General features: G+C 63.1%; 33 protein-coding genes and 2 pseudogenes. 18 read left to right on the top strand and 17 right to left on the bottom strand.

Annotated elements, in window-relative coordinates; genetic code table 11:
• Window positions 1-153, top strand: a pseudogene (locus AC1DZU_RS32995) (electron transfer flavoprotein subunit alpha/FixB family protein); the annotation flags it as partial.
• Window positions 154-257: 104 nt separating this feature from the next.
• On the opposite strand, the gene AC1DZU_RS32990 reads toward AC1DZU_RS32995, so the two are convergent.
• The gene (locus AC1DZU_RS32990) at window positions 258-1160 is read right to left on the bottom strand and encodes a LysR family transcriptional regulator (protein ID WP_477291302.1); all 903 of its coding nucleotides are present in this window, start codon (window positions 1158-1160) and stop codon (window positions 258-260) included.
• A 109-nt stretch (window positions 1161-1269) separates the two neighbouring features.
• Here AC1DZU_RS32990 and hglS point away from each other — a divergent pair, with 109 nt between their 5' ends.
• From hglS to AC1DZU_RS32975, 3 genes and pseudogenes are all read left to right on the top strand, one after another.
• The gene (hglS, locus tag AC1DZU_RS32985; protein WP_477291308.1) at window positions 1270-2670 is read left to right on the top strand and encodes a 2-oxoadipate dioxygenase/decarboxylase HglS; all 1401 of its coding nucleotides are present in this window, start codon (window positions 1270-1272) and stop codon (window positions 2668-2670) included.
• Between the two features lie 9 nt (window positions 2671-2679).
• Window positions 2680-4125, top strand: a complete 1446-nt coding sequence (locus AC1DZU_RS32980; RefSeq protein WP_477291300.1) for an FAD-binding oxidoreductase — start codon at window positions 2680-2682, stop codon at window positions 4123-4125.
• Window positions 4010-5325: pseudogene (locus AC1DZU_RS32975) on the top strand (aldehyde dehydrogenase family protein). The gene AC1DZU_RS32980 and the pseudogene AC1DZU_RS32975 overlap by 116 nt, the downstream one beginning before the upstream one ends.
• Window positions 5326-5372: 47 nt before the next feature.
• On the opposite strand, the gene AC1DZU_RS32970 reads toward AC1DZU_RS32975, so the two are convergent.
• The 15 genes from AC1DZU_RS32970 to AC1DZU_RS32900 form a co-directional block, all read right to left on the bottom strand.
• Window positions 5373-6239 carry a hypothetical protein gene (locus tag AC1DZU_RS32970; RefSeq protein ID WP_477291298.1) on the bottom strand — a complete coding sequence of 289 codons (867 nt, stop codon included), beginning with the start codon at window positions 6237-6239 and terminating at the stop codon, window positions 5373-5375.
• 151 nt (window positions 6240-6390) lie between these two features.
• Window positions 6391-7266 (bottom strand): hypothetical protein, encoded by an 876-nt coding sequence (locus tag AC1DZU_RS32965; protein WP_477291306.1) that lies wholly within the window; start codon window positions 7264-7266, stop codon window positions 6391-6393.
• Window positions 7257-10733, bottom strand: a complete 3477-nt coding sequence (locus AC1DZU_RS32960; protein WP_477291296.1) for an efflux RND transporter permease subunit — start codon at window positions 10731-10733, stop codon at window positions 7257-7259. Before AC1DZU_RS32960 ends, AC1DZU_RS32965 begins: the two co-directional genes overlap by 10 nt.
• Window positions 10730-13846 (bottom strand): MdtB/MuxB family multidrug efflux RND transporter permease subunit, encoded by a 3117-nt coding sequence (locus AC1DZU_RS32955; RefSeq protein WP_477291294.1) that lies wholly within the window; start codon window positions 13844-13846, stop codon window positions 10730-10732. The genes AC1DZU_RS32960 and AC1DZU_RS32955 overlap by 4 nt, the downstream gene beginning before the upstream one ends.
• Complete coding sequence (locus AC1DZU_RS32950; RefSeq protein ID WP_477291292.1) at window positions 13843-15216, bottom strand: efflux RND transporter periplasmic adaptor subunit; 1374 nt, start codon at window positions 15214-15216, stop codon at window positions 13843-13845. Before AC1DZU_RS32950 ends, AC1DZU_RS32955 begins: the two co-directional genes overlap by 4 nt.
• Before the next feature lie 348 nt (window positions 15217-15564).
• Window positions 15565-15984, bottom strand: coding sequence for a hypothetical protein (locus AC1DZU_RS32945; protein ID WP_477291290.1), 420 nt, complete (start codon window positions 15982-15984; stop codon window positions 15565-15567).
• A 112-nt stretch (window positions 15985-16096) separates the two neighbouring features.
• Window positions 16097-16897 (bottom strand): endonuclease/exonuclease/phosphatase family protein, encoded by an 801-nt coding sequence (locus tag AC1DZU_RS32940; protein WP_095084468.1) that lies wholly within the window; start codon window positions 16895-16897, stop codon window positions 16097-16099.
• Between the two features lie 109 nt (window positions 16898-17006).
• The gene (locus tag AC1DZU_RS32935) at window positions 17007-18470 is read right to left on the bottom strand and encodes a phospholipase D-like domain-containing protein (RefSeq protein WP_477291288.1); all 1464 of its coding nucleotides are present in this window, start codon (window positions 18468-18470) and stop codon (window positions 17007-17009) included.
• An 89-nt stretch (window positions 18471-18559) separates the two neighbouring features.
• The gene (locus AC1DZU_RS32930; protein WP_477291286.1) at window positions 18560-19372 is read right to left on the bottom strand and encodes a 3-methyl-2-oxobutanoate hydroxymethyltransferase; all 813 of its coding nucleotides are present in this window, start codon (window positions 19370-19372) and stop codon (window positions 18560-18562) included.
• Between the two features lie 9 nt (window positions 19373-19381).
• Window positions 19382-20164, bottom strand: a complete 783-nt coding sequence (locus AC1DZU_RS32925) for a TIM barrel protein (protein WP_477291284.1) — start codon at window positions 20162-20164, stop codon at window positions 19382-19384.
• A gap of 1 nt (window position 20165) precedes the next feature.
• Window positions 20166-20477 carry a MocE family 2Fe-2S type ferredoxin gene (locus tag AC1DZU_RS32920; RefSeq protein WP_477291282.1) on the bottom strand — a complete coding sequence of 104 codons (312 nt, stop codon included), beginning with the start codon at window positions 20475-20477 and terminating at the stop codon, window positions 20166-20168.
• A 114-nt stretch (window positions 20478-20591) separates the two neighbouring features.
• Window positions 20592-21416: an ATP-binding cassette domain-containing protein gene (locus tag AC1DZU_RS32915; protein WP_477291280.1), complete on the bottom strand. Its 825-nt coding sequence runs from the start codon at window positions 21414-21416 to the stop codon at window positions 20592-20594.
• On the bottom strand, window positions 21413-22417 hold the full coding sequence (locus tag AC1DZU_RS32910; RefSeq protein WP_477291304.1) for an ABC transporter permease: 1005 nt from the start codon (window positions 22415-22417) through the stop codon (window positions 21413-21415). The genes AC1DZU_RS32915 and AC1DZU_RS32910 overlap by 4 nt, the downstream gene beginning before the upstream one ends.
• A gap of 175 nt (window positions 22418-22592) precedes the next feature.
• Window positions 22593-23579, bottom strand: a complete 987-nt coding sequence (locus AC1DZU_RS32905) for a sugar ABC transporter substrate-binding protein (RefSeq protein ID WP_477291278.1) — start codon at window positions 23577-23579, stop codon at window positions 22593-22595.
• Window positions 23580-23691: 112 nt separating this feature from the next.
• A complete protein-coding gene (locus tag AC1DZU_RS32900) occupies window positions 23692-24699 on the bottom strand; it encodes a sterol desaturase family protein (protein ID WP_477291276.1) in 1008 nt (335 codons plus the stop codon).
• Window positions 24700-24973: 274 nt separating this feature from the next.
• Here AC1DZU_RS32900 and AC1DZU_RS32895 point away from each other — a divergent pair, with 274 nt between their 5' ends.
• The 13 genes from AC1DZU_RS32895 (at window position 24974) to AC1DZU_RS32835 (ending at window position 42379) form a co-directional block, all read left to right on the top strand.
• Window positions 24974-26011, top strand: a complete 1038-nt coding sequence (locus AC1DZU_RS32895) for a substrate-binding domain-containing protein (protein ID WP_477291274.1) — start codon at window positions 24974-24976, stop codon at window positions 26009-26011.
• Window positions 26012-26246: 235 nt separating this feature from the next.
• On the top strand, window positions 26247-26444 hold the full coding sequence (locus AC1DZU_RS32890) for a hypothetical protein (protein WP_477291272.1): 198 nt from the start codon (window positions 26247-26249) through the stop codon (window positions 26442-26444).
• A gap of 331 nt (window positions 26445-26775) precedes the next feature.
• A complete protein-coding gene (locus tag AC1DZU_RS32885; RefSeq protein WP_477291270.1) occupies window positions 26776-27654 on the top strand; it encodes a helix-turn-helix domain-containing protein in 879 nt (292 codons plus the stop codon).
• A complete protein-coding gene (locus AC1DZU_RS32880) occupies window positions 27641-28057 on the top strand; it encodes a helix-turn-helix domain-containing protein (protein WP_477291268.1) in 417 nt (138 codons plus the stop codon). Before AC1DZU_RS32885 ends, AC1DZU_RS32880 begins: the two co-directional genes overlap by 14 nt.
• A gap of 200 nt (window positions 28058-28257) precedes the next feature.
• Window positions 28258-34014 (top strand): calcium-binding protein, encoded by a 5757-nt coding sequence (locus tag AC1DZU_RS32875; RefSeq protein ID WP_477291266.1) that lies wholly within the window; start codon window positions 28258-28260, stop codon window positions 34012-34014.
• A 7-nt stretch (window positions 34015-34021) separates the two neighbouring features.
• Window positions 34022-34597 carry an invasion associated locus B family protein gene (locus AC1DZU_RS32870; RefSeq protein ID WP_477291264.1) on the top strand — a complete coding sequence of 192 codons (576 nt, stop codon included), beginning with the start codon at window positions 34022-34024 and terminating at the stop codon, window positions 34595-34597.
• Window positions 34598-34610: 13 nt separating this feature from the next.
• Window positions 34611-35279, top strand: a complete 669-nt coding sequence (locus AC1DZU_RS32865) for a hypothetical protein (RefSeq protein WP_477291262.1) — start codon at window positions 34611-34613, stop codon at window positions 35277-35279.
• A 147-nt stretch (window positions 35280-35426) separates the two neighbouring features.
• Window positions 35427-35903, top strand: coding sequence for a DUF4189 domain-containing protein (locus AC1DZU_RS32860; protein ID WP_477291260.1), 477 nt, complete (start codon window positions 35427-35429; stop codon window positions 35901-35903).
• Window positions 35900-36433: an invasion associated locus B family protein gene (locus tag AC1DZU_RS32855; protein WP_477291258.1), complete on the top strand. Its 534-nt coding sequence runs from the start codon at window positions 35900-35902 to the stop codon at window positions 36431-36433. The genes AC1DZU_RS32860 and AC1DZU_RS32855 overlap by 4 nt, the downstream gene beginning before the upstream one ends.
• Window positions 36434-36796: 363 nt before the next feature.
• A complete protein-coding gene (locus AC1DZU_RS32850) occupies window positions 36797-38245 on the top strand; it encodes a TolC family protein (protein WP_477291256.1) in 1449 nt (482 codons plus the stop codon).
• 39 nt (window positions 38246-38284) lie between these two features.
• The gene (locus AC1DZU_RS32845; protein ID WP_477291254.1) at window positions 38285-40417 is read left to right on the top strand and encodes a type I secretion system permease/ATPase; all 2133 of its coding nucleotides are present in this window, start codon (window positions 38285-38287) and stop codon (window positions 40415-40417) included.
• 41 nt (window positions 40418-40458) lie between these two features.
• Entirely contained in the window at window positions 40459-41748 is a 1290-nt protein-coding gene (locus tag AC1DZU_RS32840; protein WP_477291252.1) for an HlyD family type I secretion periplasmic adaptor subunit, read from the top strand.
• A complete protein-coding gene (locus AC1DZU_RS32835) occupies window positions 41738-42379 on the top strand; it encodes a ribbon-helix-helix domain-containing protein (RefSeq protein WP_477291250.1) in 642 nt (213 codons plus the stop codon). The genes AC1DZU_RS32840 and AC1DZU_RS32835 overlap by 11 nt, the downstream gene beginning before the upstream one ends.
• 106 nt (window positions 42380-42485) lie before the next feature.
• Here AC1DZU_RS32835 and AC1DZU_RS32830 read toward each other — a convergent pair whose 3' ends face one another.
• A complete protein-coding gene (locus AC1DZU_RS32830) occupies window positions 42486-43430 on the bottom strand; it encodes a transglutaminase-like cysteine peptidase (RefSeq protein WP_477291248.1) in 945 nt (314 codons plus the stop codon).
• Between the two features lie 324 nt (window positions 43431-43754).
• On the opposite strand from AC1DZU_RS32830, the gene AC1DZU_RS32825 reads away from it, so the two are divergent.
• Window positions 43755-45784, top strand: a 2030-nt coding sequence (locus AC1DZU_RS32825) for a hypothetical protein (protein ID WP_477291246.1), incomplete at its 3' end; no start/stop codon positions are given.

Raw genomic sequence — 45784 nt, 5'->3', positions numbered from 1 at the left:
TCCGGCGCCATCCAGCACCTCGCCGGCATGAAGGATTCGAAGGTCATCGTCGCCATCAACAAGGACGAGGAGGCACCGATTTTCCAGGTCGCCGACTACGGCCTCGTCGGCGACCTCTTCGTCATCCTGCCGGAACTGCAAAAGGCGCTATAGATGCTGCTTGCCTAGCAGCATTCCAGACGAGCAGTCTCGGTTCAGGCGCCTTTTGCCTGAATAGTCGTGTTCGGATTCTTCATGTCCCGACTGTACGCAGAGCCTCAAGCCTGGCGTCCAACCTGACTTATCAGCCAATCGACGAAATGTTGGCTAATAGAGGAGGGCATACTCGCCTCCGGTAGCACGGCATAATAGCAATTTTCCGTTTCCATAGGCAGGTCGAGAACGACCTGAAGTTCGCCAGATTTCAATTCCTGCTCGATTAGGTAGCGTGGAAGCAGCGCATAACCCATGCCGGCAACGGCCGTTTCGATGATCATCGAGAATTGATCGAAGCGGTGCCCCTTGTAGGCGGTCTCGCCGGGCAGCCCGGCCCACTCCAGCCATTGCGACCAGAGCCTCGGGCGTGTTGCCAGATGCAGCAAGGGCTTGTTGAGAAGATCGGCGGGCGTCAGCTTGGGTCCCGACGCCAGCAACGCACCGCCGGCCACCGGCAGGATCGACTCGCTGCAGAGATAGGTGCACGTGGCGCGCGCCCAAACCGGCTGTCCGTAGTGGATGGCGAGTTCGAAATTCTCTTCGTCGAAATCGAACGGCGCCGAGCGCGCGCCGACATTGAGGACCACGCCCGGGTTCTGGCGCAGGAAATCAGGCAAGCGCGGACTGAGCCAGCGGCTGCCGAATGTCGGCAAGGTTGCGATGCTCAGGCTCGATCTGGCGTCGGCGGATGACATCGCGCGCAGCATCGTCTCCTCGGCTTGCTGCAGCAGCTTCCGCGCTTCCGGCAGGAAGCGCCGTCCATCCTCGGAAAGCACCACGCGCTGCCGGATGCGTTCGAACAGCAGCGCGCCGAGATAAGTTTCCAGATCCTTGACCTGACGGCTGACGGCGCTCTGGGTCAGGTTGAGCTCCCTGCCGGCACGCGTGAAACTCGCGTGTCTTGCCGCGCATTCGAACGCCTGAATTGCAATCAGGTCTGGCATCAACCTTCTGCTGACTATCATGCGTATCTCGCATCAACCTAGTCAAAATTATCGCGATCCATGTCGCATGAAATCCGATATCACGCTTTTCCGGAATGATCTCATGTTTTCTCAAAAGCGAGACCGCACCGTGCACGACGCTGTTTTCGTTTCATCCGACGACATCCGCTCTGCCTTTTCGGCGGCGATGTCAGGCATGTACCGGGTCGAAGTTCCCGCCTACGGCACGCTGATGGACCTGGTCGCCGGGGTAAATACCGGAGTGCTGGATTCCACGCCAGTGCTGCGCCAGCAGCTCGAGGCCACGGATTCGCTCGACCGTATATCGGAAGAGCGGCACGGCGCGATCCGCCTGGGAACGCCAGCCGAACTCTCGATGATGCGGCGCGTGTTCGCGGTGATGGGCATGCATCCGGTCGGTTACTATGACCTCAGCACGGCGGGCGTGCCGGTCCATTCGACGGCGTTTCGTCCGGTCGGTGCCGATGCGCTCAGCCGCAATCCGTTTCGCGTCTTCACCTCGCTACTCAGGACCGACCTGATCGGCGACGAGGCTCTGCGGGCGGAAGCGGAGGCCATTCTTGCCGCTCGTCGGATTTTCACGGACATCGCCGTCGAACTCACCGAAAAGGCCGAGACGCAGGGCGGTCTGCATCGACAAGATGCGGATCGGTTTGTCGCCGAAATCCTCGAAACCTTCCGCTGGCACGATCAGGCGTGCGTTGGCATGGAGATGTATCACAGGCTGCACCAGCAACATCGGCTGGTCGCCGACGTGGTCTCCTTCAAGGGCCCGCATATCAACCACCTGACGCCGCGCACGCTAGACATCGATGCGGTGCAGGCGGGCATGCCGGCGCGCGGCGTCGCGCCCAAGGCGATTGTCGAGGGCCCTCCCGCTCGCCAATGCCCGATCCTGCTTAGGCAGACATCATTCAAGGCAATGGACGAGCCCGTCTCGTTCAAGTCAGATGGCGGCGGCTGGATAGCTGGCTCGCACACTGCGCGTTTTGGCGAGATCGAGCAGCGCGGCGTGGCGCTGACTCCCAAGGGCAGAGCGCTCTACGACAGCCTGCTGGATGCCACGCGCAAAATCATCAGGCCGGCGGCCGACGGGTCGAATGCCGCTGACTATGTCGAGGTGTTGTCGAGGACATTCCAGTCGTTTCCCGACACATGGGATGGTATCCGCATTGCTGGCCTTGGCTATTTCACCTATTCGCTGACCGAGCGAGGGCGCCACGTCGGCAGAGTCCATAGAGAAGGTCTCGATGCGCTCGTGGCGGATGGCTTGGTCCGTTTCGATCCGATCGTCTACGAGGATTTCCTGCCCGTCAGCGCTGCCGGCATCTTCCAATCCAATCTGGGCGATGAAGCGGGCCAAGATTTCGTCGCCAGTCCCAACCAGAAGCGCTTCGAGGCCGCCCTCGGCGCCAGCGTCCTTGATGAATTCGAGCACTATGCGGCGATCGAGCAGGCATCGATCGACGATTGCCGACGCGCTCTGCGTGACCTTCAGGCAGCGGAGTAGACAGTCGGCATGATCGGCGAGCGGCACAAGACAGCTTTGGTCGAAATCCTCGGCGCGGACGGGGTTGTCCAGGATTCCGCCAGCCTGGCCGCCTACGAGAATGGCGCGCGCTATGACCGGGGTAGCGCCGCATTGGTGCTGCGCCCTCGCGGCACGGCGGAGGTATCCGCTTGCGTTGCCTACTGCGTTCGCGAGCATATCGAGCTCATCCCGCAGTCCGGCAACACCGGCCTGGTCTCCGGCTCGACGCCGGATAGCAGTGGAGCGCAGGTCGTGCTCAGCCTCGACCGGATGACACGGATTTTCGATCTCGATATCGACAACCGTTCGATCCACGTCGACGCTGGAACCAGACTGTCGGAGGTCAACGGACGGCTTGAGCCCGGCGGTCTCTTCTTCCCGATCGACCTCGGCGCCGATCCGCGGGTGGGCGGCATGTTGGCAACCAACACCGGCGGCTCGCGGTTTCTGAAATATGGCGACGTGCGCCGCAATACGCTGGGTGTGAAGGTCGTCCTGGCGGACGAGGCTGGCACCGTGGTCGACCTGCTGTCGGGGCTGCGCAAGAACAATACGGGCGTCGACTGGAAGCAGCTTTTCATCGGAACATCCGGTGCGTTCGGCATTGTTACCGAATGCGTGCTCAATCTGGAGCATCTGCCGAGGCAGGTTTCGACAGCCTATCTGGTGCCGCGAACCGGCACTGCCGTCATGCCCCTGCTACGAGCGATGGAAGAGCGCTTCGGATCGTACCTGTCGGCTTTCGAAGGCATGTCGGGGAGCGCGATCGCCGCAGCGCTTGCCCATGTTCCCTCGCTACGCAATCCATTCCAGAATGGCGACATTCCCAACTATGTCATCCTGGCGGAAGTTTCCCGCAGTTGGCTTCCGCGCGATGACGAGCAGCCGCTCGATGTCGTCCTGGAAACGGTGCTGGCCGAAGTCTGGGAAGCGGACGGCGAGCCGCTCGCCAACGTCTTTGTCGGCCCCGCCCATGAGATGTGGGCGCTGCGTCACGCCCTGTCGGAAGGCGTCAAACATGCTGGCCGGCTGGTCGCCTTCGATCTGTCGTTCCGCAGGGCCGACGTGCTGGCGTTCTGCGACTGGATGAAGCTCGAACTGCCCAGCCATTTTGCCGATGTCGCAATCTTCGACTTCGGCCATGTCGGCGACGGCGGCGTGCATTTCAATCTGGTCGTCGACGAGGCACGGGCCGGCCCGGTCGATATCGCCTTCGAACGGCGATTGCGCGATTGGGTCTATTCGATCGCGGTCGATCGTTTCGGTGGCAGCTTCAGCGCCGAGCACGGCGTCGGCCGCAAGAACCAAGCCTATTACGATCTCTATACGCAGAAAAAGCAGAAAGGAAACGGCCGCGCTTCTTGCGAAACTGGGTGTGGCCAAGGACGCGCTTGTCGGCGGCGACCTGATCGTGCGCAGCCCGGTGACGGGTGAGCAGATCGCGGCGCTGAAGACGATCTCGCCGGCCGACGCGGCCAAGACCATCGATGCGGCGCACAAGGCGTTCCAGGCGTGGCGGATGGTGCCGGGCCCGCGGCGTGGCGAACTGGTGCGGCTGCTCGGTGAGGAGTTGCGCACGCACAAGGCCGAGCTTGGCCGGCTGGTCTCGATCGAGGTCGGCAAGATTCCGTCCGAGGGGCTTGGCGAAGTGCAGGAGATGATCGACATCTGCGATTTTGCCGTCGGTCTGTCCCGGCAATTGTACGGCCTGACCATCGCCACCGAGCGCCCGGGCCATCGCATGATGGAAACCTGGCATCCGCTCGGCGTCGTCGGCGTCATTTCCGCCTTCAACTTCCCGGTCGCGGTGTGGTCGTGGAACGCAGCCCTGGCGCTGGTTTGCGGTGACGCGGTGGTGTGGAAGCCGTCGGAGAAGACGCCGCTGACCGCACTTGCCTGCGAGGCGATCTTCAAGCGCGCGGTGAAGCGTTTCGGCACCGACGCGCCGCAGGGCCTGGCGCCGGTGCTGATCGGTGACCGCGCCGTCGGCGAGATCCTGGTCGATCATCTCAAGGTGCCGCTGGTATCGGCCACCGGCTCGACGCGCATGGGCCGCGACGTTGGCCCGCGGCTGGCCAAGCGCTTTGCCCGCGCGGTGCTCGAACTCGGCGGCAACAATGCCGGCATCGTGGCGCCCAGCGCCGACCTCGACATGGCGCTGCGGGCGATTGCCTTCGGCGCCATGGGCACGGCGGGACAGCGCTGCACGACGCTGCGGCGCCTGTTCGTGCATGACAGTGTCTATGACGCGCTGCTGCCGCGGCTGAAGAAGGCCTACGAAAGTGTGCCGGTCGGCAATCCGCTGGAGACCTCTTCACTGGTCGGGCCGCTGATCGACAAGGCTGCTTTCACAACGCGGTTGGCGCCGGCCTGTCGTCGTCGATCTTCACCCGCGACCTGCAGGAATCCGAGCGCTTCCTCGGCGTCGACGGATCGGACTGCGGCATCGCCAACGTCAATATCGGCACATCGGGTGCAGAGATCGGCGGCGCCTTCGGCGGCGAGAAGGAAACCGGCGGCGGTCGCGAGAGCGGCTCCGATGCGTGGAAGGCCTATATGCGGCGCGCCACCAACACGGTGAACTATTCCAAGGCGCTGCCGCTGGCGCAGGGCGTGTCCTTCGACATCGATTGAGGATTCCGGGGCTCCATGCATCCCCCGCACGGGGGATGCCGCACCGATCATCTGCCTGCCGGCGAGCCGAAGGCCTCGACGAAGGCGGCATCGATGATGGCCAGCTTCACGGCCTGGGCGGTCATGTATTCGCGGTAGAAATCGGCCGACACCCACATCACCGAATTGCCGCGTTGGCCGAGCCACCCGACGCTGCCGAGGTCCTCGGCATCACGCAGCTTGCGCCCCAAATGGGTTCGCGACAGTTTGAGCCATTTGGCGAAATCGCCGATCGAGACGATGCCGGTCGGGATTTGATCAAGGCCGGCATGATCGGGATCGACGCTCGATATCAGCCAGTCCATGACGACGCCGCCATTGTTGAGCCAGGTGAACAGGGAGAAGGTCTGCCTGGGCTCGCGGACGGGGCTGGAGGAGACCAGGCCGTCGGCCACCAGCGGCTGCACCCTGGCGAGCGCGTCGGGCCGTTCGAGGAACGTCGCCAGACGGTTCGCGCCGTCGAGGCTGTCCAGCGTGTGCAGATGCGCTATCATCCAGCCGGCAACCGTCTCCAGCGTGTTTACTGTGGGTTGTATCGGGCGGATGCGCCCGTCCTGCGTCGTCGGCAGAAGCTCGACGAAATTGTAATGCAGCATCTCCTTGATGAAGGCGTCAGCGGTGTTGCGGCTGGCGACGGCGTTCTGGCGGATCACGTCGATGAAACGTGCCGCCGTCAGTTGCTTGCGGTAGTCATCGGGCTTCCGCCTGAAATGCAGGGCGAGGCCGATATGCGCCATCAGCCAACGCTGCTGGGTGGCGAACACCGACGCCAGCCGAGGGCTCATTCCGTAGGCCTGGATCAGCGCCTGCGCCTGGGCACGGACACAGCGATACAATGCCGGGTGGCCGGCAATAAGCTCCGAGGTCAGCGCCATTCTCCCCCTGCTCCGATTCGGCCTGACGGCTGCGAAGACCCAAACCACATTTTCAGCCTTCCGCTTCTGTGTCCAGAAGCAGTCCGCCGATGCCGGTTCACAGCATCGTGGGTTTGGTGCTTGACCTACGATTTCCCTGGGCAGGCCGATGTCACGGCGATTGTCGGCGGGCCTCGCTTGGCGGAAAACAGGCGTTGAAAGCGGCATCCACAATGGCCAGCTTGGCGGCCTGGACGGTCATGTACTCCAGGAAGAACGTCTTCGACACCCACATCACCGAATGGCCGCGCGGGCCGAGCCAGCCGATGCTGCCGAGATTCTCGGCCGCGCGCAGCTTGCGCGCAAGATGGGTCCGCGAGAGCTTGAGCCATCTGGCGAACTCGCCGATCGAAACCACGCTGGTTGGAATCCGATCCAGGCCGGCATGATCGGGATCGATGCCGGACATCAGCCAGTCCATGACGATGCCGCCATTGTTGAGCCAGATGAACAGGGAAAAGGTCTGGTTGGGTTCGCGCACCGGCTTGGAGGAAAGCAGGCCGTCCGCCACAAGAGGCTGCAGCCTGGCAACCATCTCGGGCCGCTCCAGGAACCTCGTCAGACGATCCCCGCCGTCGAGCTGATCCAGCGTCAGCAGATGGGCGAGGACCCAGCCGGTAAAGGTTTGCACGGTGGCCGCCGTCGGCTGCAGGGGGTGCGTGCGCCCGTCGCCGCCCGACACATATTCGGCGATGTGGTAGTGCAGCATCTCCTTGATGAAAGCGTCCGCGGTGTTGCGGCTGGCCACCGCGTGCTGGTGCACGACCTCGATGAAACGCGACACCGTCAGTTCCTTGCTGCGGTCGTGCGGGTCACGCCTGAAATGCATGGCAAGGCCGACATGGCCCATCAGCCAACGCTGCTGCGTGGCGAAAATGGAAGCCAGCCGCGGGCTCTCTTCATAGATGTGGATCAGCGCCAGCGACTGTGCCTGAACATAGCGATGCAGGGCTGGATGGCCGGCAATGTCTTCCAGATTCAGCGAAATCCTCCTTGTGTTCCGAGCGAGCCGCTGCAACCCAGACGACGTAACCACATTTTCAGCCTTCGCCGCTTGTGTCCAGACGTTCCATCCCGGTCCACAGGCATGGCGAGCAGGGCCGAGGCGGGCCAGGTTACAGGCCGTTGATCGCAGAGAGGAGTTTGGGACTCTCTGCGTCGGCTGGTTCTCATTCTCCCGGCTGTGCACCGGGCTGCCAGGGGGCGCCACTTTGGCGACCGCAGCCTCTGGCACCAGCGGCCGAAGCGGTCGACATAGATGTAGATGACCGGCGTCGTGTAGAGGGTCAGGACCTGGCTCAGCACCAGGCCGCCGACGATGGCGATGCCGAGCGGCTGGCGCAGTTCGCTGCCTTCGCCAAGGCCGATGGCCAGCGGCACGGCGCCGAACAGTGCCGCCATGGTCGTCATCATGATCGGGCGAAAGCGCAGCAGGCACGCCTGGTAGATGGCATCATGCGCCGACTTGTTCTCGTTGCGCTCGGCGGCCAGCGCGAAGTCGATCATCATGATCGCATTCTTCTTGACGATGCCGATCAGGAGGATGATGCCGATCAGCGCCATGATGCTGAATTCGATGTCGAAGGCCGACAGGGCCAGCAGCGCGCCGACGCCGGCCGAAGGCAGCGTGGAGAGAATGGTCAGCGGGTGGACGTAGCTCTCGTAGAGGATGCCGAGCACGACATAGACGGCGATGAGTGCAGCAAGGATGAGCAGCGGCTGGTCGGAGAGCGAATCCTGGAACACCCGGGCCGTGCCCTGGAAACTGCCATGGATGGTAGCCGGCATGCCGATGCGGTCCGCCGCCGCGTTGATGGCCGCGACCCCGTCGCTGAGCGCGACGCCCGGCGCGAGATTGAACGACAGCGTGGTGGCGACGAACAGGCCCTGGTGGTTGACCGAAAGCGGCGTGCTGCCGGGGCCATAGCTCGCGACCGACGACAACGGCACCATCGTCTCGGCACCGGTGCTGACGGCCGATCCGGTCGATGCGGCAGTCTTGCCGGTGCTGGTGATGGAATTGGTCGCCTGGTTGCGCGCGGCATCCGTCGCTGCGGCCGCGGCGCTGCCGGACTGCCCCGGCGCGACGAATGTGCCGGCAACGGCATTGCTCGCCTGCGAACCGTGCACCGATCCGCCCGACGTGCTGACATAGACCTGTTTCAGCGCTTCGGGGTTCTGCCAGTATTGCGGCGCCACCTCCATGATGACGTGGTACTGGTTGCGCGCCACATAGATGGTGGAAACCTGGCGCTGGCCGAAGGCATCGTAGAGCGTGTTGTCGATCTGGCCGACGGTGATGCCGAGGCGCGTCGCGGTGTCGCGATCGATGACGATATCCGCCTCCAGGCCCTTGTTCTGCTGGTCGCTGTTGACGTCGGTCAGCTTCGGCTCGGTCTGCAGTGCCGCCGCGAGTTTCGGCGCCCATTGCGCGAGGTCGTCGAAACTGTCGCCTTGCAGCGTGTACTGGTACTGCGCGTTCGACTGACGCCCGCCGACGCGGATGTCCTGCACCGCCTGCAGGAAGAGGGTGGCGCCCGGCACCACCGCAAGTTCGCGCCGCAGCCGGGCGATCACCTGGTCGGCGGAAACCTTGCGTTCGGCCAGCGGCTTCAGCGACACGAACATCGAGCCGGAATTGGTCTGGCCGCCGCCGGTGAAGCCGACAGCGGCATCGACGGCAGGGTCCTTGCTGACGATGCCGGCGAACTGGCTGAGTTTTTGCGACATCCGCTGGAAGGAGGTTGCCTGGTCGGCCTGGATCGAGCCGACTAGCCGGCCGGTATCCTGCTGCGGAAAGAATCCTTTGGGGATGGTGACGTAGAGATAGCCATTGAGGCAGAGCGTTGCCGCAAGTACCGCCATGATCAGCAGCGGATGCTCCAGCGCCCAGGAGAGCGATCGGCGGTAGCCGCTCAGCATGGCGTCGAAGACGCGCTCGCTGAAGCGGTAGAGACGGCCATGGCTGCGATCCCTTTCGCCGCGCAGCAGGATCGAGCACATCATCGGGGTGGTGGTCAGCGAAATCGCGAGCGAGACCAGGATTGCGGCCGACAGCGTGATGGCGAACTCGCGGAAGAGCCGGCCGATGATGCCGCCCATCAGCAGGATGGGTATGAAGACGGCAATCAGCGAAAGGCTCATCGACAGCACGGTGAAGCCAACTTCCTGCGCTCCCTTGATCGCCGCCTCTACGCGGCCCATGCCGGAAGCGGCATGGCGGGAGATGTTCTCGAGCACGACGATGGCGTCGTCGACGACGAAGCCGGTGGCCACCGTCAGCGCCATCAGCGACAGATTGTCGATGCTGAAGCCGAGCAGGTACATGGCGCCCAGCGTGCCGACCAGCGACACCGGTACCGCCACGATCGGCACCAGTGCCGAGCGCACGTCGCGCAGGAAGGCGAAGACGACCAGGATCACCAGGCCGATGGCGATCATCAGCGTCTGCGCGACTTCCCGCAGCGAGGCGCGGATGGTGGTCGAGCGGTCGACCGCCAGCGACAGATCGATGGCCGGCGAGATCGAGGCGCGCAGCGACGGCATAAGCGCCTTTACGCGGTCGACCGTGGCGATGATGTTGGCATTGGGCGATCGATTGAGGATGATCAGCACCCCCGGCTTGCCGTTGGCTAGACCGGCATTGCGGATGTTCTCGACGGAATCGTTGACCTGGCCGACGTCGGAAAGCCGCACCGGGGCGCCGTTGCGATAGGCCACCACCAGCGAGCGATAGGCGTCCGCATGGTTGGCCTGGTCGTTGGCGTAGATCTGATAGCGCTGCGGGCCGACGTCGATGGCGCCCTTGGGGCTGTGGGCGTTGGCCGAGGCGAGGGCCGCGCGCACATCCTCCAGCCCGATGCCGTAATTGTAGAGCGCCTGCGGATTGATCTCGACGCGCACCGCGGGCAGCGAACTGCCGCCCACCGACACCTCGCCAACACCATCGACCTGCGAGAGTTTCTGCGCCAGCACGGTGCTGGCGGCATCGTAGAGCTGCCCCTTGGACAGAGTGTCGGAGGTGAGCGTGAGAATGAGGATCGGTGCGTCGGCCGGATTGACCTTGCGATAGGTGGGGTTGGAATGCAGGCTGGACGGCAGGTCGGCGCGCGCCGCGTTGATCGCCGCCTGGACATCGCGCGCGGCGCCGTCGATGTCGCGATCGAGGCCGAACTGCAAAGTGACGCGCGCGCTGCCGACGCTGCTCGACGACGTCATTTCGTTGACATCGGCGATCTCGCCGAGATGCCGTTCGAGCGGGCTGGCGACCGTGTTTGCCACGACCTGCGGGCTGGCGCCCGGCAGTGATGCCCGCACCGAGATCACGGGGTAGTCGACCTCGGGCAATGGCGCCACCGGCAATTGAGGAAACGCCACCAGTCCTGCCGCCAGCAGGCCGAAGGTCAGCAAAGTCGTTGCGACCGGGCGCCGGATGAAGGGAACCGACAGGTTCATGGCGCGGCGTCCGCACCATACGCAGGCGGAAGGTCGGGCTGGGCGCCTTGCAGCCGGGCGGCAAGGCGATCAAGCCAGAGATAGATGACCGGCGTCGTGAACAGCGTCAGCAACTGGCTGACGAGCAGGCCGCCGACGATGGTGACGCCCAGCGGATGACGCAGTTCCGAGCCGACGCCGGTGCCGAGCATCAGCGGCAGCGCGCCAAGCATCGCCGCCAGCGTCGTCATCAGGATCGGGCGGAAACGCAGTAGGCAGGCTTGGTAGATGGCTTCGCGCGGCGCCTTGCCTTCGTTGCGCTGCGCGTCGAGCGCGAAGTCGATCATCATGATGGCGTTCTTCTTGACGACGCCGATCAAGAGGATGATGCCGATGATCGAGATGATGGTCAGGTCCTCGCCGGCGATCATCAACGCCAGCAGCGCGCCAATGCCGGCCGAAGGCAGTGTCGACAAGATGGTGATCGGGTGGATGAAGCTCTCATAGAGCACGCCGAGCACGATGTAGACGGTGATCACCGCCGCCAGGATCAGGAACAACGTGTTGTCGAGCGAAGCCTGGAAGGCGCGCGCCGCACCTTGAAAATTGGTGATGACGCTGAGCGGCATGCCGATCTCGCTTTGCGCCTGCTGAATCGCGGTGACCGCTTCGCCAAGCGACACGCCGGGTGCCAGGTTGAACGACACTGTGGTGGCGGGGAATTGCCCCATATGGGAGATCTGCAGCGGTGCGGTGGCGACGTGGGTGCTGGCGACCACGGCCAGCGGCACCGGACTGCCGCCGCTCGATGACGGCAGGTAGACGGAGGACAACGCGTTGAGCGAATCCTGCAAGGAGGGATCTGCTTCGAGAATGACCCGGTACTGGCTGGAGGTGGTGAAGATGGTCGAGACGATGCGCTGGCCGAAGGCGTCGTAGAGCGCGTTGTCGATCGTCGCCGGCGTGATGCCGAAGCGCGCCGCCTGGTCGCGGTCGATGTCGACGAAGACGGCGAGCCCGGCATCCGACAGGTCGCTGGCGACGTCTGCGATCTCAGGCAGCGTGTTCAACCTGGCCAGCAGCTTCGGCGTCCACAGCGTCAGTTCGTCCGGATTGGCGTCCTGCAGCACGAATTGATACTGCGTACGGCTGACCGTGCCGTCGATGGTCAGGTCCTGCACCGGCTGCATGTAGAGGGTGACGCCGGCCGTGGCGGCGGTCGCCTGCCTCAGCCTTGCTATGACTTGCGTGATGTCGGCGGTGCGCTTTTCATGCGGCTTGAGGTTGATCAGGATGCGGCCGACATTGAGCGTGGTGTTGGTGCCGTCGACGCCGATGAAGGACGACAGGCTGTCGACATCGGGGTCTTTCAGGATGATCGCCGCCAGCTCTTGCTGCCGCTCGGCCATCGAGGCGTAGGACACCGATTGCGGCGCCTCGGTGATGGCCTGGATGACGCCGGTATCCTGCACCGGGAAGAAACCCTTTGGGATGACCGCGTAGAGTGCAGCCGTCAGCACCAGCGTGGCCGCCGCCACCAGAAGCATCAGCGTTTGCCGGTCGAGCACCCAGGTCAGCGCGCGGCCGTAACCCCTGATCACCCAGTCGAAGAAGTCGCGGCTGGCGCGCTGCAGGGCGTTCTCGCGCACCGCCGACAATGGCTTGAGCAGCTTGGCGCAGGCCATCGGCACCAGCGTCAGCGACACCACGGCGGAAATCAGGATCGTGGTGGCGAGCGTGATGGAAAATTCGCGGAACAGCCTGCCGACGACATTGCCCATGAACAGCAGCGGGATCAGCACGGCGATCAGCGAGACGGTCAGCGATATGATGGTGAAGCCGATCTGCTGCGACCCCTTCAGCGCCGCCTGCAGCGGCGTCGCACCCTCCTCGACATAGCGCGCGATGTTCTCGATGACGACGATGGCGTCGTCGACGACGAAGCCGGTGGCGATGGTCAGCGCCATCAGTGAGAGATTGTCGAGGCTGAAGCCGAACAGGTACATGACCCCCAGCGTGCCGACCAGCGACAAGGGGACCGAGAGGCTCGGGATGAGCGTCGCACGGGCGCTGCGTAGGAAGACGAAAATGACCAGCACGACAAGAATGATCGCGAGCGTCAGTTCGTATTCGACGTCGCGCACGGACGCGCGGATGGTGGTGGTGCGGTCAGTCAGCACCTTGACGTCGACAGTGCTTGGGAGCGAGGCCTGCAATTGCGGCAGCAGTGCCTTGATGCGGTCGACCACCTCGATGACGTTGGCGCCGGGCTGGCGCTGGATGTTGACGATGATGGCCGGCGTGCTGTTCATCCAGGCCGCCAGCCTGTTGTTCTCGGTGGCGTCGACCACCGTTGCCACATCGCTCAGCCGCACCGGGGCGCCGTCCTTGTAGGCGACGATCAGCGAGCGGTATTCCTCGGCGCTTTTCAGCTGGTCATTGGCGTTGATTGTGTAGGCCCGCGAAGGCCCGTCGAAATTGCCTTTCGGCGTGTTGACGTTGGCGCTGCCCAGCGTGGTGCGCAGATCGTCGAGATTGAGGCCATAGGCGGCGAGCTTGCGCGGATCGGCCTGGACGCGCACGGCCGGGCGCTGGCCGCCGCTGAGGCTGACCAGACCGACGCCGGCCAGTTGCGAGATCTTCTGTGCCAGCCTTGTGTCGGCAAGCTGCTGCACATCGCGCAGCGGCATCGTGTCCGATGTCAGGCCGAGCGTCAGCACCGGCGCATCGGCCGGATTGACCTTGGCGTAGATCGGCGGCGCCGGCAGATCGGCTGGCAGCAGATTGCCGGCGGCGTTGATGGCCGCCTGCACCTCCTGCTCGGCGACATCGAGCGAGATCGCCAGGCTGAACTGCAGCGTGATGACCGAGGAGCCGGCCGAACTGACCGAATTCATCTGGTTCAGGTTGGCGATCTGCCCGAGCTGGACTTCCAGCGGCGCGGTGACCGAGGACGTCATGACGTCCGGGCTTGCTCCCGGATAGAAGGTCTGCACCTGGATGGTCGGATAGTCGACCTCGGGCAGCGCCGAGACCGGCAGATAGCGGTAAGCCAGCAGGCCGGACAGCATGATGGCGACCATGAACAGCGATGTCGCCACCGGCCGCAGAATGAAGGCTCGCGATGGGCTCATTGCTGCTGCCCGGACTCCGCGTGACGATGCTTGCGGCCCTGGCCCTTGTGCCTCCCGGTGTCGTCCGGCTTCGGCGTCTCGGATACCGGCTGATCGGGTGGCTGTGCCTGTGGTTGAGGCGCTGTCCCTGCCGGTGCAGGCGTTGATGCCTGCGCGGGTGCCTGTGCCGGAGCCTGTGTCTGGCCGTCCTGTTGCAGGTTGACATGGGCTCCTTCGCGAAGCTTGTCGGCGCCGTCGACGACGATGCGGTCGCCGGGGTTCAGGCCCGACAGGATCTCGACGTGCTCGCCATTGGTGACGCCAAGCGTGACCTTGCGCACGGAGACGGTGCTGTCGGGATTGACCAGATAGACGAAGGTGCCGGGCTGGCCGCGCTGTATCGAGGCGATCGGGGCGATCGCCACGTCCTTGTGCTCGTCCACCAGTAGCTCGACGTTGACGAACTGGTTCGGATAGAGAATGCGTGTTTCGTTGGAGAAGCCCGCCCTCAGCTTGATGGTGCCGGTGCTCGGGTCGATCTGGCTGTCGAAGGTTTCAAGCTGGCCGTCGGCGAGCTTCTTGTTGCCGGCGCGGTCGAAGGCGGTGGTGGGCAGCGTGGCGCCCTGCTGCAGGCGCTGCGCGATCTCCGGCAAGTCGTCCTCGGGCACGGTGAAGAGGACACTGATAGGCTGCAGCCTTGTGATGACGACAATGCCGTTGGTATCGCCCGGCGTCACGTAGTTGCCCTCATCCACCTGGCGCAGGCCGGCGCGGCCGTCGACCGGCGCCAGGATGCGGCAATTGTCGAGATTGAGGGTCGCGGTCTGAACCAAGGCCTGGTCGACCTGGATGGAGCCGGCGTCCTGCGCAACCAGGGCGACCTGCGCGTCGAGCGTCTGATGCGTCGCGGCGCCCTGGGTCACCAGTGTCTTGTCTCGTGCAAGGTCGAGCTGGGCGTCCTTCAGCATCGCCTGGTCGCGCGTCAGCTGGCCCTGGGCCTGGGCGAGTGCTGCCTGGTAGGGGCGGGGATCGACCTCAGCCAACAGATCGCCCTTGGCGACGTCCTGACCCTCCTTGAAGTTCACCTGGACAAGCGGGCCGGTGACCTGCGGCTTGACCGTGACGGTGGAGAGCGAGGTCACCGTGCCAAGCGCGTTGAGGGTGACGTCTATCGTGCCCTTCTCGATGGTGGCGGCGCCGATCGACATCGGTTGCGCGTTTCTTCTACCACCGGGCTGTCTGGCCTCGACATGCGGGCGTTGGTAGAGATAGGTGCCGGTGGCGGCGACAATTGCAATAAAGATCAGCCACGGGATCCAGCCACGCGAACGGCGTTGCGCGACATTCGTTTGCAGGGGCGTCTGCAGGGGTATTTCCAACTGCTGGTCCATGGCGGCATCTCTCACCCCCATCAACCAATATGGCTGAAACCGACCCAAGTCGAATTAACAGTTGGACAGGTTGACCGGCCATGCCGGCCGGTCATTCTCCTCGGTTTCTGCTGTTTCTGCTGTCGCGTCCTGACGGCCGGCGGGCGGGTTACATACGCATCAGCAGGCCACTGTCGACAGCGAGTTCGATGACGGTGATGTAGTTAGCGGCACCCAGACGCCGGCCTGCCTGGCAGCCGTCGCACATCACCGACTTCGGATGGCAGCGTTATATCGTCAGCTGGTCATCGGCTGACGAGGCAAAGCGAAAACCGGCCGGCTTGCGCCGACCGGTTGTTCCGGGCGAGATCAGCCGCAGACGCGGACTTCCTCGATCACCCTGTGGTGGTGGCGCCAGGTCTTGACCAGTTCGATATGGCAGCGGTGATGCCGGTGGTAGCGGCGATATTCGCCACCCTGGTAATCACCGAACTGTACGCTGTCGTCACCATACTGGTTGTCGTAATCGCGCCGGTGGTGGCGGCGATACTCACCACCTTGATAATCGCCAAACTGCACGCCGTCGTTCTGATCGTCGCCATATTGGTTGTCATCGTAATGACGGTCATGATGGCGGCGGATGATGATCTGGCCACCGTTGTCGGGCTGATCGTCCGATGAGTACTGGTTGTCGTCGGACTGGATAATCAAGCTTGCGGCTTGCGTTGGCGCAATGACGGCGGCCGTTGCGGCCAATGCCATCACCGAAGCCAGGAATAGGTTTTTCATGTCTCGTCCTCCTAGGGTTCAATCATATGAACTCGCGGGGAGGCTTAGCGTTCCAATATCGCTTTTCATAGCCGTGGACGCCAGGTTGGCCGTCATCGGCGGACAATTTGCCTTACAGGCGCACAAATGCCGTCAACGGCAGGTGGTCGGACGCCACCCGCGAAAGCGGCGTGTCATGCGCCTCCACGGCCGAGATCATGCCGTGCCGGTTGGCCATGATACGGTCGAGCGCCAGCAGCGGCAGGTTCGACGGGAAGGTCGGCACTGCCGGCGGCAGCGGGCCAAAGGTGACATGCAGCGTATTCAGCGCGGAGCGGTTGCCGAGCCGCCATTCGTTGAGATCACCGAGCAGGAGCGTCGGCGTGGCATCGGGGCTGTTCATGATATCCAGCACGACGCGGGCCTGCTGCGAGCGGGACCGACGCAGCAAACCGAGATGGGCGGCGATGACGCGCAGGGTCCGGTTTCCGTCAAGATCGATCTCCGCCACCACGGCGCCGCGTGGCTCCAGCCCCGGCAGCCTGATCTGATGCACGTCGCGGACGACGCCCTTCTTGAACAGCAGGACATTGCCATGCCAGCCATGCCCCTTGCCATTGGCTGCAATCGGCACCGGTACCAGGCCGGTTTCATGTTCCAGGCGAGACAGGTCGAGAAGCCCGTCACGGTCGCCGAAGCGGTTGTCGGCTTCCTGCAGCGCAATCACGTCAGGATCGATTTCGCGGATGACGCGGCTGGTCCGCTCGGGATCGAACTTCCTGTCGAGGCCGATGCATTTGTGAACGTTGTAGGAGGCAACTAGCGTTCCGGTTGTGCCTGTCCGCTTGGGCGCACCGGCGTTTGCCTTCCGCATCCTGCGGTCGCGAATGGATAGAAGCATGCTTGCCGGAAGGCTGCGTCCAGTTCTGTGCATATCTGTGCTGCTCGTCCTCGCTGGCTTCAATTCGGAACCGGGATACAGTCAAAATAGGCGCCGTCGGCATATATTCCATGACAGGCAGGCTTAAGCGCGCCAACCTAGGCTAGAGATAGGGCGAACCGAGCCACAATACCCGGTCGAACAGCCTGATAAGGAAGGGTCGGGCCCGCAAGGCGTCGAGCGTCACCGGCACTGCGGTTGCGAGCGCCGATCCGATCCGCGCCTCGATCTCGCTGGCAAAGCCGGCGTCCAGGACCTCGAGGTCGATCTCGAAATTCAGCCGCAGCGACCGGGCGTCAAGGTTGGAAGAGCCGACATACGCCCACACGCCGTCGATCGAAAGCAGCTTCGAATGGTCGAACGGTCCCTCCGTGCGCCAGATACGGCAATAGTTCTTCAGCAGCTGATCGAACTGCGCCGTCATAGCGCGGTCGACAAGGAAAAGATTGTTCACCGCCGGCACCACGATGTCGATTTCGACGCCGCGCCTTGCAGCGGTGGTCAAGGCGCTGATCAGTTCACGGTCCGGCAGGAAATAGGGCGACATCAGGCGGATCGATTTGCGGGCGACGGAGAACGCGCCGATCAGCAGCTTGTGGTTGGTCTCGATGCTGGCGTCCGGGCCGGACGCGACCGCCCGCACCAGCATGGGCAGGCCGGGCGCCGGCGACAGCGGCCCAATTCGCCAGGCATCGCCCTTCAACGGTTCGTCGGTGGCGAAGCGCCAATCCTCGGCGGCGACCGAGAAGAGATCGGCGACGACCGGACCAGTGACCCGGAAATGCGTGTCCCTGGCGCAGTTGGAACCGGCGAACTCGGCCGAGAAGCCCTTGCGGATGTTCATGCCGCCTGTGAAGGCGACCTTACCGTCGATGATCAGGATCTTCCTGTGGGTCCTTAGATTGGCGTAGGGCAGGCGCAGACCCATGACGATGTTGCCGTTGAAGACATCGGCGGTGATGTCGGCGCTGCGCAGATGCCCCAGGATGCTCGGCACGGAATAGCGGGCGCCGACGGCATCGATCAGCACGCGGACGGTTACGCCGCGCCGGACGGCGCCGGCAAGGGCCTCGACGAAGAGCATGCCGACGGCATCATTGTCGAAAATATAGGTCTCGAGCAGGACGCTGCGCTCGGCGCCATCGATCGCCGCGCACATGGCGGCATAGGCCTCGTCGCCTGTCTCCAGCACATCGATCGCGTTTCCGGGGTGGAGCGCGCGCCGCGCCACCCTGTCGCCCAGTGTCCGCAGACCGGTGAACCGCTGCCCGTATCGCTCGACGATCAGGGCCTCTTCGGCGGCGACGTCGTGCTCATGCTTGGCGGACACCGCGCCGCCGGCAAGCGGGCGCTGGGCGCTGATCGAGGCGCGACGGATGCGGTTGATACCAGCGACGGCATAGATCAGCACGCCGATGATGGGCGACAACACCATGACGCCGACCCAGCCGGTGGCGGCGCGGACATCTTCCTTGGTCATGACAACGTGGATGATGCCGACGGTCGCCATCAGCACCGAGATGATCGCAAGGATTTGGGGCCAGTGAGTCGCCAGTGTCTCGAACATTGGCGGGACTATCCAGCGAGCGGTTGCAGAAGGCAATGCGGCCGATCATGCCTCGGCGTCGAACAGGCTGAATGCCTCCAGGCAAAACATTAGAGGCCCAGCGACGCCTTGAAAGCAGAAAGCTCTTCGTCGGTGACGGGGACCACGTGCTGCGGCTCGGGGTAGGCGCCCGTCTGCACGTCGGATATGAACTCGCGATAGGCGGCGATGCGCTCGCGCTGCAGCCGCTCATATTTGGCGGCGAAGTTGCGGTAGGTCTTGGCGTGGCGCGGTCTGTGGCCGGCGGTGTGGCCGAGCACGTCCTCGCTGAAAAGATACTGCGCGTCGGCATGGGGCCCGGCGCCCATGCCGAGCATGATCATGGGCGTATTCCTGGTGATCAGTTCGGCGACCCGGTCGGGTACCACCTCCAGTTCGGCGCCGAAGCAGCCGATGGCCTCCAGGCGCTTGACGTGATCCCACACCGTACGCGCACTCTCGGCCGTCCTGCCGACGGCCTTGAAGCCGCCGGTCCAGGTGCATTGCGAGGGGATCAGGCCGACATGGGCGACGACCGGCACGGCGTTGTCGCAGAGCGCCTTCTGGGTGTCGAGCGAGGCGGCGCAGTAGAAGCAGTCGCCGCCGATTCGCATGAAGTGGTAGGCGGTTTTGAGATAGTCCTCCGAGGTGACCAGATTGCCGGCGGGACCGTAGGGCAGCCCAACCTGTACGAAGCAGCGGCCGGCCGCCTCGCGCATCTCGGGCGAGAAGAAGCGGCCTTCGATCGAAAGCATGTCGATGCCGGCCGCATCCGCTGCCGCCGCCTCCTCGAGAGAGGTGACGTAGAGCATGGAAATCTTTTGTCCGCGGCCCTTCATGGCGCGGATGTCGGCGACGGTGGGACGGCTGTTCTTGGTGACCATTCTTGTTCCTCAGACGGTGAAAGCTTCACGGAAGGCCTGCAGTGCCGCCTCGGGATCACCCGAGGCAAACGCTTCCATGCCCACCGGCCCGCGGTAGCCCATGTCCTTCAGCGCGCGGGCGATGCCGCGATAGTTGACTTCGCCCGTGCCGGGCTCCATTCGGCCCGGCACGTCGGCCACCTGGACCTCGCCGATCCATGGCAGGCAGGCGCGGCACAGCGCGATCAAGTTCCCTTCGCCGATCTGCGCATGGTAGAGGTCGAGGTTGAGGCGCAGGCCCGGCCGGTTGACGCTCGACACCAGCGCAAGCGTGTCTTCGGCTCGTGCAAAAGGCACGCCGGGATGGTCGACCGGAAGGTTCAAATTCTCCAGCGTGAATGTCACGCCTTCAGCCTCGGCGAGATCCGCAATCCGGTTCAGCGTGTCGTGTGCCCTGAGCCACATCGCGCCGGTGACGGTCTCGCAGGGTGCGACCGGCAGGCCGCCGTCACCCAACCCGGTACCGTGCAGGTTGAGCCGCGCGACGCCGAGGCGTTTGCCGACCGCCGCGGTCTCTTTCGCCGTCTTCAGCAGTTCCGCGGCGCCCTCGTCATCGGAGAGACGGCCGCGCAGGTAGCCGTTCATGATCGAGAAGGTCGCGCCGGATTTCTCGAGCATTGCGAGGTCGTGATCGGGCCAGTTCCAGAGGCCGATCTGGAAGCCCATTTCGGTGAGGCGCCGTACGCGCCACTCCATCGGCCGGTCGCGCCAGAGCATCTCGGCGCAAGCCGCAAGGGTGAAGGTATCGGACATGTCAGACCTCGATGTACACGCGGCCGTCCTCGACCTTGGTGTTGTAGATTTTAAGGTTCACGCAGACCGGTGCGCGCAGCGCTTCGCCGGTCCTGTAATCGAACACGCCGTTATGCTTGGGGCATTCGATCCTGTATTCCATAACCAGCCCGTCGCTCAGATGCACCTTCTCATGCGTACACAGCCCGTCGGTGCAGAAGAACGCATCGTCGGGGCTGCGGTAGATGGCGAATGTCCGGCCCTCGTGATCGAAGCGGATAACGTCCTCTTCCTCGATATCATCGGCCGCACACGCATCAATCCACTTTGCCATTGTCGCCCTGCAGTCTGTTCTTGGGTTGGTCGAAAAGACAGCCGGCGGAACCACGCGTTCCGCCGGCCGCACAGGAAGATGCCCGGGAGGAGGAGATGGGCGTCTTCACTGGGTTCACGCATGGCTCGCGTCGCGCGGCGCATGCCTGTCGTCAGCCGCCGAGAAGCTCTCGATCTCGGCTTCGAGTTCGGCCATCTGCTCGCCGCCTGCCATCAGGTCGGTGATCGCTTCGCGGCTTTTCTCACCCTTGCGGAAGTCAGCGGCCTTGGCACCCCTGATGAGGACGGCGAAGTGGTCGCCGACGGTCAGCGCATGGACGACATTGTGGGTGATGAAGATCACCGCTATGCCCTTGCGGCGCGCCTGCAGGACGATGCGCAGGACATGCGCCGCCTCCTTGACGCCGAGTGCCGCTGTCGGCTCGTCGAGGATCAGCACACTTGCGCCAAAATGCACGGCGCGCGCGATCGCCAGCGCCTGACGCTCACCACCGGACAGTCCACCGACGAGGCGATCGCCGTCGTCGATGCGGGTGATGCCGAGCTGGCGCATCTCGGTGACGGCGATCTCGTTGGCCCGCTTGCGGTCGTAGATGGTGAGCGGCCCCCAGCGCCGCGTCGGCTCGGCGCCGACGAAGAAGGATCGGCCGATGCTCATCAGCGGGAACGTCCCGCCGAATTGGTGGACGGTCGCGATGCCGTGGTCGCTGGCGTCGCGCGGACTGTCGAAGGCGACGGCCCTGCCGTCCATTTCCATCGTGCCCGATGTCGGTTTGTGGACGCCGGAAAGGATCTTGATCAGCGTCGATTTGCCGGCACCATTGTCGCCGAGCAGGCACAACACCTCGCCTCTGTTGACCTCCAACGAAATGTCGTGAAGCACGTCGATCGGTCCGAACGACTTGTTGATCCCGGTCAGCCTGAGCAGGGGCGTGGTCATGAGCGGACCCTCGATTTGGTGCGTGGCGCGTAGGTCAGCGCCATGGTGCGGAAGGTGTTGTTCATCAGCACGGCCGCCAGCAGCAGGACGCCGATGATCAGGCTTGCCCAGTTGGCGTCGAAGCCGGTGTAGAAAATGCCCTGGTTGACGATGGAGAAGGTCAGCGTGCCCAGCACGATGCCGACCACCGAACCGTAACCGCCGGTGAGCAGCACGCCGCCGATGACCACCGCGATGATCGAGTTGAAGATGAACGACTGCCCGGCGGCCACCTGGGCGCTGTTGTAGAGGATCGCCTGCGACATGCCGACGAAGGCCGCGCACAGGCCGCTGCTCATGAACAGCGCGATGGTGACCCGGTCCGTCGGGATGCCGGCATTGCGGGCGCTGACGGCGTCACCGCCCATGGCCAGGATCCAGTTGCCGAAGCGTGAGAAATTCAGGATGAAACCGACGATCAGGACGATGGCGATCCACCAGAACAGGGTCACCTGGAATTTGCCGCCGAGATAGTCGCCAAACACAAGCTTGGCGATCGGTCCGCTCTTCAGCGCGACACTGGTGCTACCGGACAGGATGATCGAAAGGCCAAGCGTCAGGCCGGCCAGCGCGAACAGCGTTGCCAGGGTGACGACGAAGGACGGCACTTTGGTGCGGATCACCAGAACCCCGTTGATGAAGCCGACGGCCAGCCCAAGGCCAAGCGCGGCGAGAATGCCGACGATGATCGGCAGGCCGTAGTGGCCCGAGATGATGGCAATGGTCATCGAGCTGGCCGGGATCATCGAGCCGACGGAGAGATCGAGGTGTCCGGCGATCATCAGCAGCCCGATGGGAAGCGCGATGATGCCGAGTTCCGAGGCGACGTTGAGCCAGCTCGCGGCGCCGCCGGCCGACAGGAAATTGGCGCCGCCGAAGATCGAGAAGAAGACCAGCACGGCGATCATGCCGATCAGCGAGCCGACCTCGGGGCGCCGTACGAGGCTGCCGATCGAGGGCATCGAAGAATGCGGGGCGGGTGGCGCAGTCGCTACCACGGCGGGTTGGTCATGGGCTTGGGATGTCATCGAAGTGGTCCCTGGCTTGAACAATGAGGAGCCTGGCGCTGCCCTCGTCGAGGGGCGCCGGCCGGCGATGTCCGGCCCTCGGAGGGGCCGGACACTCAGTTTGCGCAAGTTAGCGGGCGCCGGCCGCCGCGCCGCCCATCGTCGCGTCGACATTGGCGGCGTCGACGATCCCCGGTCCGGTCAGCACCGGCTTCGTCGGCAGGTCGAGCCCATAGTTCACGAAGCCGTTGAGCAGGGACACCGCAAGATAGCCCTGCAGATAGGGTTGCTGGTCGATCGAGAACATCTGCGTGCCGTCCTTGATGCGCTGCAGGCCGGTTTCGTCCATGTCGAACGAAGCCAGCTTGACCTTGTCGCCGACATTGGCCTGGCTGATTGCGTTGGCCGCACTGTTGGCGTCGCCAGCGCTGATGGTGATCAGGCCATCGAGCGTGTTGTCTTTCAGCACGGCTGCCTTGATCGCCTCGGCGACCGCGGTTGGGTTGCCGAAGCTGGATGAAGGCAGCGGCAGCTGGGTGGATTTGCCGCCGCTCTTGGCGATGGCGTCAGCTATGCCCTTGCAGCGGTCTTCCGTGTTGGTGGAGCCCGGCAAGGTGTTGACGCACAGCACATTCTTGGCGCCATGGCTGCCGAAATAGGCGCCGCCGCCGAGACCGGCCGCGTATTCTTCGTTGCCGACATAGTTCATGGCGCCGAGCCGCTTGGCTGCGTCCATGCCGCCGGAATTGTAGATGATGAGCGGCACACCGGCGGCAACGACTTCCTTGAAGGCGTCGTCCATGGCCTCGGGCACCCAGTCGGGGCCGACGATGGCGCTCGGCTTCTGGCTGAGCGCTGTGCGGATCAGCTTGGCGGCATCCGGGCCGAGATTGTCGTAGTTCTGCGGGCCGAGCCAGGTCACAGAGCCGCCGGTCAGTTCGGCGACCTTGCCGGCGTCATCGGCGCCCTTCTTGACCTTCGACCAGAACGGATCGTCCGCCTTGCCGCCGATGACGAAGATTTTTGCCCCTTTCGACTCGGCCATTGTCGATGTGGCCGATGTCGCCGCCACCCCCGCAAGCATGATCGCCGCCAAGAGCTTCGTGATACGCTTCATTTTCGTTTCCTCCCATTTGCCGTCTTCAGACGGGTTTAGAAAAACTTTGATCTCTCCTGCGCGCCTCTCTCCCAGTTGCGCGCCGTGTAACGTGATCGATGGGTCGCCGGAGTCATGCCCTGGCGTTCATGCGCTCTTTCTTTTTCTGGAACCGGGCGTCCATCATGGCGTCGCCCTCCCTGGTGCCGTCGTGCAGGGTGCCGAACCATCTATCGAGCGGGATCAGCCCGTCGCCGCCGTAGTTCACCTCGAAATATTTATGGTGCAGGTAGTGTGCGTAGGCGTGGCTCGATACGGCTGTGTCCTGCGTGAGTTCCAGCTTTTCGAAGCCGAGATGGCCGTTGACGGCACCGAAGCCGGCGACGTGCAGTTGGAACAGTGCGACGATGGGGTTGGACGGGATCAGAAGATGCCAGAAGGCGACCGCGTGATAGAGGAACCCTTCCACTGGGTGCATCGACAGCGACGACCATGGCGACGGGTTGATCGAATTGTGGTGGACCGAGTGGATCCAGCGATAGAGCGGACCCCAGTGGATCAGGCGGTGGATGAAGAAGAAATGCACCTCGTGAATGGCCGGTGCGACCAGCACCAGCGCGGCGAGGTAGACGGGGTGATCCTGCCAGCCGACCCACGGCACGTAGCCGTTGGCAAAGCACCACAGGAAGATGACTTCGGCCACCGTCCATAGCGGGATGGTGATGAAGAACGAGCGCAGGAAGTTGTCGAGGTTCTGGCTCTGGAACCAGAACACGTCGGAAGGCGCATCGCCAGGGAATTTGTGGTTGTATTTGAACCGCGTCGCCTGGGCGCGCCTGATGTAATAGCGCAGCTCGAAGATGCCGTAGAAGACCAGGATCGCCGCGGCGTTAACGGCGTAGAGCCACAGCGCCCAGCCCCAGCTGATGGTCTTCATCGTTTCGACGCCGGGGACGACATAGAACAAGTAAAGGAGGGCGGTGGCCATGTGGAAGGCATTCCACGGCCAGATATAACCGGGCAGCCACGCCAGGATCTTCGGCAGCCTCGGTGGCCAATTCCACAACGGCACGGCCTCGATGCGCCCGTTCGGCTTCCAGTCGCCGCGCTTGTCGCGCACGCCGTATTTGAGATCGTCCATCCCGGATCCTCCACCCGCAGTGCCTGGGATGGCTCGCACGCGCACGCTGCCTCACACCGCCGTTGGGCGGAGGGTCGGAACCTTGTCTGCGCTGTGCTGCTTCTATCCCTGGGCTGGCGGTGCTTGCGCCTTCTTTGCTTGTGCCCGAGATAAACATCTTGATCCAAAATGAATCAAGAATAGAATGTTTATTCCAAATGAATTGTATCATTCGTCTCAGGACTTCCCGGCGAATGATATTTTCGTATCAATTGCTATAGGCTGATGAGACGAAATGGATCAGAACAAGCGGCCGACAATCAAGGATGTTGCCGCCGCGGCCAATGTTTCGGTGGCCACCGTCAACCGGGTGCTGGGCGGCTCTGGCGCCGTCCGCCAGGGCACGCGCGAGCGCGTCAGGCTGGCGGCGGAGCAGATCGGTTTCTACGGCATGGGCGCGCTGCGCAGCCGCATAGCGGCCGCGCTACCGCGCTACCGGTTCGGTTTCCTGCTGCATCAGCCCGGCCGCGCTTTCTACCGCAACATTGCCGAGGCGATACGTGCGGTGGCGCCGACGATGCCTGACTGCGAGATAGAGCTGCGCACCGAGTTTCTCGACGATCTGTCGCCGCAGAACGTCGCCTCGCGCTTGCTGGCCTTGGGCGCCGAATGCGACGCCGTCGGCGTCGTTGCCGCGGTGCATCCCCTCGTCACCCAGGCCGTGGACACGCTGCATGCCCGCAACGTGCCGGTCTTTGCGCTGATCTCGCAGATATCGGCGACAGGCCAGGTTCCCTACATCGGGCTGGATGGCTGGAAGGTCGGGCGCACCGCGGCCTGGGTGTTCGAGCACGTCTGCCGGGCGCCCGGCAAGCTCGGTATCCTCGTCGGCAATCATCGCTACCGCTGCCAGGAAATGAACGAAAGCGGTTTTCGCTCCTATTTCCGTGAGCACGCCCCTGGCTTCACGCTGCTGGAGCCGCTGCTGACCTTCGAATCGAGCGCCATCGCGCAGGAGATGACCGAAAAGCTGCTGAACGAAAATCCGGATCTGTCTGGCCTCTATGTTGCCGGCGGCGGCATCACCGGCGCCATAGCGGCGCTGCGGTCCACCGGGCGGGCCGGCAGCGTCGTCGTCGTCGGCTATGAACTGATGGACACGACCCGCGCCGCACTTCTCGACGGCACACTGACCTTCGTCATTTCGCACCCACTGGCGCGTATCGCGCAAGAAGCGCTGGCGGGCATGGTCCGCGCCGTCTCCGCCCCGAACGAAGGCGGCAACTTCACCACGATCCTGCCCTTCGAAATCTACACCCGCGAGAACATCTAGTTCACGGCCCGGTCGCGTCGGCGTGGATGAGACGGTCGATCCGAATGAAGCCAAGAGTTCGAACCGATCGAGCTCCGATGGAATCCTGGCGAAGCAAGGAGATCGCGTGACCTAGCGTCGTCCCCGCGCCGCTTCGGTTCTCCAGGCTTCCTATGCTTGGTTCCGGAGTCGTTGTATATCAGCAGAAATGAAATTGACGATGTAACACATCGATCGATGGCGAGGGGAGCGCCGCATGATGGAATTCAACTTCGATGGACCTCCCGTGGGTGACGCCGTCGACATGGCGGCTGAATGTCAGAGCCGATTGCTGCCTCACATCCGCGAAATCGTCCAGGCGGCGGTGGCTGCCGGGTGGGACGAGGAGGATGTCCTTCTGGGTTTTGTGGAACTTGCGTGGGATTTGTACGAAAAGCGTCGCGGTGATTCCTAGCCAAGCGCGACGAACAGGCTGACCCTATGCCGCGTCATGGCTCCGAGTTCACGCGTAGCTGACGAGAATATTTTTCAATTCCTCCCAGGTCGCTGGAAAGGCATGCCTCGCTCATGTCATCAGACGCAATGCGCGGCTGGAAAAGGCCTTGCCATTTGAAACAAAAATCCTCGTTGCTTCCTTTAGCAATCCCTGCTTTGCCTTTCATCCAAAACATAATTTTGCGGTTGTATACAATGTTCTTCCTTAACCCCGGCCCTCGCGATACGCTGATTGCGGGTTGACGCGGGCGAAGGGGGCTTTCAGGCGGCGGCAACGCAGGCGAGGTGGAATGAAATACCCAGACGAGGCTCGGGGGAGCGGCGATTCCCGAGGCGTCGATCGAAACCAAACGACACGATACGTCCTGGACATCATCGCCGAAAGCGAGGGTCCCCGAAAGGCCACGGCCCAGGGCAGCGTGATACACTTCGTCCGCCGCGGTCCTGGATCGCAGACGTTCCTGGGCAGCAAACATTCGGTTGGGATTGTGCTGGCACCGGCAGCCAAGTTGCGCGCTTCGCCCGGCAGCGACAGGCTGACGGAGTATCATGCGCCAGTCGGCTGCCTCGTCATCAACCCGGCGGGCGTGGACAGCAGGCTTGCCTGGTCGGCGACCAGGGAGAACGCCGTCATCATGCGAAAAATACGGGCCGCCGAACTCGCCTCGGTCGCAGGAGTTTCACCGAATCATTTCATAGCAAGGTTTGCCACGACGTTCGGGATGCCGCCACATCGGTACCTGATCAACCTGCGTCTCGACTTCGCGGAAAAGCTGCTCCTCGATGGCGAGCTCGCGATTGCCGAAGTCGCTTATCTGGCTGGATTTTTGGACCAAAGCCATTTGGCGCCCATGAAGAAGTACAGGGGAAGAACACCCAGGACCGCATATGCTTCCGCCAGAACTGAAAAGCCGCGCGCCGCTTTGAAATCGAGCGACATGCATTGGTCTGGCAAGGCAGCGACACCTGCTGCTCAGGCACCCAAGACAGGCATTTCCTACAAAGATTCCCGAATTTTGCAAAATACGTCCATCACGAATGTGCCCATGCTCTGTGTCATAAGACAGTTCGATCAATCACGAATTGTTTGCTTGAGGGAACGGACAATCCGCCCTCAGGTTGATGTCCTTAGGGGCGGTATCAGGAGGCCGAAAAGTGCGGCGCGATGATGATTCCGCGGGATGGACGTCCGGGACGGACGCGGCGCGACAGCCGGCACTGAACGTCAAAGGCGGGCTTTCCGTTCGCAGTGCACGCAAGGTGCAGGAGTTCTTGAACGAGAACTTTGCGCGCAAGCTGACGCTTGCCGAGATGGCTGCGGTTTGCGGGCTGTCGCCCTATCACTTCGTGCGAGCTTTCTCCAGGACGTTCGGGGCGCCGCCGCATCAGTACGTTCTCGATCTGCGGCTGGCCTTCGCGGAAAGGCTGCTTGCCGACAACAGTATGACGATCGCGGACGTCGCGCATCTGAGCGGGTTTTCGAGCCAGAGCCACTTTACCACGATGATGAAGAAATATCGAAAAACAACGCCATTGCAGGCGCGCCAGAGTAAGATCAGTTCAAAAAAATAAGTAAAATATCATCCGGAAAGTTGTTTAATTGCCGCTTATCAAAGCGTGACCTAAAGTAACAGACTGTTAACTCCCGCTGGGTTGCTCCCCTCTTTTCTCACAAGACAGCAATTTCCTGAAATACGGAAAGCCGGAATCATGTCTTCCTGCGTTGAGCTGGAATTGTCTGACATTTCCATGCCGGCCAGCGGAGAGGGACCATGACCGACAATCTCATTTCGAACGGCTCGCTTGTTCAGCGTCGGGCAGGGCATTTCGCCGGGCACCGGATCGCGGGTGCCGATCACCGCTCCCGCTCGATCCGCCGCCGCCTGATGGCGGTCCTGCGCATGGCCTATCGCGTGCTCGGCATGCGCCGCAAGGGATCTGGACTCGGCATGCTCGGGATCGGCAAGGTGTTGGCGGCGGCGCTGGGTGCGATCGCATTGGGCGGCATCGCCACGCCGGCATCAGCACAGGTTTTCGGCGGCGGCGGCACGGCAAACGGCGTGCGCGGTATCGCGTTTGGATCCGGAGCCGTGCAAAACGGAGCCGATTCCATTGCTGAGGGCACCAATGCCAACGCGGGCGCCCAGAACGCCGTCGCGATCGGCTTCCAGTCGCTCGCCTCGCAGATCAACTCCATCTATCTTGGCTCGCGCACCGCCGCAGGAACGGGAGCGCTGGCTCAGAGCGCGATCGGCATCGGCACGGATGTGACGGCATCGCAAGCCGACGCCATCGGGATAGGGCGTTCATCCGTTTCGTCGGCACAATACTCGGTGGCTCTCGGCCTGCAAGCGAAGGCCACAGGCGCCGGCGGCGCGATGGCGCTAGGCTCAGGCACGGTCTCAAGCGGCGTCAATTCGGTTGCGCTCGGCGTCCAGGCCAGTGCCACAGGAGCCGGCGCCAACGCCTTGGGCACTTTCTCCGTTGCTTCGGGAGGGAACTCCACCGCCCTCGGCACCAGCTCCGAAGCCAGCGGCAACTATTCCACGGCCGCAGGCTGGGGGTCTGTCGCCAGCGGCGATTCCTCCACCGCCATCGGCCGGCAGTCCAGTGCCAGCGGCGTTTCCTCCATCGCCCTCGGCCAGGGTGCGGCGGCATCAAACGTAAATGCGGCCGCACTCGGCCCGGCCGCCCAGGCCACCGGTAACAGTTCGCTTGCGCTCGGTGCGCAAGCGGCGGCCGTTGGCGGCAGCACGGTGGCGGTCGGTCTGGCGGCCGGCGTCGGATCCACCACCGCCAACGCCAATTCGGTTGCGGTGGGCATTGCGGCGGGCCAGTTCGTCAGCGGCGGACAGAATACCGCAATAGGAGGTGGCATCCCCAGCGTGACGCGAGGCGCCGGTTCTGGTGTAACTGGCGCGCGCAACGTTGCCCTCGGCACCGGCGACGGCGGCGTCGCCTACGACGCTACACTTTCCGCTTCCGCGGGCAGTCTGGTTACCGGCAACGACAACGTTGCGATCGGCACCAATGCCGGTATCGGCGTCACCGTCAGTAACACCACGTCGATCGGCCACAACGCTCAAGCCAGCCAGACCAACGGCGCCGCGATTGGCACCGCCGCCATCGCAAGCGGCGTGAACTCGGTCTATCTGGGCGCCCGCTCCGCTGCCGGTACGGGCGCCCTTGCCGGAAGCGCGATCGCCATCGGCACGGACGTGACCGCATCCCAAACCAACGCCACGGCAATCGGTGCAACCTCGAAGGCGACGGCGGCAAATGCAATAGCCTTCGGTCCTGCGGCCAATGCTTCGGGCAATGCCGCGCTGGCCCTGGGCAATGCCAGCGTATCGAGCGGTGTCGGCTCCGTTGCGGCGGGTTCGGGAGCGCAAAGCACGGGCACCGCCACCGTGGCGGTCGGCAACAATGCCAGCGCGACCGCGGCGAATGCCGTGGCGGTCGGCCTCGGCGCGGTGGCGAACTCCACCGATGCCGTGGCCGTCGGCAGGGGCTCGACCGCGACGGGCGGCAAGGCCGTCTCCATCGGCTCCGGCAACACCGCTTATGGCGATGGCGCTGTCTCCATCGGCGATCCCAGCTATGCCAGCGGCACCGGCGCCTTTACCGGCGGCGCCAACAACATCGCCAACAGCGACGGCACGGCGACCGCCACCGCCGCCAACCAGGCCGCCGGCGCCGTCGCCATCGGCAACAACAACAAGGCCATCGGGCAGGGCTCCGTCGCGTTGGGCAACGGCTCCACCGCGGGTGCCGCCGGCCTTGCAGGCAATGTCGCGCTCGGCAATGGCGCGACCGCGGCGGCGAGTTCCGGCGACGTGGCGCTCGGCTCGGGCTCGGTGACCGCCGTGGCGGTCGGTACGCCCAATGCGGTGATCAACGGCACGACCTACGCCTTCCAGGGCACCACTCCGACCTCGACGGTTAGCATCGGCGCGCCGGGTGCGGAACGCACGCTCACAAACCTGGCGGCGGGTCGGATCAGCGGATCCTCGACGGACGCGATAAACGGCTCGCAGCTCTTTGCCACCAACCAGGCGGTGGACGCCATCGGTACCACGCTCAACAACATCAACGTCGGCGGCGGCATCAAGTATTTCCATGCCAACTCGACGGCGGCGGACTCCTCGGCGACCGGCACGGACTCGGTCGCGATCGGACCCGTCGCGACTGCGACGGGGACGAGCGCCATCGCGGCCGGCACCAATGCGAGCGCCTCCGGCATCAGCGCCTCGGCCATCGGCAACGGCGCCGTTGCATCGGCCCTCGACGCAACGGCGTTGGGTTACATATCCAAGGCCTCGGGGCAATACAGCACCGCGATCGGCGCCAATGCCAATGCGACAGCCACGTCCAGCACGGCGATTGGCCAGAACGCGTTTGCAACCGGCGTTCAAGCGGCCGCTCTCGGCGCGGGCGCGAATGCCGGCGCGGCGAATGCGCTCTCGCTGGGTGCCCTCTCCAGCGCCGTCAACGCAGGCGACGTCGCGCTCGGCTCGGGCTCGGTGACCGCCGTGGCGGTCGGTACGCCCAATGCGGTGATCAACGGCACGACCTATGCCTTCCAAGGCACCACGCCGACCTCGACGGTCAGCATCGGCGCGCCCGGCGCGGAACGCACGCTCACCAATCTGGCAGCGGGGCGGATCAGCGGCTCCTCGACGGACGCGGTCAACGGCTCGCAGCTCTTCGCCACCAATCAGGCGGTCGACGCCATCGGCGCCGTGGTCAACAACATCAATGTCGGCGGCGGCATCAAGTATTTCCATGCCAACTCGACGCTGGCGGACTCGTCGGCGGCAGGCACGGACTCGGTTGCGATCGGACCCACCTCGACCGCGTCGGGGGCGAGCGCCATCGCGGCCGGCACCAATGCGACTGCCTCCGATGTCAACGCCTCGGCCATCGGCACAGGCGCGGTCGCATCTGCCCTCGACGCAACGGCGTTGGGCTACATTTCCAAGGCCTCAGGCCAATACAGCACCGCGATCGGCGCCAACGCCAATGCAACAGCCACGTCGAGCACGGCGATCGGCCAGAACGCGTTCGCAACCGGCGTCCAAGCGGCTGCTCTCGGCGCCGGAGCGAATGCCGGCGCCTCGAATGCGCTCGCTCTGGGCGCCCTCTCCACCGCCAGCAATGCCGGCGACGTGGCGCTTGGCTCGGGCTCGGTGACCGCCGTGGCGGTTGGCACGCCCAGCACCGTGATCAACGGCACGACCTATGCCTTCCAGGGCACCACGCCGACCTCGACGGTCAGCATCGGCGCCCCCGGCGCGGAGCGCACGCTCACCAATCTGGCGGCCGGTCGCATCAGCGGCAGCTCGACCGACGCGATCAACGGTTCGCAGCTCTTCGCCACCAACCAGGCCGTCGACGCCATCGGCACCACGCTCAACACGATCGGCGGTTCGGTGACCGATCTCGGCAACACGATCAACAACATCGCCGGCGACACCTCGACCGCCTATACCGACGCCAATGGCGTGGGCATCCGCTACGCCCGCACCAACGAGACCGGATTGGCGAAAACCGATTCCTTCGCGCAAGGGGTCGGCTCCACCGCTGTCGGTTACCAGGCGACTGCAACGGGCGTCAGCGGGCTGGCGCTCGGCCGCGACAGCCAGGCCAGCATCGACGGCAGCGTGGCGCTTGGTTCCGGTTCGGTCTCCGATCGCGCACTGGCGCCGGCCACGGGCCAGATTGCCGCCGGTCCTTCCAACTTCATCCAATACAACACCACCGACAAGACACTCTTGGGCGCCGTTTCGGTCGGCACGTCCACCGCCTATCGTCAGATCACCAATGTGGCGGACGGCACCCAGGCCCAGGATGCCGTGACGATCCGCCAGTTGCAGGGCGCGATCGCGTCGGTCTCGGTCACCTCGACGAAATATTTCCATGCCAATTCGGCGGCCGGCGACTCGCTCGCGGTCGGGGCCGAGTCGGTCGCTGTCGGCCCGACGACGGTCGTCAACGGCGACAATGGTATCGGCATGGGCAATGGGGCGATCGTCGACCAGACCGCACCCGGCGGCACGGCCATCGGCCAGAACGCTCATGTGATGCTGGCCGACGGCCTCGCGCTCGGCACCAATTCGACCGCCGCCGGTGTCCAGTCGGTGGCGCTCGGCGCCGGCGCCCAAAGCACGTTCGCCAACAGCGTCGCGCTGGGCGCCCAATCGGTCACAACTGTCGGTGCGCAGGCGAACTACACGGCCTATGCGCTGGCAAGCCCGCAAACCTCGGCCGGCGAGGTGTCGGTCGGCGCCGCCGGAGCCGAACGCAAACTGACCAATGTCGCCGCCGGCTCGGCCAACACCGACGCCGTCAACGTCTCCCAGCTTCGCGGCGTGTCGGAGAGCCTGGTCGATCAACTGGGCGGGACTTCGGTCGTCAACGGCGACGGGTCGATCACCGGGCCGACATACAAAATCCAGGGCAACAACTACTCGACCGTCTATGACGGCTTCACGGCCGTCGACAACGCCTTGACCAACATCTCCAATGGCGGCGGCATCAAGTATTTCCACGCCAATTCGACGCTGGCCGACTCCGCCGCCAGCGGTACCAACAGCGTCGCGATCGGGCCGGAGAGCGTGGCGAGCGGCACAGACAGCCTTGCCGCGGGGCACGGTGCCACGGCAAGTGCGCAAGGCGCCGTGGCGCTCGGTCAGGGCGCCAAGGCCAACAACGCCAACGACGTGGCTCTCGGCTCCGGTTCGGTGACGCAGACCGCCGTCGGCACCTCCAGCACCACCATCAACGGCAAGACCTACGCCTATGCCGGGACGGCTCCGGCCGGAACCGTCAGCGTCGGCGCTGCCGGCGCCGAAAGGACGATCACCAATGTCGCCGCCGGACGCGTTTCCGCCGGCAGCACCGACGCGATAAACGGCTCCCAGCTCTTCGCCACGAACACGGCGATCGAGGATTTGAAAGACGGCGTCGGAAACCTCACCCAGAACGCGGTGGTGTATGACACCAATCCGGACGGCAGCAAGAAGAACAGCATCACGCTGCAGGGCGGAGACGTCAACGCGCCGGTGGTTATCTCGAATGTCGGCCCCGGTGTCGCCGGCACCGATGCGGTCAATGTCAACCAGTTAAACAAGGGCATAACTGAGACCAAGAGCTATACCGACAACCGTGTGGCTTACGCCATCGATGCATCCAACGACTACACCGACAAAGTGGCCGTCACGACCTTGCAGCAGGCCAATGATTACACTGACCAGAAGCTCAGCCAGCTCAATCAGGACATCAGCGGCATACGTGACGAGGCACGGCAGGCTGCCGCGATCGGGCTCGCCGCTGCCTCGCTGCGCTACGATGACCGTCCCGGAAAGCTGAGCGTCGCGGCGGGTGGCGGCTTCTGGCGGGACGCCGGCGCCTTTGCCTTCGGCGCGGGCTACACCAGCGAAGATGGTCGCATCCGTGGCAACCTGTCCGGCACGGCCGCGGGTGGCCATGTCGGTGTCGGCGCCGGCCTCAGCTTCACGTTGAACTGAGGCGGGAATGAACAGGCAAACCAGCCTTGCCCGCTTTGCCGTGCTGACTTGCCTGGCGCTCAGCAGCGGGCTCGCGCCGGCTGTCGGGCAGGTTGCCTCGCAATACAGGATCAAGCCCTCGGATGTGACGGTGCCTCCCGAAGTGAAGCTGGGGGACTACCAGCGCACCATCCGTCCCTTCGAAAATTGGACACTGATCTGCGACGAGAACCTCAAAGCCCGCAAGAAAGTCTGCAATGTCTCGCAGGTCATCGAGGACACGTCCGGCAAGATGGCCTTCAGCTGGTCGCTGGCCGCCACGCAGGACGGCAAGCCGTACATGATCCTGCGCACCGCGCCGAACGCCAGGAGCGACGGCCTGGTGTCGCTGAAGTTCGAGGGGCGGAACCAGTCAATCGACGTTCATCTGAACGGCTGCAACGAAGTGGTCTGTGTCGGGATGTTGCCGGTAGGGCCCGTCATGCGCCAACAGATCTCGCAGAACGCGACACCGGCGATCTCCTACCCGACCGTCGACGGTCAGACGATCACCGTGACCGCAACACTCAAGGGGCTGACAGACGCCCTTTCGCCAGTCAAGTAACCGGGGCAGCACCATGAGCCAGCAGGACCAGTTGTCGTCCGCAAAACGCAGCGACCCGACCGTCGAGGCGGATCGGCACAGACTCGTCGAACCCGCGCGGCGGCGGTGGCCTCGCCTCGTCGGATTTTCACTTTTGGGGCTGGTCGTGGCGGGCCTTGGCTTTGCCGCCGGGAACTATGCCGCGATCGCCAACCTGGTCGGCAGCGCGACGGCCGCGCAGCCTGAGACAGCCAACCCGGCGCTTCCGGACACTCCCTTCCTGCAGCACGTCAAACAAGCCGGCGTGCAGGCCTGTTCGACCATCTTTCCGGTGCTCGGACAGATTTTGACGACCGGCACGAAATACAGCGTCAAATCATTGTGGAACGACCAGGCTGCCGACAAACACGCCGTCCAGGCGTTTGTCGGCATGGACTATGCGACGGAACGATATAGCGGGCCGGCCGCCGGCGTCGTCTTCGCATCGCCCACCGCTTCGGGTTGCGAAGGGGCGATGGTGCGGGTGGCGCCGTTCGCCAGCCCCTGTACCGACATCCCGTCCATTCTTCCGCGAGGCAGCAAGATCACCGACCACCTCGGCCAGGTCGAGGTCTACGAGCTTGGCGGCAACGCGGGGGAAGCCCTTCTCCTGCCGACAGGCAACAGCTGCGTGGTGATCTCTGTCGCTTCTGCGGCGAAGTGAGAAGGCGAAGCCGATGGCACCAAAGCGCGTCGCGTTGAAACGGATTCGGGCGACGCGCCTTAGGTCTTTAGTTTTTATGCATGTCGTTGTCCCAAAACCGGGCCACTTTTGGGCAACATGCATTAACCCTGCGGAGGATTGCTGACGATGAGATCGGGATCTGTGGCTGTGCTTGGCATTGCCTTGCTCTGGACCGGGCAAGTCATCTCTGCCGATCTGACGGAAGGGCCGCCGGAGCCGCCGGCTCCGCCACCTCAGCATGAAAAAGGCATCTGGGCGGCGATCGCCTATTCCAGTGCCGATGTCAAATACGGCTTCTTCTGGGGCGCCGACAAGCGGCAAGAGGCGTCGGACATCGCGCTCAAGCATTGCGAGAACGCGGGCGGAGAGAACTGCACCGTCGTCGCCGTGTTCCGCAATCACCGCCATTGGGATGACGACGACCAGACCGGCTTTCCTTACAATCACTGCGGTGCCCTGGCCGTGGCCGAGAAGGCAGCCGACCGGCTCACCCCGTGGGGCGCAAAGTCTGCCCCGACCCGCCGGGACGCGGAAGACCTCGCCTTGCAGGCCTGCCAGGCGGCAGGAGACAAATGCAAGATCCGCGAGTGGGTCTGTACATGAAGCGTGGCCTCAAGGCCGTCTTGGCATGCGGGGCAGTCCTATTCTCTTTGATGTCGCCTGCGTCGGCGCAGCAAAAGGCGGCTCTTCCAGATGGACCGTCGTCCCTGCGCGAAGTCTTCCAGGACTGGAGCGTTGCCTGCTCCGTTCGGGAGAATGCAAAGACCTGTTCGCTTTCGCAGGACCAGGTTCAGCAGAACGGCCAAAGGCTTCTTGCCGTGGAGGTTCAGAGACGTGCGGATGGTTCTGCAACGACCACCCTGCTTCTGCCCTTCGGCATATTGCTCGATGCGGGCATAACGCCCCAGATCGACGATCAGCCGCCATTGTCCCAGCAGCGGTTCAGGACCTGCCTGCCGACGGGTTGCCTCGCGGTGTTTTCCATTGATCCGCCGACGCTTGCAAAGATGAGAAAAGGCACGGTGCTTAAGCTCAATGTCACGACGGATGCGGAGACCCAGCTGACATTTCCGGTGTCGCTTGGCGGCCTGACCGCGGCGCTCGACCGCATGGCTGCGCTAAGCGCACGTTGAGAAACGCAGTCCGTTCACTCAATCCGTGATCCCCCGAAAAATTTACTGTAACCGCGATCTGCCTTTGGTTCAGTCGCAAAAAGCGGCTATCCAGGGTTGATTCTGCCCGCATTGGTCCACCGCCTTCTTTTTTGTCCTTTTCCCGACTTGGCAGCGTCCGGATACAATCGCAGGGAGTCTGTGCTTATGTGCCATTTTTGCTACATTTAACAATCTTGTGGCCTGAATCATCGATTTAGCAGGAGCTAATTCAATAATTCCTCACACATTTCGTGAAACTGTGGATAGTTCTCGGAGGCAGGCCTTGGCTTGGTTGTAGCGCTCGCAAATAAGGGTGCTGGGGGAAACGTTAGGGTGGGTTATATGAATAAGACAAGCATCTCGGCCGTCGGCAAGCGCCTTGGTCTTTTGATGGCGGCTACAATGCTGACCTGCGCGAGTGCTCATGCCCTCACGCTCAAGGAGGCGATGGCTGTTGCTGTGGAATCCAATCCCGAGATTGGACAGGCAATCGAAAACCGCGAAGCAATCGAGTTCGAGTTGCGGCAGGCCAAGGGCCTTTATCTTCCCAGTGTCGATGTCGAGGCATCGGCCGGAGTTCGTCGCCTCGACAATTCGTCCCGGCGCTCACTGTCGATAGAGGATGATTCGCTCTATCCGGCAGAAGCGGATCTGGTGGTTACACAGAAGCTATTCGACAGCGGAGCGCGGCGGGCGGAATTGAACCGCCAGGCATCGCGGGTCGACGGGGCGTCCTTCCGTGTTCTGGAGCGCTCGGAATTCATCGGGCTGTCGGTCGTCCAAGACTACCTTGAATACATGCTGCAGGCTTCGATCGTCGCCGAAGCCAAGAAGAACCTGGGTTTCCATCAGGCGATACTCGGCGACATCCGGCAAGGCATCTCGGGCGGGGCGCTGAACGAGGCCGACCGGCAGCAGGCCGAGGAGCGTCTGTTCGCCGCCAAGGCACGCATGCAGGAGGCGACCGAAGAACTGGAAGCCTCCAAGATCCGGTTCTTCAAGACCGTCGGGAAACCGCTGGTCAATGCTTCGCGGCCTGGTGATGTCGCCGCCGCACTGCCGAGGTCCCTTGATGATGCGCTGGGCTTGGCACGACAGAACAATCCACGCGTTCACATGGCCACCAGCGATATCGCCGCTGCTGCTTCCATGGTGGACGCGGCCCGGGCGAAATACGGCCCCGAAGTCCTGGCCGAAGGCCGTGCCAGGGGAGGGTATGACATTGACGGCGACAATGGCGACGCCAGTGACCTGCAGGCGCGTCTGGTGCTGCGTTGGAACCTTTATCGAGGCGGCATAGACAAGGCCAATGAACAGGAGCAGATCCGCCGTGCCAGCGAACAGCGGCTTGCCTATCACCAGGTTCTGCGTGAAATCGAAGAGGCTGTCCGCACGTCATGGGATCGCCGCTTCCGGCAAGCCGATCTGGCAAAGACGCTCAGGCTGCAGGCCGCGTCCAGTGAAAAGCTGGTTTCGTCCTACCGCGAGCAATTCAAGGTAGGGCAACGATCGCTGCTCGACGTGCTCGATGCGCAGAATACGCGGTTCAACACGGCAACGCTGGCGGACACAGCATCCTATGCGTCGCTGTTCGCCCAATACCGGCTTCTGGCCGCGACAGGTCAATTGCTGAAAACGATGGGTCTTCAGCCGGCAAAGCAAGCGACGGCCTATGCACGATCCGAGTTCAACGCACCAGAAACCGCGGACACCGAGACCTATGCGCGGACGCCATCGGAGCAGAAGAACGACCTGCCTTTCGATATCCTTGCGCCAGTGAGGAAGAAGTAGGACGGTGCAGGGTCCAGCGAGGGTCCTTACGGGCATATCGTGAACCAGCAACCCAACATCCTCTCCCCCAAGGAGGCATTCAAAGCCTGCTTTTCAGCGGTCGCCGGCTATCTTGGCAGGCCGAGCGCCGAGACAGTGCTGTTTGCCGGGGTGCCGATTTCAGAGACGCGAATTGAGGTAGAGGATATTCGGCACCTTGCCGAGCGCATCGGCCTCGAGGTCAAGGATGTCAGTCATCGCGATTTCCTGCGCGGACGCGTCGATCTGCCCGCCATTCTGTTTCGCGCCAGTCAACTGCCTGTTGCCCTGCTCGCGGAGATTGAACCCGGCGAATACCTGACCGCGCCCCAGGAGGACGGCCGCACCTCGATCAGCAGATCCGAGCTGGCTGCTAGCTATATCAGCGGCGGCGCGTCCTTCTCGATCACCTACGCCAATGCCACCGAGGCGATGAAGGTCGGCTCGGCGCAGAAGATCGAAAGGCGCCATTGGCTGACGGGGACGATGGGCGCCTTCTGGCGCACCTATTCGAAAGTCGTCCTTGCAGCGATATTCATCAATGTTCTGGCCATCGCCTCACCCATCTTCACGATGAACGTCTACGATAGGATCCTGCCGAACAAGGCAATATCCACACTGTGGGTTCTGGCCATCGGCATCGGTGCCGTCATCCTGTTCGATCTGCTTCTGAAGACGGCCAGGGCCTCCCTCATCGACTATGCCGGGCGCAAGGCGGACATTCGGATATCCTATCTTCTGTTCGAAAAAGTGCTGAACTCGTCACTGTCGGCGCGTCCCGGCTCGACCGGCGAATACGCAAACCGGGTCACGCAATATGAGTTCGTCAGAGAGTTCTTCACCTCGAACACCATCAGCGTGTTCATCGACACGGCATTCGTCTTCGTCTTTCTTCTCGTCATCTATGCGATAGGCGGCTGGCTGGTGATCATACCGGCGCTGGCCTTTGTGATGTCCGTCATCGTCGGCTTGATTACCCAGCGCCGCATCGGCAAGCGCGTCGCCGCCTCGATGAACGAAGCTTCGCAACGCCAGGCCCTGCTGGTCGAATCCATCTCCACGCTGGAGACGATCAAATCGCTGCGCGCCGAGGCGTATCTGCTGCGAAAATGGGGAGAGCACTCCAAGAACGCCGCCAACACGTCCGAGAAGATCAAGCAGCTCTCGGCGGCGGCAGGCAACATAACCCAGTCGATACAACAGCTGGTGACCGTCGCTCTGGTGGTGGCCGGCGCTTACGCCTTCTCGGAAGGGCATGTTTCGACAGGAGCAATTATAGGAACGGTCATGCTGGCGAGCAGGGCGGTGGCGCCGCTCGGCCAGATCGCCATCACGCTGTCCCGGTTTCGCCAGGCCATGCTCTCGTTGAGGATGGTGAACTCGATCATGGATCAGCCGGAGGACCGGCCGGACACGGTGGGTTTCGTCAACCGCCCCATTCGCAACGGGGCGATGGCGTTCAGGAATGTCGGGTTTGTCTATCCCGGTTCGGAAAACGAGGTTTTGACCGGTCTGAATTTCACGGTGAAGCCGGGCGAGCGGATCGGCATTATCGGTCGCATTGGATCGGGAAAGACGACGATGGGTCGGCTGGTCGGCAGGCTGTTCCTGCCGACCTCCGGTGAGCTGCTGCTGGATGGGATCGATATTCGCCAGTATCACCCGTCAGAGGTTCGCGCCGCTGTCGGCATCGTTGCACAGGCTGGCGATCTGTTCTCGGGCACCATCAAGGAAAATCTCCTGATGGCTTGCCCGGAGGCTACCGATGAGCAAATCATCGAAGCGGCAAAGGCGGCTGGCGTCGACGATTTCGTCTCACGCCATCCGCGTGGTTACGACATGAATGTCGGCGAGCGTGGCACCAATCTTTCAGGCGGCCAGAGGCAGACAGTGGCGATCGCACGCCTGCTGCTGACCAAGCCGAAAATCGTCTTTCTGGATGAACCATCGGGCTCGATGGATCTCGCATCGGAACGCCAGTTGATAAAGCAGCTCAAGGTCGCCTTTGACCGCGACACCACGCTGATCGTCTCCACACATCGCTTCAGCATGCTAGAACTGGCCGACCGCCTGATCGTTATCGAACAGGGCAAGATCGTTGCTGACGGACCGAAGGACCAGGTTATACAGGCGTTGCAGAAAACAAGCGCCTGATCGAACAAATTGAATGCATCCAATGCGTTGGGGCGTAGGAAATGCTTGCCAGGGAAGATCGGCCGCCGCTCTTTGCGTCGGCGTCCATATTCATCATAGGAGCGCTTTTCGTTGTATTTGTCGCCTGGGCAGCCTTTGCCGAAGTCGATGAGATCGCGCGAGGAGACGGCAAGGTGATACCCGCTTCCAAGACCCAGATCATTCAGGCGAGTGAAGCCGGTGTCGTCCAGGAAATCGCAGTGACGATTGGCCAGGTCGTGAAGAAGAATGATCTCATCATCCGCCTCGACAACACGCTCAACACCTCCAGCCTTGGCGAGCAGCAGGCTAAGGCGCGTGCCTTGCAGGCGCGCATTGCGCGGCTCCAGTTCGAGCAGAGCGCCAATCTCGAAGGCGCATTTCCCTGTCCGCCCGAGATCCAGAAGACAGCGCCGGAAATCTGCGAAAACGAGCAGAAGCTGCTCGTCGCGCGCCGCGAAAACTTCGAAGTCAAGCTGTCGGTTCTCAAGTCGCGCCTCGATCAGCGGCAGAATGAATTGGACGAAGCCACTGCCAATCTCGATCGCCTCACCAAGAACCTGGCCGTTAGCGACCAGGAAAAGGCGCTGGTCGATTCCATGGTCAAGAAGGGCCTGATGGCGAGGACCGAGCAGATTCGCGTCGACCGCGAGCAGACCGAACTGCAAGGGCAGTTGAACCTTGCCGGTGAAACCATCAAAAAAACCAAGGGGGCTATCACGGAAGCCCAGCTTCAGGTCGACGAGCTCGGCCTGCAGTTGCAGCAGGAAGCTCTGAGCGACCTGACCGAGGCGTTGGCCGATCTCTCGGTGGTGGATGAGACCATACGTGGCGCCACCGACAAGGTCGCGCGCACGGATATCCGGTCTCCGGTGGATGGGATTGTCAACACGCTGGAGCTGAACACGGTCGGCGCCTTCGTCCAGCCTGGCGCGGTCGTGGCCGGCATCGTCCCGACCTCGGAGACCCTTCTGGTCGAGGCCCGGGTTTCACCGCGAGATGTCGCCTTCATCCGGCCTGACCAGGACGCGCTGATCAAAGTCACCGCCTACGATTTCTCGATCTTCGGCGGCATCGAAGGCAAGGTCTCCAACATCACAGCCGACAGCCTGGTGGACCAGAAGACAGGCGAACCCTATTACCAAGTGCGCGTGTCGACGGACAAATCGACACTCGAGCGAGACGGCAAGGCCTATTCGATCATCCCGGGCATGATCTGTTCCGTCGACATCAAGACCGGGCGCAAGACGATCCTGAATTACCTCTTGAAGCCGATCAACAAGGCACGTCAGGAGGCGATGAGTGAGCGGTAGCGCCAGCTCTCCTCTTCCCGATCACGAGCGGCTGCTGCCACCTGTCACGGCAGAGGATTTTGGGCTGGAATTTCGGGTTGTGGCACGCGGCGGCGTACGACGCGGCATCCGTTTGGAACGGGCTTTCTGGGTCACGCTGAAGCAGATGGCCGAAAGCAGGAAGTGCACGATCGGGATGCTCATCGATGAGATCGCCGAAAGTCAGGCACAGACAGGTAACCTGACATCAGCGATCAGGGTGGCCTGCATGCGTGGTTTGGGGGAAGAAAACCTGACCTTGCGAAGGCTTGCGTCGATCAACACCATCAACGCCATAGTGGTCGCCTGCCCGTCGCCGGCCTTTGCCTTGGCATCGTCGAAGAAGATCCTGACGTTCAACGCGCCGTTCCAGCAACTGGTCAAGCGTCAATTGCCGATAGCCCCAAACGACGAGGCGCGTCATGACCTCAAGCTGGCGCTGGACCTCAATGTCGCCGACATATTCGCGCGGCTCGATGCCAACGGCCAAGCCCCGGTGGCTACCGGTTTTGTCATCGGCGCCGGTGAACGTCGATACCGAGGTCATTTGAATGTCGTGCGGGCCCCGGTGGTCGAGCCGGAATTGCTGATGGCGTTCGTCTTCGGCGGCTGAGGCGCGTCACGTTGACCCGGATTCAGCCGATGCGCTCACGATCTGGTTTTCATGCAAATCATTGTCCCAAAATCACTTTTGGCGACATGTGATCTTGCCGGAAAATCTATGGCTGAACGCCTTCGCCGGGCGCAACGGTCGCGAAGCCGCCTTTGATCTCAGCCATCTGGGCTGCGCCCGGTTTCGAGCCGTGGATCCAGGCCCGGTCCGTGCTGAACGAATAGAGCGGAACGTAGTCGGGAAGATCGCTGTCGCGTACGACGGTGTTGCTGAGGCTGTCGAGAATGAAGGTGCCGCTGCCTGTGCTCACCGACAGCACCGCGTGAAAGAAGCCTCGCTTGCGGTCCTGGAGAACAACGAGCGCCATGCTTTGCGTTGGAATGCCGGCCCTTAGCAGAGCCGTCATCTTGAGGATGGCAAAATCCTCGCAGTCGCCGGCTCGCCGTTCGAGAATTTCCGATGGCTTTGCCCAGTAGTCGAGTTTGCCGTAGACGACGCTGTCTTTCCTGTAGGCAATCAGGTGATTTACGCTGCTGTTGACGAAGGATAGTTTCTCGCTGAACCCCTTGCCCTGGGCAGCGGAGACCATGCTGGCAAAGGCCGCACTTTTGCGCTCGCAGGCGCTGCCTGCCGAGCAGCTGGTGATTGCCTGGTAGACGGGTGCCCAACGGGCCGAGACGGGGAAATTGCGCATGGACAACGCAACCGATCCGAATACGCCGGGAATGATCGATGCCGTCTGCACCGGATCTATGCCGGCATCAGCGCGCGCCGTCGACGAGCCATCCCCGCGATCAGCAAATGCCGGGCCGTAGCTGCCGAAAACCATGATGATCCGGTAAGGAGCCGCAGGCTGCCAGGGCTGCGGCCTCGCCAGAGAAACACCGCCGAGACAGGGCGGCGTCAGGACCCTTTCCAGAGGCGTGCCGGTAGCAGCAGCCTCCCCGGAAACGGCATTTGCGAACGATGGTCCTGCCAGGCCGACAAGGCCGATTGCCAGCAGGAGCACCTTGAGCCCGGTTTTTCCCAGGACTGATTTTTCTTTTTTCATAACGCCCACCTTTGACTGTGAACGCTACCAATCTTGTCTCAAATTATTGGAAATGAAGGTAGATAACTTTACGGCAAGTGGCTTTGTCTATTTTATCTAAAATTTTATTCGTTTTTATACTTCTATTTACCAAGAGACCGGGTCAAGCCTCCGCCGAGCGAGCTACGCAGAAGCCGGCATATATCAGGTTATATGTTCGAGGTTTACCAACGTGTAAAAAATGCTGGGGCAAGCATATCGGAGTATATGAAATAGATTGCGGGGTTGTTGCAAAGCAGAAGTGGCCAATGTCTCTTGCCGGGAAATGTCGGAGGGGTTTCAGCAATGATCACCAATAATGAGTTGGACAGTTCTTCGGGTTCGTTGAACGAGCATTCCGCGTCCAGCGAACACAATGGTCAGGCATCGCCGGGAGAGATCCTGGTCGCCCAAGCAACTTCGACCCAGCCGCTCGCGCCGGCAGCAGCCGAACCGGTGCCGGTCGATGTTGGCGGAGCGCCCGTCAAGCCGGAACCGCCGGCGACAGCGAACGCACCCGCAGCGACGGCACCCCATGAATATGTGGCTGATGCCAGCAATATCGTGAAACTTCCGTCCAACGTTTCCATCGACAACATCAAGGTCGACGGCCACAACCTTGTGCTCGAGCAGGCCGACGGCTCGGTGATCGTGATCAAGGACGGCGCCTTGAACGTGCCGACCTTCGTCATTGGCGACGTCGAGGTGCCGCGCGTTGCGTTGCTGGCCGCGCTCGAGGCAAGCCATGTCGACGTTGCCTTCGGCGCCGACGGTTCCATGTCGGCCGGCCCCGGCGGTTCGCCACCCAGTGCAGGCGGGAATTTCGAAATCCCCCCCGGCGGCATCGGTGACGGGTTCGGCCTTTCGGCCCTGTTGCCCCCGACAGACCTGCAGTTCGGGTTGCTGGACCGGCGCGAGCTGACGATTGGCGTTGCGGAAAAGGAAGACTCCACCCCCTCGATCGACCTCATCGGATCGGCAACAGTCAACGAGGCCGGCCTCCCGGCGCGTGGCGGCGAGCCTGCCGGCTCGGACGCGTCCGCGTCGTCGGAGACGACCTCGGGCAACATCGGCTTCACCTCGCCTGACGGCGTGTCGGTGGTTTCGCTCGACGGCCATGTGCTGAGCGGTGTGGCTCAGACCTTCACCGATGGGACCGGCTCGCTAACGGCGAGCTATGTCTTCGATGCGGCGACCGGCATCGGCACCATCCACTACACCTACACGCTTCTCGACAACACCTCTGGCAACGCCACCAATGTGAGCTTCCCGGTCGCGGTGACGGATGCAAATGGCAATCCGGCCCCGGGCGGCAATCTGGTCATCAACATCATCGATGACGCACCGACGGCAGTTGCCGACACCGACGCGGTGGCGGCGGGTTCGCACGCGCCGATAGGCGGCAATGTGATCAGCGGCGCTGGCAGCGACGGCAATGCGGCGGGCGCCGACACCAAGGGCGCCGATGACGCGAAGGTTGCGGGCGTTGCCGCCGGCACGACCAATGCCGATCTGGACAGCGGCGTCACACTGAACACGCCGATCCACGGCGCCTATGGCACGCTGACGCTGCAGGCGGACGGCTCCTACAGCTATGTGCGCGATGCCGGCACGCCTGGCGGCGTCCACGACGTGTTCACCTATACGATCAAGGATGGCGACGGAGACCTGTCGCACACGACGTTGACGATCTCGATCGGCAATTCGACACCGACGATCAGCGACCTGACGCCGGCGGCCGGTGGCGGCGACGTCGTCGTCAACGAAAATGACCTGATGGCCAACCGTGGATCCGGTGAGTCGGACGGCTCCGACACTGCCAAGGAAAGCACCACACAAGGCGGCACCTTCGCCATTTCCTCGCCCGACGGCATCGCCTCGCTGGCGATCGACGGCCACAATTTCATCACCAATGGCGTGTTCACGGCTGGCTCGTTCACGACGGCGCTGGGCAACACGTTGACGGTGACGGCCTACGACACCGCGACCGGTCAGGTGAGCTACACCTACACGCTCCTCGACAATGAGGCGCATCCCGCCGTCCAGGGCACCAACAGCCTGTTCGAGAACTTCACTGTCACGCTCACCGACCAGGACGCGCAGAGCGTCAACGGCACGCTGTCGGTCAACATCGTCGACGATGTGCCGACGGCCACGACCGAGGCTTCGCAGAATGTCGCCGAGGGTACGACGGTGACCGGCACGCTGGACTTCGTTGCTGGCGCCGACGGCGCGACAGTGACGCATATCGGCGCCACGGCTCTGGTGTTCGGCCAAGACGGCTACTCGCAGGCGATCGACATCGGCGACGGCTCGATCAAGGTCATGGCTGACGG

The organism is Mesorhizobium sp. P2_A12 (assembly GCF_056405075.1).
Note: the sequence above shows the minus strand (reverse complement) of the source record. Positions and strands in the feature narration are given on the sequence as shown.

What these genes read in the sequence shown, in the direction of transcription:
- AC1DZU_RS32885 (WP_477291270.1), top strand. Translation starts at nt 26,776, where the DNA reads ATGAAATACCCAGACGAGGCTCGGGGGAGCGGCGATTCCCGAGGCGTC.
- AC1DZU_RS32840 (WP_477291252.1), top strand. Translation starts at nt 40,459, where the DNA reads ATGCTTGCCAGGGAAGATCGGCCGCCGCTCTTTGCGTCGGCGTCCATA.
- AC1DZU_RS32935 (WP_477291288.1), bottom strand. Translation starts at nt 18,470, where the DNA reads ATGTTCGAGACACTGGCGACTCACTGGCCCCAAATCCTTGCGATCATC.
- AC1DZU_RS32950 (WP_477291292.1), bottom strand. Translation starts at nt 15,216, where the DNA reads ATGGACCAGCAGTTGGAAATACCCCTGCAGACGCCCCTGCAAACGAAT.
- AC1DZU_RS32900 (WP_477291276.1), bottom strand. Translation starts at nt 24,699, where the DNA reads ATGGACGATCTCAAATACGGCGTGCGCGACAAGCGCGGCGACTGGAAG.
- AC1DZU_RS32905 (WP_477291278.1), bottom strand. Translation starts at nt 23,579, where the DNA reads ATGAAGCGTATCACGAAGCTCTTGGCGGCGATCATGCTTGCGGGGGTG.
- AC1DZU_RS32955 (WP_477291294.1), bottom strand. Translation starts at nt 13,846, where the DNA reads ATGAGCCCATCGCGAGCCTTCATTCTGCGGCCGGTGGCGACATCGCTG.
- AC1DZU_RS32915 (WP_477291280.1), bottom strand. Translation starts at nt 21,416, where the DNA reads ATGACCACGCCCCTGCTCAGGCTGACCGGGATCAACAAGTCGTTCGGA.
- AC1DZU_RS32860 (WP_477291260.1), top strand. Translation starts at nt 35,427, where the DNA reads ATGAGATCGGGATCTGTGGCTGTGCTTGGCATTGCCTTGCTCTGGACC.
- AC1DZU_RS32875 (WP_477291266.1), top strand. Translation starts at nt 28,258, where the DNA reads ATGACCGACAATCTCATTTCGAACGGCTCGCTTGTTCAGCGTCGGGCA.
- AC1DZU_RS32850 (WP_477291256.1), top strand. Translation starts at nt 36,797, where the DNA reads ATGAATAAGACAAGCATCTCGGCCGTCGGCAAGCGCCTTGGTCTTTTG.
- AC1DZU_RS32930 (WP_477291286.1), bottom strand. Translation starts at nt 19,372, where the DNA reads ATGGTCACCAAGAACAGCCGTCCCACCGTCGCCGACATCCGCGCCATG.
- AC1DZU_RS32855 (WP_477291258.1), top strand. Translation starts at nt 35,900, where the DNA reads ATGAAGCGTGGCCTCAAGGCCGTCTTGGCATGCGGGGCAGTCCTATTC.
- AC1DZU_RS32945 (WP_477291290.1), bottom strand. Translation starts at nt 15,984, where the DNA reads ATGAAAAACCTATTCCTGGCTTCGGTGATGGCATTGGCCGCAACGGCC.
- AC1DZU_RS32910 (WP_477291304.1), bottom strand. Translation starts at nt 22,417, where the DNA reads ATGCCCTCGATCGGCAGCCTCGTACGGCGCCCCGAGGTCGGCTCGCTG.
- AC1DZU_RS32970 (WP_477291298.1), bottom strand. Translation starts at nt 6,239, where the DNA reads ATGGCGCTGACCTCGGAGCTTATTGCCGGCCACCCGGCATTGTATCGC.
- AC1DZU_RS32940 (WP_095084468.1), bottom strand. Translation starts at nt 16,897, where the DNA reads ATGCACAGAACTGGACGCAGCCTTCCGGCAAGCATGCTTCTATCCATT.
- AC1DZU_RS32830 (WP_477291248.1), bottom strand. Translation starts at nt 43,430, where the DNA reads ATGAAAAAAGAAAAATCAGTCCTGGGAAAAACCGGGCTCAAGGTGCTC.
- AC1DZU_RS32980 (WP_477291300.1), top strand. Translation starts at nt 2,680, where the DNA reads ATGATCGGCGAGCGGCACAAGACAGCTTTGGTCGAAATCCTCGGCGCG.
- AC1DZU_RS32890 (WP_477291272.1), top strand. Translation starts at nt 26,247, where the DNA reads ATGATGGAATTCAACTTCGATGGACCTCCCGTGGGTGACGCCGTCGAC.
- AC1DZU_RS32925 (WP_477291284.1), bottom strand. Translation starts at nt 20,164, where the DNA reads ATGTCCGATACCTTCACCCTTGCGGCTTGCGCCGAGATGCTCTGGCGC.
- AC1DZU_RS32865 (WP_477291262.1), top strand. Translation starts at nt 34,611, where the DNA reads ATGAGCCAGCAGGACCAGTTGTCGTCCGCAAAACGCAGCGACCCGACC.
- AC1DZU_RS32895 (WP_477291274.1), top strand. Translation starts at nt 24,974, where the DNA reads ATGGATCAGAACAAGCGGCCGACAATCAAGGATGTTGCCGCCGCGGCC.
- AC1DZU_RS32920 (WP_477291282.1), bottom strand. Translation starts at nt 20,477, where the DNA reads ATGGCAAAGTGGATTGATGCGTGTGCGGCCGATGATATCGAGGAAGAG.
- AC1DZU_RS32870 (WP_477291264.1), top strand. Translation starts at nt 34,022, where the DNA reads ATGAACAGGCAAACCAGCCTTGCCCGCTTTGCCGTGCTGACTTGCCTG.
- AC1DZU_RS32990 (WP_477291302.1), bottom strand. Translation starts at nt 1,160, where the DNA reads ATGATAGTCAGCAGAAGGTTGATGCCAGACCTGATTGCAATTCAGGCG.
- AC1DZU_RS32960 (WP_477291296.1), bottom strand. Translation starts at nt 10,733, where the DNA reads ATGAACCTGTCGGTTCCCTTCATCCGGCGCCCGGTCGCAACGACTTTG.